Below are 57,671 nucleotides of genomic sequence, written 5' to 3'. Positions count from 1 at the left end.
TCGTAGTTGCTCTACAAGATCCCTAAATCTATCAACATTAGAATATTCTATTTTTGTGACATGATGAACTAAACTTGTTGAAGAAATTTTATAGTTGCTTAGAGCTTATTGCCAATCTACTGAAGTTGTCAAAGCTTTTCAAGAATTTAGAATTAAGAATTAAGAATTTAGAATTACCTCTCCTTTAAAACGGATAGGATTGACTCAAAGGAAATTTTTTCTTTTTATCTCCTTAAAAGGGGAGGCTTTATACCACAATTTTTCGGTAATGATTGTTCAGAATGAAAAATGTGTACTTGACGAAAAGTTAAATCGCTATTTTTTGTATCACTTCGCGCTTGAAGGGTAGCTCTAATAATAGCGTTAATCATTGCAGGAATGTTTGTCTTTCCCGCTAAAATTAGCTTGAATGATTTTTGATAAATGTTCACTTTTGCTTTGTTGAATTCCCGATAATATAATTTATCTACTATATAGTGGAGTTTAAATTTTATACTAATTCCAGTTATTAAAAGATACTTTTTCCAACTCTTTTTTAATCATTCTGCCTTTTGCCTTTTGCCTTCCCCTCTTTAGAAAGATACTAATTAGGGTTTGCGTATGGAAAGTCTTTTTTCTGGGGTAGGAGACAGGAGAAATGGGAACTATAGAGGAGATAGTAGGAAGAATCGTCCCTTGATTTTTCTGCTCAACTCTTGACCAAAATCCACTCATTTTTGAACCATTACCACCTAAAACCTCGCACTTTTTGATACTTAAAAAGGCTAAAACCTTTGTCTATAAAGACTTTTATATTTAATCGGCAAGCCCTAATTAGGGTTTGCTAAAAAAGTCTTATAGTTGAGGATATAATTCAGGATTTATAATTCAGAATTCAGAATTTAGAGGATTTAGGAGGAAGAAATATCCCTTTATTTTTTTATCCTTATCTACTCAAAACTCTAACTTTTTTAGCTTTTTAGATCAAAAACCTTGCACCTTTTTTAACTCTAAAAATTATCAAGTATTGACAGATAAAGGCTTTGACAATTAATCAGCAAGCCCTAATTAAATTAAATTTGGTATTATACAAATTAAAAAAAGAATGTTACAAATAAACTGGTTATAATAATCCAGCTAAAACCTAAAACCTAGCATCTAGTACCTAACACCTACCACCTACCACCTAACACCTAGAAAATTATTTGTAGCAAACATTTATCAATTTGGTATTATTGCTCAATTAAGCCTCCATTTTTTGATAAAAAAATTAGTTGCCAGTAGAAATTTTTCCGACTAACAACTAATAATAATTAACTATTAAATAATTAATCGACTTACCTAGGAACAGGCAAAGAAAGTTGAGGTTTAGTATCTGGTTGATGACCATTACCATTACCATTAGAATGCTCTGGAGATAATAATACTTGACGAACCAAACGAGCGATCGCCCGTTGAGTCAAACCACTTGCCACTTGTTGGCCCATCTTTTGCATTTCTGGTTTAACCAACAAATTTGGTACTAACTGTGCCAACTGCATAGCATCAAAACCAGGAGTATCTTGAATAATTTGCCAAATACGTTGAATATGCTCTGCTCTTTTTTCTTCTGGAGAATTTGTAGATGTAATTCTGGTGGGTTTTTGTTCTTTCATACCCAACAATTCACCCACTCTATTTCTCACATTAGAAAAAGTATTTCTGGATGCTAGGTCGAGACTATTAATCAACTCTTCAACTAAACGCACCCGAATAAAATCACCACGTTCAGATAATAAGAAATCTAGAGCTTGGTCTAACACTTTGCTAATATCATAATCATCACTATTACTCGCATTTCTTAAGAGATTTTCTAATCTATTCCAACGAAAATCACCATCCTTAAAAAGTAAGTCTTTCAGAGAAGTTCTTAACTCAGGAGCAGGGTCAGTTAGTAAACGTTTTGCCACATAAGGATAAGCTTTACTCAACACCTTAAAATTAGGCTCCACATTAATCGCAATACCTTCCAAAGTTACCAAAGAACGAATAATTAAAGCATAATAAGCAGGTACAGTAAATGGATATTCATACATTAAAGCTGATAATTGGTCTGTAATACTCTTAAAATTAAGTTCTGCCACACTAGCACCAAGAGCATTATTAAACACACCAGCTAAAGCAGGAATAATCGGAGTTACATCAGTATCAGGAGTCAAAAATTCCAGCTTAATATAATCCTGAGCCAAAGCTTCAAAATCACGATTTACCAAATGTACAACTGCCTCTAATAAACCATATCGTTGATAAGGTTTAACCTCACTCATCATGCCAAAATCTAGATAAACCAACTTACCTTCTGGACTAGCCAATAAATTACCAGGATGAGGGTCAGCATGAAAAAAACCATGTTCTAATAACTGTCTCAAAGAACATTGCACCCCTACTTCTATAAGATATTTAGCATCAATATTTTTAGCTTTTATAGCTTCCAAATTAGTCAGCTTAGTACCCGTTATCCACTCCATTGTTAATACACGACGACCCGTATATTGCCAATAAATTTTAGGAACATAAATATCTGGAAGATGACCGTAGAGTTGTTTAAACTTTTCCGCATTACGACCCTCTTGAGTGTAGTCCATTTCCTCAAATATTCGAGCCCCAAACTCATCCATAATAGCTACTAAGTCACTGCGGAGTCGCTTAATACTTTTATGTGCCCAAATAGCCAGTGTTCTTAATATATAAATGTCTAAAGCAATATTTTCCGCTAAACCAGGACGTTGTACTTTTACCGCTACTGGTTCGCCTGTTTTAAGTTTGCCTTTATAAACTTGTCCAAGAGAAGCTGCAGCAATAGGATTAGGTGTTAATTCTGCATAAATTTCTTCTGGACGGAAACCTAATTCTTCTTCTATAAAACGATAGGCTAATTCATTAGGAAAAGGGGGTAATTGGTCTTGTAATTTAGTCAACTCTTCTAAATATGTGGGAGATGCTAAATCTGGTCGAGTAGATAGTGCTTGTCCCACCTTAATAAAAGCAGGACCAAGATTTGTCAATATTTCTCTTAACCTAATTGCCCGTTTTGCTTCATTTTTAGTGGCATTACCTGTAATTTTGTCCAACCACAAGCTAAAAGCAAATGATAGAAAAGTCCATAAAACACTGATGCGTCTTTTCCATACTGGCAAAGGGCGTTTACTGTAGAAGGCTGTGATTGCTTCTGGGTCATAGCGTAGAGCATTATTTTCTACTGGTTTTGAATCATCTTGAGACTTAACCATATCTATATTTTTCACTGGCATTGCCTCTACTTCTAATGTGTCTAATTTCTTAGTATGTGAATTCAAATATTCTTTTTGGGTAGCAGATGATATTGTTTCCAGATTCATAAAATTTTAGATTTTTTTTATAAAGGTTGTTAAATATTGTAACAATATGGCTGTCGTTTCAATGAAGTCAAAAGTCAAAAGTCAAAAGTCAAAAGTAAGAATTTGACTATCTCTCTACCTGGAATTTCCTCTAGTCACAGAAAAATTGTTAGTAAATCAAGAATCGAAAAAATAATTGGAAAATTTCACTATTGCCACATACGCAACAGTAGAGCATCAAACCTAGAAAGCAAGGTAACTGAGAGTTGATTTTCACACCCCAGAAAATATTTGACTATCTCTCTACCTGGAATTTCCTCTAGTCACAGAAAAATTGTTAGTAAATCAAGAATCGAAAAATTAATTGGAAAATTTCACTGTTGCCACATACGCAATAGTAGAACATCAAACCTAGAGAGCAAGCTAACTCACAGTTGATTTCCACACCCCAGAAAATATTTGACTATCTCTCTAACCGGAATTTCTTCTACAGGACTTACGCAAAGGCACTATGTATAGAGTCCAGTAACTATTGTCCAATAGTTTTTATCACTATATATAGCGTATCTGCGTAAGTCCTACTTCTAGTCACAGAAAAATTATTAGTAAATCAAGAATCGAAAAATTAATTATAAAAATGACTATTGCTACATACGCAATAGTAGAACATCAAACCTAGAGAGCAAGGAAACTCAGAGTTGATTTCCACTGACTATGAAAATATCTGACTCTAATCTCTCTTCACAAAATTTCCTCTAGTCACAGAAAAATTGTTAGTCAATCAAGAATCGAAAAATTAATTGTTAAATCTGACTGTTGCGATATACGCAATAGTAGAACATCAAACCTAGAGAGCAAGGAAATTGAGAGTTGATTTCCACATCCCAGAAAATATTTGACTGTCTCTCTAACCAGAATTTCCTCTAGTCACAGAAAAATTGTTAGTCAATCAAGAATCGAAAAATTAATTGTTAAATCTGACTGTTGCGATATACGCAATAGTAGAACATCAAACCTAGAGAGCAAGGAAATTGAGAGTTGATTTCCACATCTAAGAAAATATCTGACTCTGTCTCTCTACCCAGAATTTTTCGACTCACAGAAAATTTATTAGTTATTAGTCCGGAGGTTTTAATATACTTTCTGTATAAATGGGTATTGCATATATGCATATAGTAGGCATTAGTAATTTCTGCTATAAAGAACAATTTCTGAAAAATTTGCTATGTCTGTAACAAATACGAGTCAACAAAATCACATAATAAATGGGTGTACCTTTATTAGAAGTACACCCTCAAATTCTAATTATGGACTTACTTTAGTAAAAGATTGGTCTATTATTTCAATAAGCTTTCCCTCCTTAACTCAAACTTCATTTTTACATCGCCTACTTCTATTTCACCTGATGTAGCTGATGAAGTTAGTAAACCCAAAGTTACAGACGTAATCAAAGGCAATACTAGCTTTGCTAGAATCCAACCTTTGTTGTTTTGATTCGTATTTTTCATTGATTTTTTCCTGTTAATAACCAAGCTAAGTTGCAGTAAAATAATGTTTTCGGCCAAAAAACATTTATCGCAACTAAGCTTTTCTTTATTACTAATATCTATCTAATGTATTTGTTTATTTCCGGACTAGAAAATAAAATAGACAGCAAGGCAACTGAGAGCTGATTTCTACATCCCAGAAAATATTTGACTATCTCTCTACCGGGAATTTCTTCTAGTCACAGAAAAATTGCTAGTAAATCAAGAATCGAAAAATTAATTGTTAAATCTGACTGTTGCGACATACGCAATAGTAGAACATCAAACCTAGAGAGTAAGGAAACTCAGACTTTATTTCCACTGACAGAAAATATTTGACTATCTCTCTACCGGGAATTTCTTCTAGTCACAGAAAAATTATTAGTTAATCAAGAATCAAAAAAATAATTGTCAAATTTCACTATTGCGACATACGCAACAGTAGAACATCAAACCTAGAAAGCAAGGAAACTCAGAGTTGATTTCTACATCCCAGAAAATATTTGACTATCTCTCTACCGGGAATTTCTTCTAGTCACAGAAAAATTGCTAGTAAATCAAGAATCGAAAAATTAATTGTCAAATTTCACTGTTGCGACATACGCAATAGTAGAACATCAAACCTAGAGAGTAAGGAAACTCAGACTTTATTTCCACTGACAGAAAATATTTGACTATCTCTCTACCGGGAATTTCTTCTAGTCACAGAAAAATTATTAGTTAATCAAGAATCAAAAAAATAATTGTCAAATTTCACTATTGCGACATACGCAACAGTAGAACATCAAACCTAGAAAGCAAGGAAACTCAGAGTTGATTTCTACATCCCAGAAAATATTTGACTATCTCTCTACCGGGAATTTCTTCTAGTCACAGAAAAATTGCTAGTAAATCAAGAATCGAAAAATTAATTGTAAAATTTCACTATTGCGACATACGCAACAGTAGAACATCAAACCTAGAAAGCAAGGAAACTCAGAGTTGATTTCTACATCCCAGAAAATATTTGACTATCTCTCTACCGGGAATTTCTTCTAGTCACAGAAAAATTGCTAGTAAATCAAGAATCGAAAAATTAATTGTAAAATTTCACTATTGCGACATACGCAACAGTAGAACATCAAACCTAGAAAGCAAGGAAACTGAGAAAGGTGAAATAATACCAAATAGAAATTTGATTTTATTTCAAAAATTCTTGCAGTTTTACTTTAATCAGTAATACCCAGATTGTTGTTTCTGTCAGGATAGTAAAAGAAAATAATCTGAAAAATCTTTGACAGAATTTGAGCGTATCTCTCTACCTAAAATTTCCTCCACTCACAGAAAATTAATTGTCAAATCTGACTATTGCTCTATACACAATAATTAGAAAATACACCCATCTCCCTATCACCCCATCTCCCTATCACCCCACCTCCCCATCTCCCCATCTCCCTATCACCCCACCTCCCCATCTCCCCATCTCCCTTTCAGCTATAATTACCAGGAATCCTCAACAAAAGAAAAAGCCTTACCCCATGCTAAAAAACGACCCACTTTGGTTCAAAGACGCCATAATTTACGAAGTACCAGTTCGAGCTTTCGCTGATAGTAACGGTGACGGTATTGGAGACCTCCGGGGACTTACAGAAAAATTAGACTATTTGCAAGACCTAGGCATAACAGCAATTTGGACCCTACCATTTTTCCCCTCCCCCCTCAGAGATGATGGTTATGACATTGCTGACTATAGAAGTATTAACTCCATCTACGGCAACATAGAAGATTTTCAACAACTTCTAGATGCTGCCCATGAAAGAGGAATTCGCGTAATTATCGAACTTGTAGTCAATCATACTTCCGACAAACACCCTTGGTTCCAAAGAGCACGTCGCGCTCCCAAAGGTAGTGTAGAAAGAGACTTTTATGTTTGGAGTGACAGTGCTGATAAGTTCCCAGAAGTTCGGATTATTTTCCAAGACTTTGAAAATTCTAATTGGGCATGGGACTCTGTTGCTCAAGCTTACTATTGGCATCGCTTTTTTTATCATCAACCAGACCTCAACTACGAAAACCCTGCGGTACAAGATGCTGTTTTAGAATTGGCAGATTTCTGGTTGAGCATGGGAGTTGATGGAATGCGCCTTGATGCAGTTCCCTATCTTTGTGTTGAAGAAGGTACTAACTGTGAAAACCTGCCAGGAACCCACGTCTTTCTCAAAAAGTTACGGGCCCACATTGATACTAAATATCCTAATCGAATGTTATTAGCAGAGGCTAACCAATGGCCTGAAGATGCGGCTAAATATTATGGGGCGGGGGATGAATGTCACATGAATTTCCATTTCCCTTTGATGCCTCGTTTATTTATGGCTTTGCGGATGGAGGATAATTTTCCGATTTCTGATATTCTCAAACAAACTCCTTCTATTCCCAATAACTGTCAATGGGCTTTGTTTTTGCGTAACCATGATGAGTTGACTCTGGAAATGGTCAGCGATGAGGACCGAGATTATATGTATAAGGCTTATGCTCAAGACCCACAGGCCAGAATAAATTTGGGTATTCGTCGCCGTTTATCCCCTCTATTGGGAAATGACCGTCGGCAAATAGAGTTGCTGAATAGTTTATTGTTGTCTTTACCTGGGACTCCGGTTTTGTATTACGGGGATGAAATAGGTATGGGGGATAATATTTATTTGGGCGATCGTAATGGTGTGCGGACCCCGATGCAATGGACTGCCGACCGGAATGCAGGTTTTAGTCGTACAAATCCACAAAAGTTATATGCTCCTGTTATTGTAGACCCTGAATACCATTACGAAACAATTAATGTAGAAGCTCAACAGGGTAATTCTAATTCTTTGTGGTGGTGGATGAAGCGTTTGATTTCTACGAGGGAACGTTTTCAAGCTTTTGGACGGGGTTCGTTTGAATTGTTGCACCCGGAAAATAGGAAGGTTTTGGCTTTTACTCGTACTTATGCTGGTCAGCACATTTTAGTAGTAGCTAATCTCTCTCGTTTCGTGCAAATAGTAGAGTTAGATTTATCAGCTTTTAATGGTATGGTTCCTGTGGAAATTTTTGGTCGGACTAAGTTTCCAGCTATCAAAGAGCATCCATACTTTTTTAGTCTAAGTCCTTATGCTTTTTACTGGTTGACTTTACAGCCACAACAAACTTATATTGATACTCCAAAACCTCTGAGTAAACTTCCTGTTTTGACTGTAGCAAATAATTGGAAAGATATATTTTCTCAAGCAGAAATCAAGAGTAGATTAGAGTCAATTTTACCTAATTATTTGAGTAGCTTCCCTTGGTTTGGAGGTAAAAATAAGGTGATTCAATCTACAGAAATAACAGAGGTTATTCCTATTGATTATCAACAAAAAGAAACTGCTTTAATATTTTTAGAATTTCATTATACAGAAGGGCCTACAGAAACTTATGTGATTGGTTTGAGCTATTTAATTCCCACAGAAATAACTCCTCAAATTCTTCGGGAACAGATTGTTGCGGAGTTACAAATACAACAGCAAGAAAAGCCCGGAATTTTATTTGATGTACTGGGAGACAAAGATTTTCTAAATCTGCCGTTGAATGCCATCAACAAAAAACAAAAATATCGTGGAAATAGTGGTGTGATTCAAGGAAAATCTACTGATGTATTAGCAGAGATAATGCAGACAACTACAGGAAATATTAATCCTCATATTTCCTCTGAAAAACATGATAAAACTCTGATTAATTTCGGCACAGGATTAATACTTAAATTATTGCGAAAACTAGAAGTTGGTATTAATCCAGATTTAGAAGTTGGCAACTTCTTGACAGAAAAAGCTAGGTCTGAAAATTCAGAAATTGCCGGGAATATTGCTCAAATAGCAGGATATCTAGAATATCACCAACAAGAAACTAATTTAATGACTATTGGTATATTAGAACAATTTATTCCTGAAGCAATGGATTGTTGGTCTTATACCTCTGATATTTTGAGAGATTATTTTGATAGAATAATGGTGGAACAAAGCTCTGTAAATGAGTTAGAAATTCCTCAGATTACTGTTAATAATGCTTTAAATATTGAAATTACTGAAGAAGTCTCCGACCTGATTGGTTCTTATATCAGTTTAGCTGAAAATTTAGGCAAAGTTACAGGAAATATTCATCATGCCTTAGCCTCTGATTTAGATAACCCAAATTTTGCTCCGGAACAGTTTACACCTTTTTATCAAAGGTCGGTTTATCAGTATATGAGAAACCAGACAGGAAGAATATTATTAAAGCTGAAAAAACACTTATCAGAATTTTCACAAGATAAACAACAATTAGCGAAAAATGTAATTAATCGTCAAGACCAAATTATGAGACATTTAGGTTCTGTAGTAGAACGAAAAATTACCGCAATGCGTACTCGTTGTCATGGAGATTATCATTTAGAAAACGTATTATTTACAGGTAAAGATTTTGTAGTTGTTAACTTTGAAGGGGAAGGAGTTCGACCTTTAAATGAACGTCGCATGAAACGTTCTTTACTTCGAGATATAGCAATAATGTTGGAATCATTTTATTATGCAGCTAATGTTGCTCTCCGGGAAGAAATTAAAAATGGAATGATTCGTCCTGAAAATTTACTTGCCATGGAACAATGGTCTACATTTTGGTATAGCTGGGTAAGCATATCCTTTTTAAAAGCTTACCTCAACAATACAATGTCAGGTTCATTCTTGCCTAAAACTGAAGAGGAAATACAGGTACTTTTAGATGTTTATCTCTTAGAAAAAGTTGTTTATGAACTTGATTATGAACTGAATTATCGTCCTGAATGGGTGGAAATTCCTTTGGCACGAATTCAACAGTTAATTCCATGATTGATCGAGAAAGAATTCAGGAGTCAGTCCTCAGAAGTCAGAAGTTGTTTTTATAACGGGGATCTGAGCAAGTCTCCAAAAAGATTTCGCCAATCAAAGCGGGGTTGCGCGACCCAATTATTTTGATAAATAAATGGGTTTAATATCCCCACTAAGTTTGATGATTTGCTGGTACTCAATTAGTTGCGGGTCTGAATACCACTAATTGATTCAGACTCCTTCTTCAAGTCAAAAAAACTTTTATTATACCAATTATCATGCATTAATGCTATACTAAGGTGACGCTTCAGTTATTAAATAGGGTTTGCTGAATAAAGTCTTTTTGCTGGGGTAGGAGACAACCCACCCCTAACTCCTCCCAGGAGGGGAAGACATCTATACTGGAGATAGGAGAAATGGGTCGGGAGCGAGGAAGTAGGAGTAAGAATTGTCAGAATGATTTTTCTGCCCAACTTTGAACCTAAAATACGCCCCATGCATGAGCGTTTTAGACGTGATACCAGGTACTTTTTTCGACCCCAAAAAGGCTAAAATCTTTATATTTCAATGCTTTTATATTTAATCAGCAAGCCCTAAATAATTAATACAGACAAAGTCCCTTTTTGCTAATTAACAACTCCGTTAATGTTAATTATTCTTATGTTTATTTCTCCCTGTACGGACGTTGCATGCAACATCCCTACCTACTCCCTTACTCAAGAAAATGTAGAAAAATTTTTGAGAAATGGTATTATTTAGAGCCAATTTAGGAATAATAGCTGTGAGTTGATTTTCCAACAAATTTATTAATACTCAATCACAAATTTTGCTAAATTATATCCTTAATAAATGGTTGATTTGACTTGCCATTTATTAGGGATTCATACAACTATTATTTTGCATAAGATGTTTGCATTAACACGATTAGATAAAACTTATCAATAAAATAATTTTATGGCAAGATATATACTGTATTAATTAGCAACATTGTAGTGCTAAAATAAAAGTAAAGTATATAAAAATTGGGATATTAAATATATTAGGTGGATAATAAACATCAAAATGGGACAAAAAGCCTTCAACTAAACTCTATGAAATTGAATTTCGCAGGCACTACTGATAAAGGTTGTATTCGCTCAGTTAATCAAGATTCTTATTACATAGACCCTGAAGGACGATTTTTTATTGTTGCTGATGGTATGGGAGGACATGCAGGTGGCCAAGAAGCTAGTAGAATTGCTGCGGAAGTAATTAAAAATTATCTTGTTAGCCATTGGCAGGATGTTATAGAATCATCAAAATTGTTAGAAGATGCTTTTCTCAAAGCCAATGAAGCCATTTTATACGACCAACTAGAAAACCCAGAACGTTCAGATATGGGCACCACCGCAGTAGTTGTTATCTTCCGAGAACAAGAACATTGGTGTGCAAATGTAGGTGACTCTCGCTTCTATCGACTTCGAGACCAAAACTTAGAACAAATTACAGAAGACCAAACTTGGGTAGCTCAAGCAGTGAGACAGAATGCTTTAACTCCCGAACAAGCTAGAGTACATCCTTGGCGTCATGTACTATCTCAATGTTTAGGTAGGAAAGATATGGGTAAAGTAGACACCTTATCTATTGATATTCAAACAGGCGATCGCCTATTACTCTGTAGTGATGGATTAACAGAAGATTTATCTGACACGGTAATTGCCCCCATGTTAAGTTGTAGTGATGATTGTGAACCTATTGCTCAAGAACTTGTAAATGCAGCTAAAGATCTAGGAGGTCGGGATAATATCACAGTAGTAATTGTCATTGTTGGTAATTAAAAATGACCCAAACATTCTGGTCAATAGCGTTCCCTTTTAACCCACAAAATGTAGCATAAAAATCTAAGTCAAAAGTCAAAATTCAAAATTCAAAAGTAAGAAGTAAGAAGAAAATTATAGTGGTCAAGAGAATATTCCAGATTTCAAGTCTCCTTATTGCAAGAGATACTGATAACTGATAACTGATAACTGATAACTGATAACTGAAATGACCAAAATTATTGGTTTGATTAGTGGCACTTCCGTCGATGGTATAGATGCAGCTTTGGTTGATGTTGCTGGTGGTCAAACAAATTTAAAAGTCGAACTCCTAGCAGGAGCTACTTATCCCTACTCAGAAAAATTACGCTCGCAAATTCTTAGTGTTTGTGGCGGTGCATCTCTGTCAATAGCTGAATTGGCAGAACTTGATGATGCTATTGCCCAAGAATTTGCCCAAGCAGCATTTACAATTAATCAAAAAAGCGATCAAAAAGCAGAAATTATTGGCTCTCACGGTCAAACTGTTTATCACCGTCCACCATCTCAACAATTAGGTTATAGCCTTCAGTTAGGACGTGGTGAAGTAATTGCTAACATCACAGGTATTCCCACTATTAGTAATTTTCGAGCTGCTGATATTGCTGCAGGAGGTCAAGGTGCACCCTTAGTTCCTTGTGTAGATATTCATTTACTGAGCCACCCTGAATATAATCGCTGCATTCAAAATTTAGGTGGAATAGGAAATGTCGCTTATATTAAAAGTCAAAAATCACCAGACCTCAAAAATAGTATTTTAGGTTGGGATACAGGTCCGAGTAATACACTATTAGATTTAGCAGTACAACACCTTTCTCAAGGTAGGAAAACCTACGATAAAAATGGAGAATGGGCAGCCAGTGGAGTACCATGTCAAGACTTAATAGAAAAATGGTTAAAACAAGACTTTTTCCAACAAAAACCACCAAAATCTACAGGTAGGGAATTATTTGGCAAAGACTATTTATTTAACTGTCTTGTTGATGGAGAAAATTATAATTTAAGTGCTGCTGATATACTAGCAACTCTCACAGAATTAACAGCAGCTTCTATTAATCATAGCTATCAAAATTTTTTGCCAAACTTACCAGATCAAATATTATTATGTGGTGGTGGTAGTCATAATTTATATTTAAAAGAACGGATACAGAATTTATTAGTACCAATTCCAGTAATTACCACTGCTGAAGTAGGTGTAGATGTAGATTTTAAAGAAGCGATCGCCTTTGCAGTTTTAGCTTATTGGCGTTCTTTAGAAATTCCCAGTAATTTGCCAGAAGTTACCGGAGCTAAAGCCAAAGTAATGTTAGGAGAAATTCATCAACCAATTATTTAATTAGGAGTCAGGAGTCAAGAATTTAGAATTCAGAATTCAGAATTCAGAATTCAGGAGTCAGGATTTATATAAAATCCGGTTTATATAGTTGAGGGGAGTAGTAGTAGGGGAGTGGTGGAGCAGGGGAGTAGAGGAGATTGGATATTGAAGTAATTATAGAACTATCAACATATATTGTATAATCGGATTCTAGATTAAGCAGTAATATCATGTCTGGATAATTAGTGATAAAAAAACTTTCCCCTTTAGCGAGGGCGAATACCATTCGCCCCTACAGATGGTGGTTTAAAAGTCAATTTGCGTAAGTTATGAATAAAAAATAAAATCAATTATCTCACTGTTATTCATCAATTCTTTCCTCCTACTCCCTACTCCCTACTCCCTGCTCCCTACTTTCTCATTTATAGAAATTTCTAATGAAAACAACCGATTATTTTCAAAGATTATCTCAATATAACCAATGGATGAACGAAAAAATTTACCAAGTTTGTGCATCCATACCCGATGAAATACGTCGGAAAGATAAGAGAGCATTTTTTAATTCAATTCACGGCACACTCAACCATATTTTATTAGCAGATAAATTGTGGTTAAGTCGTTTTAAAAATTATACTTTTAAAATTGAATCGTTAAGACAAGAATTAATTGCTGAATTTGATTTATTATGGGAAGAACGTCAAAAAACAGACAAATAAATTCAGAGTTATATTGATTCGTTAACAGATGAAAAATTGTCTGAAACTTTGACTTTTACAAGTAGGTCTCAGAAACGAGAATGTACATTTCCAGTTTGGTTCTTACTCTTACATTTTTTCAATCATCAAACTCATCATCGCGGTCAACTTACTACTTTAATTAGTCAATGTGGCAAAGATTTCGGAGTAACAGATTTATTGTGGTTACCAGAAGCTGAATTATAACGAAGTCAGAAGTCAAAAGTCAAAATTCAGAAGTTGTTTTTAAGCAACCCTCCAAAAACATTTCGCCTTAAAAGGCGGGGTTTTAGACTCAATTATAGGGAGGCTTTAGACCGCAATTTTTTGGTAAATAATTACAGCATATTCCAAGGATGAAGTACAGATATTAATAATTAAATGAATGCAAGTGCGGGCATCTTGCCCGCTATAGCATCTTGCCCGCGAGGGGTGTACTTCACCAAGGTGGAATCCCCTGTAAATCTACACTGAAAAATTTAAAACTATAATTTCATTAACTTTACCTCTTTTCAAACCTTTAGAATTGATATTTCGTGCTGCCTTAACTATGTGAATTTTATCATGATAATCTTGATATAAATCCATCATAAAATCAGTCTGAGAATTACTCAACATAACTCGGCAACCTTTCGCTGTTAAATCATCAACAACTTGCTTCAATCTTTCCTGTTCATTCCGGTTAAAACCATTAGCATCATATCCAGTAAAAGATGCTGTATCAGAAACCGGGTCGTAAGGTGGATCGAAATAAATAAAATCACCTTTTTTTGCCTTATTAACAGCCTCTGCAAAATCCATATTTAATAGTTTTACTTGAGGTTTGTTTAAATATTTACTCACAGCTTTTAAAACATCTTCATCCAAAATATTAGGTTTTTTGTATCTACCAAAAGGAACATTGAATTGACCTTGAGAATTAACCCTAAATAAACCGTTGTAACAAGTTTTATTCAAATAGATAATTCTGGCTGCTCTTTCTACTGCTGACAGACCTTTATATTTAGACATACGGTCTAAATTTCTGATTTCATAATAATAATCTGGACTATTTTTTTCTTGATGTTTTTTTAACTCCACAATTAAATCATCCAAAGAATCTTTCACCACCTGGTAACAGTTAATTAATTCCGGATTTTTATCATTAATAACTGCCCTAGTTGGTTGTAACTCAAATAAAAGCGCTCCACCTCCAATAAAAGGTTCATAATAGGTATGCTTTTTTAGGGATTTTTCATCAAAATATTTGATTAATTCAGGCAACAATTGTCTTTGTTAGAGTCGAATGGGATATCACTATCCCAAACTCTCCTTCAGAACCGAACATGAAAGTTCCCCTTCATTCAGCTCCTCCTAGCTAGTTTGACTTGCGATCGCGACTACCATCTTGAAAAAATTTCTGATGATGGCAGTAATTGTGCAGGAATTTTTTGTTAGCCATATTGTTTTTACCCCCTAAATATTGGAGAGTTATATGGTCTACTTCCAGATTGTCTTCACTGGTAAAGTATTAGGGAATTATAGGGAATTATATGGTCTATTTCCAGGTTGTCTTCACTGGTAATTATGTAGAATCCGGTTATATAATACCTATATTTATAATTCTATAATTACCGAATAATAAAGGTTTAAAGCCTATCCTTTAAAGGAGAAACAAGAAAAAATCAAGTTCAATATTTTAAGCCTCTGACTTTAACTAGAGGTACTGATAACTGATAACTGATAACTGATCACTGAAATGACTCTCCCACTCCCTTACTCCCCCACTCTCTTTATGGTTTCGCAATACTTTCCCATCTGGCGTGATGAATTTCCATCCTTGTCCTTTATCAACTCCCCAATATTTATTTACAGTGTGCTTTTTGCCCTGCATGGAGGCACGATAGTATCCCCATCTGAGAAGTTGATGGAATAAGATATTATCCATCCTTCTGAAGACTCTTGAACTTACCAAAGAGTCATAATAATTGCTCCACTCCCTAATTTTAGGTGTTAGCATTTCTATTAATTTCTCTTGCGGTGCATTGCGATACAGTCGGATTGTATGTTTTAGGACTCTGGTATGGCGTTTGATAGCTTCCTTTGTAGGTTTTATGAGAGTTTTAAACCCTAGTTTGTTACCATTTCCATCCGTTGCACTATTTATATCTTTGACCCGGTATTGCCTGACATTAAACCCTAGATAGTCAAATCCTGTATGAACTTTTCCATCTCCTAGAGTGTGAGCAATTCTTGTTGTTGAGTCTTTTAGTTTTAGACCAATATTTTCCAACCAGTCATTGATAATTTCCAGGCATTCCTCTATCACCTTTTTGCTTTCGTGCAAGATAACAAAATTATCCGCATATCTATGGAATAGAGGTGGATTGAAATTGACATCGGGTTGTATCCCATAGTTATATTTCTGGGAAAATACCTCTTGTAATGCTTCCTGCATTCCATGTAAAGCTATGTTCGCTAATAACGGAGAAATTACACCACCTTTTGGAGTGCCATTTTCGGCTTTGTAGAAGACATCTTTCTCAATAACACCTGCTTTGAGCCATGCCTTAATTTGACGACGCATAGCTGGATAAGTATTGAGTTTATCCAATAATCTTCCATGGTTTATTTGGTCGAAGCACTGCTCTATTTCAGCACCTAGAACATAGTAACTTGTTTTTTTGATGTCACTATAGATAGCTGCGATCGCATCTTTAGCACTTCTTCCCGGTCTGAAACCATAAGAATTAGCCTCAAACCTTGCTTCCCATTCTGGTTCTAGAGCTATTTTAGCTAATACCTGTTTAGACCAATCTTCCATGGTGGGTATTCCGAATGGTATTTTCTCCTGTTTGTTTCGCTGAGGAATTTCAATCCTGCGGACAGGTTGAGCTTTGCCATCCAGTTGAATTTTTTGGGCTATTTGAGCTATTCCATCAATTTCTGGAGTATTTTGTCGGGTAATATTGGACTGTGTTACTTTCCTGACTGCAAGTAGTTTAGCTGATTTAGACTTTACCAGTAATTTCTGTAATTTCCTGACAGTTTTGGTATCACCATTTAGCGACGCTTTGTAGATTCTTTTCTGAAGGCGAAATACAGCTCTATTAACCGATTTCCAGTTAATATCACTCCATTTCATTTCCACCGTAGTTGTTTCACTCGTATTGGTCATTTTGCCTCTTACTTAGTTTCTACTCTCTAGACTTAGGGATGTCCGTCTGCATATCCTGGAAATTACTCCAGACATTAGCTTTTGACATCATCCTTCCCCAATAAAGTTTATAGCTTGGCTGCCTACTCAATGAGAACTTTATTCGGGTTACTTCGTTCCGTAGAGGTTTTGTCTGGTCGGGTTGGGTTCTGACTATACGCCGAGGAATGCTCTTATGGGTAAGAGAAGGATGTTAATCAGAAAGAGGAAATTCTCTGATTCTCATTCCTATAGCAGGGAACAGGGAACAGGGAACAGGGAACAGTAGGAAAAACATTTCCCTGTCTAAAGATCATTATCAAAATCATAAGGGTCGCGCAACCCCGCCTTGATTGGCGCAATATTTTTGGAGAGTTGTTCAAATCCCCGTTACAAAAATAACTTTTGACTTCTGAGTTCTGAGTTCTGAGTTCTGACTTCGTTAACAGTCTATGTCCGCACCCCATCTGTCTATTGCTATATTTGGATAGAGACTTGACCTATCGTATCTCCATCTTGGACTAACGACGCTTCCAATCATCAGTTCACAAATATTAACCCTTTCGACCTCCCTCGCAGGGATTTAACCTAGATAGTTTAGTTATTACCTGCTTTTTATCCCGCTTCACTAATTCGAGCGCCATTCTCTTTAGTGGGGATAATGGATTCAATCGAACATCTCGATGCTAGGACTTAAACCTAGAAACTCTCTACAGTTGTAGTCGATCTAAAAAAATCAACCCAGGTCATCCCCTGCTCCTAGAAGCAGTTTCGACCTAACGAATCACACTACCTCCTGCCCATTTTAAAAAAGGTCTAGCTACTGAATTTTTGCTCACTCAAAAACCTCTATAAATCTAAGAAAGAAAATTATATAGCAGGGAACAGGGAACAGGGAACAGGGAACAGAGAACAGTTGGAAAAACATTTTCTAGTCTAAGATTCGTCATTAATCTATGTCCTAACCAAATCAGGACTTATATCATGTCCGTTTGAATAATTAGACTTTGGTGGAAGGAAGGCAGGAGGCAGGAGGCTTTAGTTATCTAGGATAGCAGGAGGCAGAAGGTTTTCTCAAGAGTGTCACCTTAATTTTATACACGCTCCGATGCTACCGGACATGATATTACGCAAATTAACTTTTAAAGTACCATTTGTAGGGGCGAATGGTATTGGCGTTCCGCCAAGCTCCGAATGGCGCCCTCGCTATATGTAGAGTCTCTGCGCAAGTCCTACAAATTAAATGTTTGTAGTGCGGACATCTTGCCCGCGATGGGTGTATCTCACACTTAGTGGAATCTGCTGTATCAAAAGCTTAAAACTCAGACAATGCCAGATTTTTCCTTATTCCTTCTGCTATACAATCAAAAAACAGGGAATTGGTCTGCTATTTTCCCTGCCAATTCCCTCAATATTTTGTATTTGTTATTACTGAGTTCTTAGTCTGCAAAATTGTAACTTTACGGATCTACTGACTTGTCTGTACTATCCTTTGATAAATCTGATTCTAAATTCTTATTTTCAGATTTTTCCTCAGAAGAAATGGAAGTACCTTTTACTTCCAATTTTTCACTATCTTGAGTAGTTATTTCGTCTGATGACACCGAACTATCTTGAGTTTCAATACTTTGTGTATTAGTCTCTAAAATAGATTTTTCGGCATCCGTAGATGTCGCCTTTATATCTGAAGATAAGGTTGATTCTTCCTCAAGTTCTTCCAAATTCATCTCTTTTTTTACATCAGATACAACAGGTGCTTCTTTCTCTACTAAAAATTCTGGCTCAGGTGAATTTTCTTTTCCATCACTAACTAATTTATCAACTTCAGAAGTAACTTCTTCACTAGAGGCTAATTCTTCTGTCTCAACTTGATTTTCTTTGGATACTAAGTCAGAATTTGTATCTGTATTTTTACTATCTTTACCTTGAATTGCATTTTTAATATTACTCAATAGACCACTAACAGGTGTCAATAACTGAGAAAAACCACCACCTTTTTTAGATGAACTTTTCTGTGAATTCTGGGGTGTTTCTGAAACATCTTTCGTCGTATCTGTTATGACATTTTGTTCTGCCATATTTGTAACTGCATCTACCTCAGAATCTTTTGTTATATTGCTTGAATCTAAAGTAGTTTCAGATGATACTAATTCAGATTCAGTTTCCGCAGGTTTAACTTCATTTTCTTCCTCTTGAATAGAGGTAGCTATTTCCGTAATATCTGATTTTGAGATAGTGTCTACTTCTTCTGTAGATGGTGCTTGAGGAACAGTAGTTGATTGTTCTTGAGTTTTATCTTTAGTACCTTTCTGAGTAGATATTTTTGTTTGCTCTGCTACTGGAGTAACTTGGCGACGCAATGTCAGGGTTTGCCAACCAAAATAACCCAATAAAGCTACACTTGCCATTTGACCCAATAACACTGCACCTGTAATTCTACCTGCACAGAACCATAATACTAAGGCATAGAAAAGACCCACACCACTCCAGATAAAATCATTTTTTCGATGGACTTCTGGAAAGAAAAAGGCCACCAGATATAAGGCTAAACTACCAAGACCAACAGTTAAGGCCAGTATTTTTGTCAGCATAAGTTGATGTACTCCCACTATATGTTTGGTATATGGGCTAATTTTATCGTTCAATAACTCCTGCTATAGCAGAAGGAAGAAGAAAGAAGGAAGAAGGAAGAAGGAAGAAGGAATTTGGTTATCTATAGCGCTACGCAAATATGTTAGGACATTCATCTATTTCCTATTCCTATCTTGGTCAGCATTCCCTTGGGTATGTCGCACCTCGGGGAGTCGCACCGTTGTTCCCTTACAACTAAAATTTATTGTCAAGCGCCAAAAGACGTAGTGCTATAGGACAGACAGGATTTACGCAAAATATTACATTATACGCCATTTGTAGGGGTTGACAGCGGTTAACCCCTACTATATTTGGTGGTTATACGTAACTCCTAACATAAGGAAGAAGTAGAGAAGACTTTATTCATCTAGGAAACAAGGAAAAATCTGGCGTTATCTGAGTTTTAAGCTTTTGATACCTTCTAACCTTGTGCTTAGACTGCTATAACTTCTACATTTTTAACTTCAACCGCTCGGAGTGGACTAAATAGGGATATGTCGCCAGAGTCTTCCCAGCTTACATCTGAATTATTTGAACTAATTGATCTTGATTTATTAATTAATTAAACAGTGATTAAACTCACGATTTTACCTACTTTCAAGTCACAGACAATTAGTAAGTTTGTTTTGTAATATTTACCTAAATAACATGGGAGCATGAAAGCCATCTTCTTTTAAGCGATGGATGAAAGGTGACTCGTCGGATTTTAATCCACGGTAGCCTTAAGACTAATTGTTCTATATTTTAAGTAAAATTAAATTTAGGTGTGAGATGTGGGAAAAATTTTGGTTAGCAGTTGCTGTTACTTTATCTTTACATATATTTGCTGGGATAGATTTATCTGATATTAAATTGCCCTTTACTTCTCTATCTCCTGTGGTTAAAGCAGACAGTGAGATACCCGATACATTATTTGTGGAAAAAAATTTTCCATCTTCAAATCTAACAAATATCAAGATTTTGATTAACCGATAATCTAAATTTATTGCTGCAAAAAATAAATAATTTTCATTGATATTATTTGCAGCAGTAGAGTAATTCTGAAGTCGCAATAAATTAGAATAAATGTGTTTAAAATTTTACTAATTTTTTTGATAGGTATGACTCCTTGGATAGTTTCTTTGTGGATACTGCACAAGTTTAAAGCACGAACTAGAGAAAGACTTATGTCTATTAGATTGGCAGTAAACTATACAGGAATACCAACTATATCTAGTCAACCAGAACAACAATATATTGAAGGATTAGGATATATAATAGGAGACCTAAGTTGTAAGTTCAATGCTAGGTCTCCCCTAATTCGTTGTGCTGTTAACCCTTTCGGTCCATGTAAGGATTGTTCTGATTATAAGTCCATAGATACCTAATATTAATAATTTAATACCAAATTCATTTCTAAATTCCATAGAATAATATCTCGATTGGGGTTGACTGTAGATTGAGATAGACAAGTTAATAAATTTCTTCAAGAAGGGAGAAGGAAGAAGGAAGAAGCAAAAAATAATTGTGTGTCACCTCAAATAAAATTTTTATCAGACCTAACACCTAATTGTGTGCCACCTCAAATAAAATTCGACTTGTGCAAATATTCCAATCCTAAAAATATTGCTGCTACAGTTCCAGAAACACTTATTTCTCCTATCAATACTCTCTCAATAACTTCATCGACAGGTATTAAAACTACTTCAATTTCTTCTGTAATATCAAGTTTTTGTTGCTGAGATTGGATAACATTTTCTGCTATAAATAAGTGAATATAATTTGTATCTTTAACCGGATTATCATATAAAGTTGTTAATTTAATTAATTTCTCAGCAACATATCCAGTTTCTTCAGTAAGTTCTCTACTAGCAGCTACTTCAGGAATTTCTGCTTGAGGATTAAAAGCACCTGCAGGTAGCTCTAATAAAACTTCTTTGACTCCATGTCTATATTGACGGACAAATACAATTTCTTGTCGAACAGTTACAGGAAAAACAAGAGCAATATCTGGTCTAACATTAACAAAAAAATCATCTATAATTTTGCCATTCGGTAATTCAACTTCATCCTGTCTTACCTGACACCATTTATTATTAATTACTAACCTAGATTGTAAAAGCTTCCATTTTTTTAAATTAGTCATAAATCAATAGATATGAATAACCATTTAATCAATTCAACTAGACCCAGAAAGGATGCAGTGGACATGGCAAGAACCCACATTCCGCACCACAAAATGTAACATCAAAATATAAGTCAAAAGTAAGAAATAAGAAGTAAGAAGTAAGAAATAAGAAATAAGAAGAAAATTATAGTGGTCAATAGGAGTCAAGGATTCAGTAAGTATTTATGCTGGCATATTTAACTGAGAATTTGACTCCCGATCGAGGTAAATGAAGATAATTTATATAGTATAAATACTTAAGCAAGCTACGGATTTTATACTAATTTTCATGTGACAAATTGAAGTGCCGAATGTGGGCAAGAATATCAAAATTCTGATTACATCCGATTTTTAGAGATTATCTGGCAGTAACTCTTTAAATAAATTATTTAACTCTTGAGGATGAATCGGAGAAAGTATAGCATCATCTAAAATAACAGCAGCTCCAAAATGTCGATTGTGTAAAATTTCCCAGTCAATAATAGTTAAATGATTGCGTGTCATAAAGGGCAGTTTTCTATGCCAATGTATCTTCATTTCTAATACTGACCCCCCACCTTCTCTCTCTGCTAACGAAATTGGTTCTGTTTTGTCAAACTCTCCGTGGGGATGAATAATTAATATAGCTAATTTCCCAATTTCATTCCTTTTACTGTTGAGATTTTTCTGTAAATCTAAAGCTAATTTATCGGCTGATTTTTGACTTTGCCCTACGGTAATTTGCAAATCATTTTGTGCAGACAAGCTAAATCCTGAGAGAATATTTTCTGCATTAGCTACAGGTAGATTAATGTTAGGTATTGCAACTGATAATAAAATCAAAACTATAGCCAATATGAGATAATTTACCTTGTTAATCATTGGTTTGAAGACAAAATAACGCATAAATAAATAAATAAAAGCTGAAAATTGAAATAAGTCCTAGAAATTTATAGCATTTTTAAATAAGATGTCAAACAACTGTTGGTTATTTTTTGACATTAAAAAGTCCCGGAAACCTTTTTGCCGAAAAATTGTGGTCTAAAGCCTCCCCTTTTAAGGGGATAAAAAAAAGATAATTCCGTATTTCAAGCCTCCTTATTGCAGAGGTACTGATAACTGATAACTGATAACTGAAATGACACCGATGTTTTTCTTTTATTTTATCTATCAATTTCTGCTGTATGTTTTTCTCGTTCCAACTTAAATACATTATCTTCCAGATTAAGTGGAATTAGTTCTCTAAATCAATCATTTAACTCTTATACCAATTTTATGTGAGAGTAGGTGTTAGGTCTTAGGTGTTATACCAATTTTATTTTAGGTGGCACACAATTATTTTTTCCTTCTTCCTTCTTACTTCTTCCTTCTTCCTTCTTCCTTCTTCTTAAAAATTTAACCACTGTATTACCATCTTTGGTGCAGGCAATAAAATCATTACCAATAAACCTAGCATTAATAATCCTAAAAAGTCGCGTTTGTCATCTAATTCACTAACATCATTCAAAGCAGGTTCATCAGCAAGAGGCATTAAAAATAAAAAGATTGCTAGAAATAAAAATTCCTGATTTATAAAAGCTAATAGTAATAACAAAAACCGAGAAATTTGACCAATAACCATACCAGTTCGTTGCCCAAACATTGCGTGTACTATATGACCGCCATCAAGTTGTCCAATAGGCATTAAATTATATGCAGTTACTACTAAACCTACATAACCTGCTACTGCTACTGGATGTAAATCTATGCCTTTGTTATAAGTTAATTCTGTACCTAATGCTAATTTACTTAATACAGCTAATAAAAAAGAAAAAGTGGGATTTAAAGAGTCTATCGATAATATTCCTGATTCCTCAGATAAAGGAACTATGTTAGAGTGAGATAAACCCCAAATTAATAGCGGTATTGTAACTACTAATCCAGCAATTGGACCTGCTATACTAACGTCAAATAGAGATTTACGATTAGGTACGGGACTCTGCATCCGAATAAATGCTCCAAAAGTCCCTAAGAAAAACGGTACTGGAATGAAATATGGTAGAGTAGTACGAATTTTGTATAAATGAGCTGTTATGTAGTGGCCAAACTCATGTAATCCTAGAATCAGGATTAGAGCAACTCCATAAGGTAAACCCTGGATTAATAAATTAGGGTTAGATTGTATGGCATCTTCAGAAATACCAACTATTTCTCTAGCTCCTACTAAAGTAGTGGTGAATAAAGTTATGAGCAATAATCCTAAAGCCAAGAGTACAGGTTTTTGAGACTCCTGAGAAATCTGAGTTTCGTCATTTTTGCCACGGGGGTTAGGAACTAGAGCAAAAAAAGGTTTACCTTGAAAGCTATTTTGAAATACTACTAGGAAGCGATCGCCAAATGTTCCTTCTATATTTTCTGTTACTGTTTGATACGCTTTTTCAGGGTTTGAGCGTAACTGACCTCGACAAATAACTGCTTGAGGTCTAAATTCAAGATTCCTCAGATAGTAAACTGTCCAAGGAAAACAATTTCTCAGACTAGCTTCTTCTGTTTTATCTATTGTTAGTTTAGGTGGAGTTTGATTGAGAGTTTGAGTAGGAACTATTTTTGGTTTAGTCTGGGAATTACTATTATCTTTTGTGGATGGATCTGATTCTGACTGACTAGGTTGATGCTGTCCCCATTGCACTAATAACCAGTATAAGTAAGGACAGAAGATAAAGGGAATGATAATTAATCCTGGTGGTAGTTGCTTTTCACCATAAATTAACATCCAAGTTGTCCATATTAAAGCTGGTGTCATCATTACTAGCCATAATATCCAGATTGGAGTGCGGGTAATTTTACTTACGCTGCGTTGTAACATGAAGTATGTCATCAACCCTAATAAAATCAATAAAAAGAGCATAATAGTTTAATGAGTTCAGTTTATTTTTAATTAATCTAAGAATACTGCTTTGACACAACAGCCTTTTGTCTCTAAATCTCCCCAGTTTGTCCTAGAAAATATTTTTGCTTTTTCCCCAAATCGGGATACTTTAGGAGGAACATCTTATTTTATTGTAGATAATCAGACCAACATTCTCATTGATTGTCCTGCCAATATTGAAAATAATCAAAAGTTTCTCTCTCAACATGGAGGAGTAAAGTGGTTGTATATTACTCATCGTAGTGCTATTGGCAAGGCACAAGAGATTCAAAAAGCTTTCAACTGTGAGATTCTGATTCAAGAACAGGAAGCGTATTTATTGCCCAACCTGAAAGTAACAACCTTTGAGCAAGAATTTAGTTTAAGTCAACATATTACTGTTTTCTGGACGCCTGGTCATTCTCCTGGTTCGTCTTGTTTATACTACTCGGAAAATGGTGGGGTCTTATTTACAGGCCGTCATTTATTGCCTAATAGTCAAGGGCAACCTGTGCCATTGCATATTGCTAAGACTTTTCATTGGCCTAGACAGCTTCAGAGTGTTAAATTTTTGATTGACCGATTTTCACAACAGACTCTACAGTACATTTGTCCTGGTGCTAATACTGGTGCTTTGAGGGGTAAGCGAGTAATTGAGTCAGCTTATGATAAGTTGACATCTTTGGATTTAGAAGTTTTTTCTGGGGTTAAACCATAACTTTTAATCGGTTGCTCGGATCTGTTCTATTACCGAATAATTAAGGTTTAAAGCTTCTCCTTTAAAGTAGCAGTCAGCACTCAGCTATCAGCAGTCAGCTTTTCAAGGTGTATAATGGGGGTTTGAATCCCCCATAAAAGGCGCACCACTAATTTTTTCCAATAAGCGTGGGGGACTTAAACCCTCGAATTTTTAGCGCTCCAGCTAAATGCTGGCAAGCGGAGCATTCCGTAAGGAAAATCTGATAGCTAGTGCTGCTACGCGGAAGTCAAAAGTCAAAAATAAAAAGTCAAAAGTATTGATTGGTAAGGCTTTTAAGATTTTGTAACTGGTTAGTTATTTCTGCCATCCTGCACTAGTTAAAGGGGAAAAAAGCCGTCGAGGGATGGCTAGGTCTCCTCGACATATCCAATCGACCAAGAGAAGAAAAAATTTTCACGCTCCGCGTCAATCTTCTTCTTTTCAAGCAGAGGTAATTGTTAATTATTAATTGTTGAACAGTTGCTCGTCATTAGGTAGGAAAAAAGCTTGATCTAGTAACCTTTTAGCAATTAGCAATTCCAAAAATTTGTAAATATATAGCACTACGTCTTTTGATTAGGAAAGTAAATTTGGGTTTTAAGGGAACAGGGAACAGGGAACGGAGGAATGTCAAGAGGGTATTTGTGTAGAGCTATACCAATTTGTCTCCCTGTAGTATCTAAATATATTTTTAGTAGGAAAATAGCCCATAATAACTTACATAAGCTTATTTTTACACAAAATTTTGGTTTGCTCAATTTTAGTATCAGATTTTTTTGAGGAGTTAGTTACCTGAGTTGGTAAAATTAAGACTTATGTATCTAAAGAATTAAAAATTAGAATAGCTTATGGCAACTGTTTCTGCTTATCCTAATGCCCCAGATTTATCTACTGATGACTATTTGGTTATTGGTTTGGCAACCTGCTTTATCAAGGAAGATGGTGAAATTTCTCAAGTAAAAGTTGTTGAACCAATACCCTCAGCAGCTCTCGAAGCTATTGTTAAAGGAATTCCTACTTCATATCAAATGGCTTGTGGGACAACTTTGGGTGCAGTTTTATCTGGGGACACACCTCTACTACCTCAAGATTTTCCTCCGGAAGCTCAATTCTCTGATAATTTTGCCTCAAGAGCGATCGCTACTACTCGTACATATAAAATTCACCCAGAAGTTAAATCTTTAGTTCCTCTGGGCACTCGTCGTGATGATTTGAATTATTCTTTGGAGCGTAAACGGATACTAAATGCTGAAAATATTGTTAGTTCAGAAGACAATGTGAAGCAACATGAATATACTCACAAAGTTCTTTAATGTTTCTGTTGATTTACTTAGGGAAAATTGTGGAAGTTACAGTTCTGAAAAATTAGGTATATAGCCGTGCTAAAACTTTATGGTAGCGCTCGTAGTCGAGCATCAATTGTTCTCTGGTATCTTGAAGAAATAGAGGCTGATTATGAATTTATTAATCTCGATATGCAGTCAGAAGAGCATCTCAAATCAGATTTTTTAGAGATTAATCCGATGGGAAAAGTTCCTGCTATTGTTGATGGAGAATTTAAACTTTGGGAGTCAGGAGCTATTCTGTTATATATTGCAGAAAAACATGGCAAAATGCCTGATTCTTTAGAACAGAAAGCTGAAATTTTTCAGTGGGTATTGTTTGCTAATTCTACTCTCGGAACGGGAATTTTTGTAGAGGCAAGTCGTGAAAAGGAAACTCCTCGTTTATTAACTCCATTGAATAAAATTTTTGAGATTAAACCTTATTTAATGGGTGAAAAATTCAATGTGGCAGATGTAGCAGTCGGTTCAATTTTAGCCTATATTCCCATGATGTTAAAGTTGGATTTAAGTTCTTATCCTAATGTTTTGACTTATATTAAACGTATATCTGAAAGACCTGCTTTCCAAAAGACAATTGGTAATCGATCTTAGATTTATCTAAGTTTTTTTTACCCACGATAATCAAATAATTTTCAAGTAAGAAGTATAGCAAAAGGAAGAAGGAATAAGGAAGAAGGAATAAGGAAGAAGAAGGAACCGAAGTTGGAAAATATTACCGAAAAATTGTGGTTTAAAGCCTCCCCTTTTAAGGGTATAAAAAGAAAAAAAATCCTTTTGACCAATCCTCTTATTTATAATAACAGGTAATTCTTAATTCTCAATTCTTAATTCTCAATTCTTGAAGTTGTCTGAGTTTATAGCTATCAATATGTCCTAACCTTTCCTTTGACTGCTATAAGTAGAAATAAAGACATATAACAATTAGGAATCAGATGTGATAATTTTATTGCTTTGGTATTTCCCATTCCCTGTTCCCTGTTCCCTATTCCCTAAAAATCTACAATAATCTCACAACTCAAATAAGAGCGCTATAAATCAAGAAAAATAATCAGTGTTGCATATTAAATTGATAATTAGTAATAGCTAATTTTCAATAAGCAATTAATTATTCCCTAAAAGTCATTTTATCCTCCTACAATGCAACACCAATTTAGCTTATATTCCCATGATGTTAAAGTTTGATTTAAGTTTTTATCCTCATGTTGTGACTTATATCAAACCTATATCTAAAATACCTGCTTTCCAAAAAACAATTGCTAATCGGTCTTAGATTTATCTATCTAAGTTTTTTTTACCCACGATAATCAATCAAATGATTTTCCAGCAATAAGTAAGTAGAAAAAAGACATAAATCAAGAAAAATAATCAGTGTTGCATATTAAATGGATAATTGGTAATAGCTAATTTTAAATAAGCAATTAATTAGGGCTTGCTGATTAAATATAAAAGCATTGATATATAAAGGTTTTAGCCTTTTTGGATCCTTAAAAATTGCGCCTGTTTCAGTCTAAAATGCTCAAAAAGGAGCGTATTTTAGGTGCATAGTGGGGCAGAACAATGTTGGGACAAAACTTAGCTCCTACCTCCTTGCTCATTCCCATTTCTCCCCTCCTGGGAGGGGCGAGGGGTGGGTTGTCTCCTGTATTCCCCTCCTGGGAGGGGGAGGGGCGAGGGGTGGGTTTTCTCCTGTCTCCTGTCTCCTACCCCCTACTAAAAGACTTTTTCAGCAAACCCTAATTATTCCCTAAAAGTAGTTTGTCAGCATTCAGTCGTCAGCATTCGGCCATCAGCTATTGCTTTTAGTTTTAAATAAAAGCTTTACTAATTGAGTCAGAATTAAATCTAACTACAAAAGCTGGCATTAAAGTTAAAGTCTATATTCATTTAAACCCCCTCCTTTTACTGAGAACTGACAGCTAATAGCTGTTTACGCAGCATTCCGCAGGAAATGCTTACAGTAGTTTTATCCTCCTATGATGCAACACAAAATTACCTTGGAAAACAAATTATCTATCTTATAGATGAGAAACCTAAATTTTTGTTTATAGGTTTATTGAACTTATCCTATTAATACTGGTTAAAAAAGTTAGCTATCAGCTTCCCAATTATTATGCCTAATAAATTCTGATAAATAATTAGAATGGTAACTGATAGCTATCTTTAAGATTAATCTTTATTTGAAACCAACTGCTGCTTGCCACACAAAAGCTAACAACAAGAAGAAAACAGGAATTACTGGTAAAACATCAACTAACGGGTCAAAAATAGAGTAAGCTTCTGGCAGTTTTGCCAATAACATTGTTAATTCCATAAAATCTACCTACCTTTTTCACAAAATTTTTATGATATTTAGTATATCTTAACCTGAGCAATTAACATCAAAACTTATCTCCTCATATCTAAATCTCAACTAATGGAAATATTGGTGTTGGTAAATCCAGTAATTAATATCTGAGGGACAAAAATATTTCAAAACTTCAGATAGTAAATGAACGGCAGGCTAAAATATTTGAGCATTTCTACGGACTAGGAATAGCACAAAGTTTTAGGATTTAATCTAAAGTAGAATGTCTACTATTAATAGAATATTGAATAACAAAAGAATGTCTGAGATAGAAACAAACCAGTGGTTAAAGTGGATCTGTTCGAGTCAAAATATTGATGAGTTAGTGGAAAACTACGACCAATGGGCAGATACCTATGAGACAGATATTGAGAGATTTTGGAAACCAGTGCCTTTAGCAGCGTCACTTATGCTTGCTCAATATGTGGCCAATAAACAGGACACAATTCTTGATGTTGGGGCGGGAACAGGTCTAGTTGGTGTGGCCTTAGCTGAATTGGGATTTGAACAAATCATAGGTATGGACATATCACCTAGTATGTTGACCAAAGCAGCAGAAAAAGGCATATATAAATCCTTAGTTTGTTGCTTTATAGGTGATGAGCAATTCAGAAACTTAGAGAGGGCGAGTGGTATTGTCGCTACAGGAGTATTTGCGGAAAACCATGCTGGTTCAGCAGAACTGAATCAACTTCAAGACAATATCAAGTCTGGAGGTGTGTTGGTTTTCACGGCACGTCAGAGTTTCTTGCCTAAACTTGAGAAAGTCTTAAACCAACCAGAATGGACTCTTATTGATTCCAAAGTAATGCCGATTTACGATGATCCTATTAATCTTTTAGCCTACAAAATTTGTCAAAAATGAATTCAGAATTGAAAAGACTTGAGCAAGTTAATCAAGAGTTGGCAACATCTTCTAATCTAAGTCGTCGTGAACTGCTTGAGATGAAAGTTATTCAAGAGAGCCAAGAATTTGTTCATCGAGTCGGTGCTACAAACGAACCTAAACAAAGTCTGCCATTCACGAAGTTATATCTACCGATGGCCTTCACAGGTATTTTAGAGCCAAATAAGTTAGTTGATGATACTCATCGTGCAATTCAGATCCTATTACCTGGTACTGGAACGACCTTTTCTGTTGCTGAAACACTATGTGATGTTGCAGGTACTTTTCATGGGCGAAAAAGCAAAAACCGTGGACGTGGGCGTAAAAGTAACCAAAGCTTACTAACTGAATTACTACCCGATGGTGAGACATTCCGTGTAGCATCTTTTCCTACTGACCTTCCTCTCAATGGTATGGGTTCAGATGCCCCATTTGAGTTTGCCAGCGAGCAAGGTCTAATGATCATGCTTCGTCATGTCCACCTGGTTTTGTCACGACTTTATCCCGATCGCCCAGTTTTTATTGCTGGACGTAGTCAAGGTGGTATAGCTGCCATACTTTATGCACAACATTATGATGACTTAGCTGGGGCAATTGCAGTTAATCCCCCACACCCAGACCCAGAGTTGTTCCAGTTTACGGTTCAATATTTGGAGGATAAAGCCGAAGTTTTGGCCGACCTTCTTCATGCTCCTGGTGTTACTTTGCATCCTCGTAGTTGGGAAGCTTACAAGACTTTTACTCCTGAGTTTAACTATCCATCTAGAACATCCCTATCTCCAATCCTAACTTTGGTTAGCTTGGGCGATCCATTCAACTTGTTTCCCCAGTATGCTCATGCACTGAAGGAATTTGCAGAAAATGACGAAAAATGTCAGTTACATATACTTGATGCAGGACACAATCTTTGGGATAGAAAATCAGAAGATACATATCGAGAAGTAATTCGTTTGCAAACTCAATTCATTTTGAACCAGATGAAATATGACTTTGCTCTAGCTTGAATGCTATGGGAGATAAAACAGACAGATAGTATGATAATCTAAATAACTTAGGCTTGTTAATTATAAGAAAGGTATGAACTCAAGTAATTAGAAGTTAATAAAACATGAAGTGAATTAGGATAAAAGAATAAAATTTTGGAGGAATTACTTTCACATTTTTATTACTATGCCAATATTTTTTAGGTCTAAAAAATACTCATCAAGAAGATATTGAAGTCCTTTAAACTGTTCAGCGCGGTGGCGTTGCTGAATCAAGGGATGAATATTTTTTGAACGGGTAAATCTCATCCTTAATACTTCATACTTCTTTTTTGCCCAAGCATACAATTCGTCCCACAAATATGCAACGCCGGGGGGTTAATCATCTTTAGGTTAAAAGAAAACCTTATTTATCATTAAAATTAAATCGGAAGCTATTGAATGGGAAGAAATAATTTTTGATCGAATGGAAAAATTGACTAAAAAAACATTAGATGTTGAAGTATATCTAAATTTGCATAGCTATTTTAACCATAATTTACGATCTATAGCAATGAGCGCTGGTATATTTACAAATTGCAGGAGATGCCCAATAGCTAAAAGTCTTATATTATAGGCAATTTATCCCCCCTGTTGCCTGTTGCCAGATGAGCTGTTGCCTGCGCACAGCGCTATATAAAAATCTTTATCTGTGATTAGCTATTTTTTGCTTTAGTCAAGATATTCACTTCAAATGTATAAATATTGTCTCGTTGTTTTAAAAATATTAATTTCAGGTTGCCGATCAAATAGTAAGTTACTAAAAAAGCATTAGATGTTTAACTCGTTTTGAGAAATTATTCGCCAGTAAGTGTATATTATTATGTTTTCTACTACCCTACTCCTCCACTCAAGAAAACATAGAAAAGTTTTTGATATTTGGTATTAAATATTTTAGGAAATCCTCAAACAATTAATAAGTATGTATCAAGTCACAATCTTAGGAACAGGAAAAATTGGATCGGCGATCGCCAAGCTCTTACATTACAGTGGAGATTACAGCATACTTGTTGGAGATATAGATTCTAGAGCTTTAGAAAGCTTAACTGAATTTTTGCCAGTCAATACTTTTGTCATAGATGTGACTGATGAAGTTGCTCTTGCAGAAAAACTAAAAGGCCAAGATTGTGTTATTTCTGCTTGCTCCTATGAGGTTAATCCTATCATTGCTCGTGCTGCTGCCAAAGCTAGAGTTAGTTATTTCGATCTAACCGAAGATGTGGCAACTACTAATGCAGTTCGCTCCATTGCTGAAACAACTCCTGATGGTTCGATTTTCGCACCCCAATGTGGACTTGCTCCAGGGTTTATCGGCATCCTTGCTCATCATCTATGTAGTGGTTTTGAGAAGCTTGACGAAGTAAAAATGCGTGTTGGTGCTCTACCCCAATATCCGTCTAATATGATGATGTATAATCTCACCTGGTCTACAAAAGGTCTGATTAATGAATACTGTAATCCTTGCGAAGCTATTCATAACGGTCGTAAAATTGAGGCAATGCCTTTAGAAGAGGTAGAACATTTCTCTGTAGATGGGGTAAATTACGAAGCATTTAATACTTCTGGCGGCTTGGGGACTCTTTGTGAAACTCTTGAAGGCCAAGTGCGTACTCTCAACTACAAGACCGTGCGTTATCCAGGTCATCAATATCTGATGAAATTTTTAACTTGTGAATTGGGTTTAAGCGATCGTCGCGAACTCCTGCAAGAAATATTTGAAAATTCCATTCCTATTACTAAGCAAGATGTAGTAGTTATTTTCTGTACTGTAACTGGTTGGAAAAACGGCTATCTTCAACAAATTAGTGATGTCCGCAAGATTTATCCCCTCAATTTGCATGGAGAAACCTGGAGTTCTATCCAGCTTACAACTTCTGCTTCTGTTTGTGCTGTCTTAGATATGTATCTCCATGGGGAAATTCCACATACTGGTTTCCTCAAACAAGAGCAGATTAACCTAGATGCCTTTCTTAGAAATCGTTTTGGTTGTTATTATAACCTGTAACTGTTACAGGATTTTTGCTCCTAATTAACAATGGTTTCCACTTGTCGAGTTTGATATTTTTTAGACCGTAAACTTTGTGAGTTATACCATTTTCAAAAAATACTGTTACAGTGCTTTATTCTGTTAGTAGGAGTTTTGAGATTAATACTGTAGCGACCTTTTTTGAATTTGGTATTAAACTATATTCAAGCATATTTTTCGTGACATCCTCTCTAGCTATTAGGCGCGGAGATCCCTACTAAAATTATAGCTCTTCAGTGAGTTGGCGTTTTGATGGCGCAAAGCTTCTGCTAAAATCGGATGCTGCGAACTAATACGGTAGTCCTACACTTTCCTCTGCGTCCGTTTAGAGTTTCTGAGTGGCCCTCGGCAGCTAATATTAAACCTTAAATTATCAACCTGTATTTTCTTTTCCTTTCTTCAAAGACTCTAACCCAATAGGAATTAAAATCCAAGCTACCACTAGTACCAAAGCAGCGACACCAAATTGTGCAACCCAAGATACTAATTTTTCTAGAGGTACAACTTGTCCCAAAAAGAAGGATAAACTGACCATTGTCAATGCCCAAATAGTCGCTCCACTAGCATTGCATAATAAAAATTTCCAGTAAGGCATTTGAGCAATTCCCGCCAAAGGGCCAGCAAAAATCCGTAGTAACGTAATAAATCGACCAAAAAATACTGCTTTAGCTGCATTTTTACTAAACTGATTTTTCGCGTCTATCAGTTTTTCTTCTTTAATCCGAAATATTTGACCTAACTTCAACATTAATGGCCAGCCACCATACTTGCCAAGCAAATATCCACAACTGTCGCCGAATACTGCACCTATAATTGCACAGCTAAGTACATATCTATAAAGTAATTCCCCACTACCTGCAAGGAACCCACCTACGAGTGTAACTGTTTCTCCTGGTAAGGGAACTCCTGCATTTTCGAGGGCTATTCCTAAAAAAATGGCTAGATAGCCGTATTTATTGGCAATTAATTGAATTGTTTCTAATGATACAAATTCTAGGGACATTATACGGTAATCTTTAAGCGAACTTGATCAAATTTATCATTTTTTTATATTTTATTGCCAAATAGTGGCTTGTAAAGTCTGTAAAGATGGTTTTGAGGGGTAGCCAATCTCAAAAAGCATTACCCAAAAATTCTGCCTGACAAAAATCTATCCATCATTTCAAGGTTGATAGACCAGTAGTTATATCTAAACGGAACTTATTTATTACTCAAGCAATATTTATAGATTATAGAGAACTAATTGATGTACCCAAGAAGTATTAAATATATCACAAAAGTTAACAACTTGCACTATAATTGACAATAATTACTGTCAATTTTGTATTTTATACAGGGAACTCTATTTCTAGTAAAGTGAATTTCCTGAGTATCATTACAACTTCTGGATTGTTGATAATTAGGGTGTAATGAATTATCTTTAATCTAAAACAATTTATATTTCAGAGCAAAGTAAAAAATTATTTTTTTTCTTTTTAATTAATGGTGATACCTATGAAAGCTATTGATGTCAGTCAACATATTATTCTCATTCCGAATCACCGCTTAGACTTAGCTGGAGCAAATGTGATTAAGCAGCAATTCATATCTCTACTAGAAAAAAACTACAATCTTTGGATTATTGATATGGCCAATGTGGAGTTTATAGATAGTTCTGGTTTAAGTGCATTAGTTATTGGTTTAAAAAAGGCTCGTGAACATGGCTGTAATTTAGCTATCTGTAACCTTAACCCCACAGCTAGATTGGTTTTTGAAATTACTCAGTTAGATAGGGTTTTTCAAATTTTTGATAGTATTGATGATGTTTTTTTAGATTCTCATGGAAAATTAATAACAGCTTAAGTTAAGCTGATTTTTAAATTCTCGGCTCAGATGCTAAATTTAATAGTAACTGAGCCGTTCTTACAGTAGTTCACTAATTATAAAAATACTATTCTCTTGAGATAAAACTTGATAATAATGCTAAGATAGAATATCATACCTATCTCAGCAAATATTTACTTAAATTAAGCATTTCCAAACGTCGGCATCTCTACAGAAGAACCTGGTTGTCCCTGACCAAAAGCAGGTAAATCTAGGCCATTAGCACGACGATTTCTAACTGCTAGACGATAACTAACACTTTGTAACTCTGCATGAAGTTGACGGTTTTCCTTTTGCAATATTTCCACTTTTTCAAGTACTTCTGCAAGTCGTTCGGAGAATTTTTGACGATAGACTTCTGGTAGCTCTTGTACTACTTGTTCTAACATTTGGGAGCGGTCTGTTAACTCTTGCACAGAATGACGTAAATTATATACTTCTGCATCTCGTTCAGAGATTTGTTCTTGATAAAAATTTACTTGTTGTTCAACTTCATTGAGTTGTTCCTTTAAACTTTGCATTTGAGATTGGTAACTTTCAGGAACTGTTGATGTTGGTACTATACTTGTATTTCCCTTAACTAATCGAAAAAGTTCTTGAGACAATTGTTGAATTAATTGGTCTCGCATTTGTAATTCTTCGTTAAGACGAGATACTTCAAGTTGAAGTTGTTGTGAATTTAACTTTTGCATCTGCTTCACTTTAAGTTTGCTCCTAATTATTCAGTAGTTCCTATATAACTTATATTTTATATTTAGAAATAGTATAGCTCTATAGCTAATATAATTAGACATCTCCAATAATAAAAAATAAAATCAATTATCCCACAGAAATTATCAATTCTTTCCCCCTACTCCCGACTCCCTTTTTTCTGGAGATGTCTATTGATAATGTAAAGGAAATAGGAGAGGAGTCTCCCCTATTTAAGATGCTCAAGTTCTACTTTTTTGTTAATTTGCCTTTTTTGGGTTAATCAAAACTCTCAAATTTGTTAGTCCAAATAATTAGGGTGCATCTCAATGCAAGAATAAAGCCAAAAAATTATCGCTTTTAGGCAACAGGCAACAGCTCATCTGGCAACAGGCAAAAGAGAATAGAGAATAGGGAATATATAGGAAAAAAGTATTTTTGCAAATATTGAGATGCACCCAATAATTATGTGCTGCCGTGAAACATTACTATTCCACTGCTGCTAATGGTTCTGGTCGTTCTTGAGTATCTGGTACAGTAGTATCTGGTGTAGTATTTTTGGGTACTTCCTGTTTAATCGTTAAGTAACGAATAACCTCTTCACTCAAACGCATTGCCCTCTCCAATACAGCTATTTGAGTCGGAGGACCTTGATAATTCATCTGAACATATGTACCTTCTCGATGATCGTTGATCTCATAGGCTAAACGACGCTTACCACGATGTTGAATTTCTATGTCGTAAGCGCCCTGCTCCTGCAATAAATCTTTATATTTTGCAATTTCTTGTTCTACCTGTTCTTCATTCAGGTCTGGACGCAGGATATACATTGTTTCATAAATGAATGGTTTCATGGAAATAATCTCCTTTCGGACTACATGGCTTCTAGCAAATTTATGCAGAAGCAAGGATCTTTTATCTTACAAAATTTTCACCACAAAGACAAAATAAAGGGTGTGAGTGTGAAAAATATTTAGCGCACTTGCATATAAACAGCTTCAGAAATAGTAGGTATTTCTGCGTAGCGTCCCATGACTGATTGAACTACTGCATAGATAAATGATGCTAGAATTCCGATGAATATCATATTAGAGAGAGTTTCCAGAATAAATCCTCCTAAACTTGCTCCCAAGATTTGCAGAATTAGACCACACAAGATTAAAATAATATCCAGTAAAATTGCTTGCATTGTATTGAAACGAATAAAGTGAGATATATTTTCATTTCTCACTACGAACAAGAACAGAGCAAAGAAAACTATTAAGCCAAAGAAGGGTATACCTCTATAAATCTGTAACAAAGGGCTAAGAAGAACTGGTATTATCTGTATGGGAGGGAACTGTTGGAATAAATATCTGCCATACACTAACCCATCTAGCAAGGGTAATAGATAAGGTAAGCTAGCAAAAATTCGGTCTTGAACAGTTGTAGAACCGCGCCAATTCATTGTAAAATACTCCTGAGTTTGATGATAAGTAAGTAAATATAAATTCAGGATAGCGCAGTAGTTAGATAACTTCAGCCCTGGATCGTATTTTGTGGCCTAAAAAATCACTAAACTTTCAAATTTTCAGTAATTTTAAGAAAAAAATAAAAATACTTTCTTTCTTTGGGAAAAAGTCAAAGGTCGGCCTTTCCTTACTAGGACTCAAGTTTCAAGCACAAGTGCCTAGTTTTTCACTATAATTAGGTAGATAGTCACCATCTAAAAAATGATACAATAGAAGCAATACTTGTATTAGTCTACCTGTTGGTGCCTCTAAAAATATTATTCTATATTCTTCAAATAAGTAGTCCTAAATAATTGATCAAAAAAACAAAAAAGTAGATAATTAAAGTGTTAAGTGTTTAAAACTGTGTTTTGCTCAGTAATGAAGATATTTTCTACACAACTCAAATCTGAGCGAAATATTTTGTTTACTTTTAAGATACATTTAAATTATTAGCTTCAAGGTTAAATGCACTATTTTAATCTACTTTTAATTTTCATCCTGACTATAGTGTTTTTATTTGAAATCTAAATCTAGATAGAGTTTTTTGTTGTAAAAAAAGCGCACCTAACAAGTACCCTATCTCCTGGTGTTTGCTACTAACTATATTAATGCTGTTTTTCCTCCTTTACTATTCCCTGTTTAATAGTACTTGGTTTTCACTTCCCAGATAAAAATGCTATATCAAACTAATAATTTTTTGTAATTATATGAAATCCGGTTATACAATTATTGCAAAACTACCTCCACTCAATGTAGACATTTCACGGAATACCTCTAGATAATTGCCATGCTCAATTCTTCTTTTCTCCTGACTCGCTCTTCTTAACTCCTGACTCCGAGGGCTATACGATAAGTAATTATCCGGATTCTATATTATTCTATACTGGCAACGCGGAAACCCATTTGACACTCATACTGATCTGCTTGAGTATCTGATAACTTAGGAACTGGATGACCACAACGTAATTGACCACCTTTCCATCGGGGTTGACCACTTCTATCGGCTAACAAACAACTGTGACAAACTTGTTGAGGAGCAACTAGCTGATTTTCCATTAAAATAACTAACATAAATTACACCTCCAGGAATATCCCATATGGTGTATCTATTGTAAGCGATGATTATAGCAGAAGTAGGTATATTGCTACAGAAATTAACATTTACTGAAGATGCAGTGATGAAATCAGCTTATGAAGTCAAAAGTCAAAATTTAAAAGTCAAAATTTAAAAGTAAGATTTTAACTTTTGAGTTAAAAATTATGGGATGAAGTCAAAATTTAAAAGTAAAAAGTCAAAAGTAAGATTTTATAGGCTCGAAACTTTAATCTCATAGTAATTTCAGGAAATTATTTCATATCTACATATCTAAAAAAGTATGAAAATTTTGACTCACTTCCACTGATTTTAACAGAATTTGTAGTAATCAACTATTTATTCCCCCGCACTAGACCAAATTTTATTAATCCTCGTTCATATCCACTACTCATTAACTCCAAGGAAAGGGCAGCTTGAATTGTTGTCCAACCACTAAAGAGTAAGTTCATAATTACTTTAGGGTCAAAAGCTGATTCGATCACAATATTCCAGAAGGGAGCAGCAGCAGTTGACCAGTCAGCAGTGCAGATATTTTGAAAGCCGACATTTTGGGCGATCGCTTCATATTCTGGCAAAGAAATAACATAAGGCAGAGCATAGACGCGATATATTTCGGCTAGATGTCTCCTTTCATCGTCAGTTAATTGTCCATCGGAGCTACCAACTGGACGATGACACCAAGTAGCCATAATTATAGTTCCACCTGGTTTGAGGACTCTATAGCATTCTTGCAAGAATTTCTGTTTATTAGGCATGTGTTCTCCACTTTCGAGAGACCATACCAAGTCAAATGATTCATCGGCAAAGGGCATTTCTAAAGCATTTGCCACTATAAAATTAGTAGTTTGACTTAAGTTGGCTACATCAGCTCGTTCTTTAGCTCTTTGGGCCTGGACGGGAGAAAGGGTAATGCCAGTGGCAGTGGCATGAAATTTTTCGGCTAAGTACAATGTACTACCGCCTATACCACAACCGACGTCCAGGATCGAGGTAGGAGGCCAAAAATTTGATTTTTCATTTAATGCTCCCCATTGAAGTAGTTCTTCAATCATGTCTATTTGAGCTTGTCGTCTATTTTTTTTCTGCTTACCATCTTGTCCATAATAGCCATGGTGCATGTGTTCGCCCCACGCTTGTTCCCATAGACTGGAGGAAGCATCATAGAATTGTTGAATCTGTTCGATTAAGTTTGAGGTCATAATTATTAATCAATTAAGATTGAGGATTTATTTTCCTGGACTATTATATAGCAATCATATTTCAGTTGTAAGATTTTAGTAGTAATTAGGAGTCAGGAGTCAGGAGTCAGGATTAAGAATATAAAAGGATTTTGATTGCTATTAATTGTTATTAAATATCTCATAAATTATTCCTGATTACTACATAATTTAACACAAAATTCAAAGGTTTAAAATTATTATTTTTCTAAAAAAAAATTAATTGTTTGTAATTTTAGATGTTAATTTATGCCATTATTAATGTGAATTACTGTAAGCATTTAGGTGTCAGCTAGTCTCCTACTGAGAAACTATGTTAACAGCCATCAGCTATTAACTTAATTGCCCTTTTTTGAGGAATCAGAGTTGAAAGATTTAATAGAATTAAAAGTCTGAAATAAATTAGCTACTTGCTCACGACTCAATATTACTCAAATTCTTAAACTACTAATTTCTGAAAGCTGACCGCTAATGGCTTAATGGTTACGAATTAGTATAAGTTATTTGTGATTGAAATAACTCGCCTAAATTTTAAATATACATACTAAAAATTTGAAATGAGTTTAGCTAGAACTGTATGTAAAGGTTTTATTGCTGTTATTATTATTGGTGCTATATTACTCATGTTACCTATTTCTGTGAGTAATGGAAATTGGAGTCATCCTGTAACTGCTTTATTCACAGCAACTTCTGCTGTTTGTGTGACGGGACTTTCTGTTGTGAATGTGGGGGAATATTATTCTTTTTGGGGGCAATTATTTCTATTGTTATTGGTTCAAATTGGAGCTTTGGGTTATATGACTGCTACAACTATTCTTTTGTTGTTGCTTGGTCGTAAATTTCGTCTGCGGGAAAAAGTGGCTCTTCAGCAATCTTTGGAACAAGTAGGATTGGCTGGTGTAGAACCTTTAATTAAGTCGATTTTGGCTACAACAATTGTGTTTGAATTGACTGGTATTTTGTTGCTTTTGTTTGTTTTTGTTCCAAATTATGGGTTTAAAGAAGGTCTTTGGTATTCTGTTTTTCATAGTATAAATGCTTTTAATAACGCTGGTTTTAGTTTATATGCAGATGGGTTTATTAAGTATGTCAAATCTCCGTTACTAAATTTTGTGATTACTGGCTTGATTATATTTGGAGGATTGGGTTATCAAGTGATTATGGAAATATATTTATGGCTGAAAAGTTGTTGGAAAAAAGAGCAAGTTTTTCACACTTTTTCTCTACATTTTAAAGTGGTTACTAATACAAATATTTTTTTATTAATTTTTGGTATTATTACTTTTTTTATTGCCGAATTTAACAATCCTCAGACTCTAGAAAATTTTAACTTAGGGCAAAAATTAATTGCTGTTTGGTTTCAATCTGTTACTACTAGAACGGCGGGTTTTAATACTATTGATATTGGGAATTTGACTGATGCTGGTTTATTTATCACGATTGTTTTAATGTTTATTGGTGCTAGTCCGGGTAGCACTGGAGGGGGTATTAAAACTACAACTTTTAGAATATTATTGAATAGTACAAAAGCAGCTTTACAGGGTAGGGAAGAAGTTTTATGTTATCAACGTAAGATTCCGGTTATAGTTATTATTAAGGCTATTGGTGTGGTTTTTGCCTCAGGTTCATTAGTGGCGATCGCTACTACTTTAGCTGCTTTTGCTGACCCAGAATTAGAGTCAATTCAAATTTTATTTGAAGTTATATCTGCTTTTGCTACAGTTGGTTTATCTACGGGAGTTACTTCTAATTTTACAATTCCCGGGCAATTAGTATTGATTTTAACTATGTATATAGGTAGGGTGGGTGTCTTACTATTAGTGTCTACTATTTTTGCTGAACAAAATCCTAGTGCGGTTCAGTATCCAGAGGAAAATTTATTTGTATAATTTTTGAGTTTTAGGGAGTAGAGAGTAGGGAATAGAAAAGAAGAAAAATAACTTTACCTTAGTAACTTGAGAAACCCTATATTGATGCTAAAGTTAAAAACACAGCAAAAAAACTAAGAGAACAAATTTAGTTAGTTGTGAAAAATTTTTCTCAGCATTGGTAAAATCTGAAAATAGATATTTTGGAGGCAACGTTATTTTTGCTATTTATAGCAATGTGCGCTGGTCTATTTACAAATTACAGGAACTTTCCAATAGCTACAAGTCTGATATTATCAGTTTTTTATTATCCCTATTGCCTGTGGCCTGCGTGCAGCGCTATACAATATACGAAGGTATAACGTTGAATTTTTAGTGAAATTATCGTCTTGGAATTTTTGGCAAAATTTAAAATCTGAAACTAAACAATTTGCAGTAATTGGTTTGGGTCGATTTGGTAAAGCAGTATGTTTAACTCTGCATAATTTGGGCTATGAAGTTTTGGCTATTGATAGAGAAGAAAAAAGAGTAAATCAAGCTTTAACTGACAAAATATCTTCCCATGCTTTAGAGCTTGATTCAACAGAAATTAATGCTATTAAACAAGCTGGTATTTCAGATTTTGATACAGTAATTGTCGCAATTGGCAATTATTTGTCGGAAAGTATTATTACTACTCTCAATCTTAAAGAAGTAGGAGTAAAATTTGTAGTAGCTAAAGCTTCTTCAGAAACTCATGTCAAACTTTTAAACAAGGTTGGAGCAGACTATGTGGTATTTCCAGAGAGAGAAATGGGTTGCGAATTAGCACGATTATTGAGTAAACCTAGAATACTTGATAAATTTGATATAGACCCAGATAATAGTATTGTAGAATTTATTGTACCAGAAAAATTTGATGGTAAAACTATTGCTGATTTAGAACTACGGAATAAATATGGTTTAAATTTACTGGCAGTGAGCGACGGAAGTGAAAAATTTCAAATTAATCCCAAGCCTAGTACAATTTTAACTAAAGGAATAATAATGATTGTACTTGGTTCTAATCAAGATATTAATCGCTTGCCAAATTAATGGGTGCATCTCAATTTTGAATAAAGCCAAAAATTTATTGCTTTTAGGCAACAGGCAACAGGGAAGATATAGGAAAAAAGTATTTTTGCAAATAAGTTAGATGCACCAAAATTAATATTACCGAATAATTAATAATTAAATAATTATGGTTTAAAGCCTCTCCTTTTAAAGAGAAAAAAGAAATAATATTTTCTTATATTCAATTCCGTAACGGTTAAAACCTGAGGTAATTATCAATTATCAATTAATGAAAGCGCTTTTCATTTAAGTAAACTACAAAATTATTTTTACTTAGGGAGGAGGGAATAGGGAGTAGGGAGTAGGGAGTAGAAAAATGCTGTAGTCTATCTATGTGAAAACCGCTATAAAATAATCGTAAATTAAGAGAAAAATAATTTTAGGTAGTTATGGGAGAAATTTCACACGATCAGGAACTAAAAATCACAACTAATTTGGTGCAAAAATATTTTCCATGGCTATATAGTTTTTGGAAGTTTGCACGTCCCCATACAATTATTGGCACAACATTAAGTGTATTAGCAATATATCTAATTGCTCTGGGCGATCGCTCTGATTTTTTCAATCAATCTTTGTTCATCTATAGTTTAATTCTGTTATTGGTAACTTGGATAAGTTGTCTATGTGGAAATATTTATATAGTAGGATTGAATCAATTAGAAGATGTGGAAATAGACCGAATTAATAAACCTGATCTTCCTATAGCTGCTGGTGAATTTTCTCGGTTTTCTGGTCAAGTAATTGTGGCAATAACGGGAGTTTTAGCTTTAAGTTTTGCTCTAGTTGGCGGACCTTTTTTATTAGGTACAGTGGCCATAAGTTTAGTAATTGGTACATTTTATTCCTTGCCTCCTATTAGATTAAAAAGATTTCCTTTTTGGGCAGCGTTATGTATTTTTACTGTGCGGGGAGTAATTGTTAATTTAGGTTTATTTTTAAGCTTTGTTTGGGGATTAGAAAAAGTTGAGGAAGTCTCAGGAAGTTTAAATAAATGGATAGAAGGAGTAGGTGAAATAATTCTCCTCAAAAAAAGCTTGATAATTCCAGAAATTCCTCCCACAATATGGGCGCTAACTTTGTTTGTAATAGTCTTCACTTTTGCTATTGCAATTTTTAAGGATATTCCAGATATTGAAGGAGACCGTAAATTTAATATCACTACATTTACAATTAAATTAGGGACATTTACTGTATTTAATTTGGCAAGGTGGGTATTAACAATTTGCTATGTCGGTATGATTATATTGGGTGTAGTTTGGTTGGCAAATGTTAATTTAATTTTTTTGGCAATAACTCATTTTTTAGCTTTATGTTTAATGTGGTGGCGTAGTCAAAAAGTAGACCTGCAAGAAAAAAAGGCGATCGCTGATTTTTATCAATTTATTTGGAAACTATTTTTCCTAGAATATTTAATTTTTCCTATGGCTTGTCTTTTATAGCAATCAGATTTTGGTTGTGTCAAAAATTTCTGAGAATCAGGAAAAGTCTGCTCTGGGAAAAAAAAGGTAATAATTTCAGATTTTCTATTGTTACTTGGGTTATTTTTTCGGAAACTAGTTTGCCGAGAATATCTAATTTTTCCTATGGGTTTTCTTTGATAGTATTCAGATATTGGTTATGTCAAAAATTTCTGGGAATCAGGATAAAGTCTACTCTGGGGAAAAAAGGTAATCATTTCATATTTTATATTGTTGCTCAGGGCATTTTTTGTGATAAATATGGGTGTAGAGGATAGCAAGTAAAATTATTACAAACTAGATGATAATTTTGATTTTTATCTCTTTATTGGAAAAGTACTTTTTCTTATGAATCTTCAATTTTACTATGGGTTATCTTTTATAGTAGTCAGATTTTGGTTCTTTCAAAATTTCTAGGAATTAGGAAAAGTTATCTCTGGGGAAAAAAGGTAATCATTTAAGACTGTACTAGATAACTAAATTATTCCTCCTTCTTCTATATTTTTCCTTTGAATATTTAATTCTCCTATGGGTTGTCTTTGATAGTAGCCAGATTTTGTTTGTGTCAAAAATTTCTAGGAATTAGGAAAAATTAGCTCTGTGAAAAAAGGTAATAATTTCATATTTTATATTGTTGATCGGGGTATTTTTTCTGATAAATATACCTGTAAGGGATGGCAAATAAAATTATTACAAACTAGACGATGATGTGGAATTTTATCAATTTATTTAGAAATTATTTTTCCTTTGAATATCTAATTTTTTCTATGGGTTGTCTTTGATAGTAGTCAGATTTTGTTTGTGTCAAAAATATCTAGGAATTAGGAAAAGTTAGCTCTGGGTAAAAAAAAGTAATAATTTCAGATTTTCTATTGTTGTTCGGGGTATTTTTTCTCCGAAATATGAACAAAACGCAGCATAATTACTCATTGTATTCTTCACACAAAAATAATATTAATTATTATGTAAAGCACCAAAAATCAGCTAAGTGATGAAAAACATAAAATCAATAGTGCTAATATTAACTTTAGCCTTTCTGTTTTGTTTCATTATCAAATCAATAGTACTGACATTAGCTTTAGTCTTTCTGTTTTGTTTCATTAACCTAATGCCTCCTGCTTACGCTTGTACAGGTATTACCCTAAAAGCAGAAGACGGTGCTATGGTCTATGGTAGAACAATGCAATGGGGTAAGTTTGATCTAGAATCTCGAATATTGATCCTCCCCAGAGAGCACCAGTTTGTGACTGAACTCTCTAGGGATGAAAATGTCCATTTGCCTGGTATACGGTGGACTGGCAAATATGGAATAGTAGGAATTGATGCTGTAAATAGGCCAATTCCTCTTGACGGCATGAATGAAAAGGGATTAGTTGCTGGAGTCTTTGATCATCCAGACTTTGCTGAATATGTGGATTATGATTCAACTATGGCAGAGAAATCTATGGCACCGACCGATGTTGTCCAGTATCTTCTTTCCACCTGTGCCACAGTAGATGATGTTCGTGAGGCAATAGACCAAATCTTAGTGGTAAACGTTGTTGAACCAGTTATTGGGAAAACTGCACTATATCATTTGATGGTCAGCGATCCTTCGGGGGAACAGATCGTTATTGAATGGTTACAAGGCAAACCAAAAATTTTTGATGCTGAACTAGGGATTATTACTAACGCTCCAACATACGACTGGCATATTAATAATTTACGAAATTATGTCAATATTTCTCCTGTAGCTTGTCCAGATCGAAATATTGGCTCAATTAATTTTAGCCCACTAGGTTTTGGTAGTGGAATGATTGGGTTGCCAGGAGATTTTACTCCTCCATCACGTTTTATCCGTGCTTTTGCTTTTTCTCAAACTGCAAGAGCAACTACTGACGGACCTGAGACGATATATGAATTGTTTCGTATACTTGATAATTTTAATGTTCCGCTCGGACCACCCGAAGAATCTGAAGATGAATATATAAACACATCAGGTATGCGAAGTGCGACCCTCTGGACAACAGCTTACGACCTTACAAATAAGGTAATCTATTACCATACTCAACATAACCGTCAAGTCCGCAAAATTGATGTTGGCAGCTTAGACTTTGAAACTATTAGGGATATGCAGGCGTCCCCCCTTGATATAGTGAAGGAACAGAATATTGAGGATCGGACTCCTGGAAAGCTTAAGGTTTCATCATAAACTTTCGGCTATGCTTTTAGATTTTAAATTGAAGATTGATATAGATAAGGAATGAGGATTTTATTATCTACACAATTTAAATTGCTTAAAGTCGTCACCTGAGTTCTTTCAAAAAAATTCTGGACTTTATTGAATCCTCATTCCTAAGTAGTGGCATATAAACAATTCCCACTATCTAACTTTTGATGTGATCTAGAAATTAAGACCTCTCATCCAACCTTCCTGTTTTCTTCAAGGGAGGGGGGTTGAGGGGTTATACAATTTTTCAATGGGATTTTGTTTTCGATGCTATATCCCTCTCAGGAATTTAGAAATTTGGTATAATAAAAGTTATACATAAATATAGTCATATATAGTCAAGTGATGCCAAATATCTTCGTTGATTTATACAAGCATAGCTACTAAATATTTGACAAAATTTAATAACTCCAAGGCTAAAGGTTAAATAGTATAATGAAATTGGCACGCTTAGTTTCAGGCTAAATAATCAGAACAATTCCGAAATCCTCGAATCCTAATATAATTTTAACCCCTTGATTTATGAGATTAGTTGAGAGACATATTATTCAAAAAAATCATCGGTTTTATTCTGAAATTGACCGACTATGTTTCTTGTCGAAAAATCTCTATAACTATGCTAATTATTTAGTTCGTCAGTCTTTTATATTTGAAAAGACAAATCTATCTTATTATGACCTGCAAAAAATACTCTCTACTCAATCAGATTATCAAGCAATTCCAGCTAAAGTATCTCAACAAATATTGATGATACTAGATAGAAACTGGAAAAGTTTTTTAGCAGCAAACGAAGTTTATAAACAAAAACCATCAAAGTTTAATGCTCGCCCTCGCCTTCCTAGATATAAAAATAAAATAACAGGAAGAAATTTTGTAGTTTATACCACACAAGCTATCAGCAAGAGGCAATTAAAACAAGGAATTATTAATCCTAGTAAGACAGGAATTTATCTAAAAACATTAGTACCTACTTCACAAATCAAACAAGTTCGTCTCGTCCCTAGACTTAACCATTATGTAATAGAGGTCATTTATGAGAAATGCGAAAAACAATACGAGCTAGAAAAAAATCGTTGCGCAAGTATTGATATAGGATTAAACAATTTAGCTACATTAAGTTTTAATCAAGCCGGAATAAAACCACTCTTGATAAATGGCAGACCGTTAAAATCTATAAATCAATACTATAACAAAATTAAAAGCTGTCTACAATCTCAACTCCAGGAAAATAGATCGAGTAAGAGACTGCAAAAGCTGTGCAATAAAAGAGAATTTAAAATCAATGATTATCTTCATAAAGCGTCTCGTTTAATTATTAATACCCTGATTAATCAGAAAATAGGAACATTGATAATAGGGCACAATGAAGAGTGGAAGCAGAAGATAAATTTAGGGAAAAGAAATAATCAAAACTTTGTATCTGTTCCCTATAACAAGTTAATAGAAATGTTATCTTATAAAGCCAAGATGGTAGGAATAGATGTAATTATTACAGAAGAATCTTATACCTCCGCATCAAGTTTTATAGATAATGATTTGATTCCTGTTTACAAGAAAGGTGAGAAAAATCAAGTCACTTTCTCAGGGAAAAGAATAAAAAGAGGTTTGTATCGTACCGCCAACAAAAGATTAATCAATGCTGATGTGAACGGTTCTCTAAACATAATGAAAAAAGCAGTCCCAAATGTATTTGACTATGGGATAGAGGGTGTTGTAGTTCACCCAGTCAGGGTAACGCCTGCAAAATAAGGATATGTCATATTTGACCATATTTTTATGAACTATTAGGTTCTTTTTATATATATTGATATTGATGAGGTAGGGAGTAGGGGGAAATAATTAATGACTAATGTCTAGTCAGTCAGAAATTATAGTTGTTTTAAATAAGAATGAGACACTTTTTCGGCTGAAACCGTTTCACAGCAAGAAATTATCGTCTCAATCTAAACTTAAATAACTATAACTAATAACTAATAACTGATAACTGAAATGAATCTATCCCTAGGAAAAGTATATATTGTTGGAGCTGGACCCGGAAGTAAAGAATATTTGACTGTCAAAGCACATTCCCTAATTACTCAAGCTGAAGTATTAATTTATGATGCCTTAGTTGATGACTCAATTCTACAATTAGCACCAGAAAGTTGTTTAAAAATAGAGATGGGTAAACGTGGCGGTAAACCCAGTATGTCTCAGTCAGAAATTAATAGCTTATTAGTAGAAAAATGTCGTTTAGGCAAACAAGTAGTTAGACTAAAAGGAGGAGATCCTTTTATTTTTGGTCGTGCTTCTTCAGAAATTCAAGCATTAATTGAAGCTGGTTGTGAATTTGAAGTTGTACCAGGAATTTCTTCTGCATTAGCTGCACCTTTACTCGCAAATATTCCTCTGACAGATGCAGTAATGAGTAGAGCTTTTATCGTCTTGACTGCTCACGACATAGAAGCATTAGATTGGGAAAGAATATCTCAGATTGAAACTTTAGTAATTTTAATGGGGGCACGAAATTTAGATGAAATTGTGCGTCAGTTATTAAGACATAAAAGAACATCTCAAACTCCTGTGGCAATTATTCAAAATTGTGCCACTCCAAAACAACAAATTTGGATTGGTAGTTTAGGGGATATTGTTCAACAAACATACACTGAATATTTGTCCCCTTGTGTGATAATAGTAGGGGAAGTAGTCAGGTTACGAGATTATTTAAAGTCTCCAAATAATATGGTTAAAGAAAATTCAGTAGCCAAAATTGAAATAGCGCCTTTAGCAAATAAAACTGTTTTAGTGACTCGTGCAGCAGGTCAGTCTAGTAAGTTTAGCGATCGCCTACAAAAAGCAGGGGCAAAAGTAATTGAAATGCCTGCTTTAGTGATTACTCCTCCTTCAAGTTGGCATGATTTAGATGTGGCTATTAATAATATAGATACTTTTGATTGGTTAATTTTGACTTCTACAAATGGGGTAGATTACTTTTTTGAAAGGTTGGCAGAGAAAGATAAGGATAGTCGTGCTTTATCTGGTGTAAAAATAGCAGTTGTTGGTAAAAAAACTTCGGGAAGTTTGAATGCTCGTGGTTTGAAAGCAGATTTTATTCCACCTAATTTTGTTGCTGATTCTTTGGTGGTAAATTTCCCAGAAAATTTGAGTGGAAAAAAGGTTTTATTTCCCAGAGTAGAGACTGGTGGTAGGGAAGTATTAGTGAATGAATTAAGTAGTAAAGGTGCGGAGGTAATAGAAGTAGCTGCTTATGAGTCTAGTTGTCCAGAAAATATTCTACCGGAAGCTTTATTAGCACTACAAAATCGTCAGATAGATATTATGACTTTTGCTAGTTCTAAAACGGTGCGAAATTTTTGTTATTTGACGGCTGAAAATAAAGATAATTTACCGCAAGATTGGTTAGAAAATATTTGTATTGCTTCTATCGGACCTCAAACTTCTCAAAGTTGTCACAGTTTGTTAGGTAGAGTAGATGTGGAAGCTCAAGAATATACTTTGGATGGGTTGACTGAAGCTATTATTAAATGGGTAGGAATTATAACTCAAAAGTCAAAATTCAAAAGTTAAAAGTAATAAAATAAGCACTTAGCTCTTATACCAAATTGAAATGAAGCTGCATAGAATAATATTTTAAGCATAATTGACCGCAGGTAAGCGTAGATAAAGATAGATCGATTTAATGAATTTCATCATTCTATGCAACCTCATATAAAATTGGTATTAGCAGTCAGCTATCAGCAAATAATACCAAATTCAAAAAAGGTCTCTACAGTATTAATCTCAACACTCCTAGTAACAGACTAAAGCACTGTAACAGTATTTTTTGAAAATGGTATAATGAATGATTCCTTCTAAGGTTAAAAGACCTTACTTTGGCAGTAACTTTTAATTCCCTCTCAATTTCAAGGGTTGCTTTTGCCTCTTTCTCTTATTTTTCTCTCATTAGATATCTTCAGAAAAGAGGTATTATACCAAATTGATAAATGTTTGCTACAAATAGCTAGGATATTTCTTAGGAGTCAGGAGTCAGGAGTCAGGAGTCAGAATTAATGGCTTAAATACCATTTTTTAGGCCGTAAATCATCCTTTTTGTCAAAGAGAATATCCTGTAAAATCTTTTTATTCCTCAGGACTTACACAGAGAATCTATATATAGAGAGAGCGAATGCCATTCGCCCCTACAGATGGTGGTTTTACAGTCAATTTGCGTAAGTCCTGATTCCTCTTACTATTCGTAACATTCTTTTTTTAAATTGGTATTAGGGAGTAGTGAGTAGGGGGAAATAATTGATGATTTCTGTACGATAGTTGATTTTATTTTTTATTATTGGAGATGTCTATTAGTAGCTGATAGCTAATAGCTGATGGCTGAATGCTTACCTAAAATCCGGTTATACAGTTATCGCACCTTCTACTTCCATCCAATGCAGACATAAAATGCCGGAATATTCCCAGATAATTCCCACTCTCATCCTTTCTTCCTACTGACTCCTGACTCCTGACTCCTCTCATCATAAAATTTGAAGTAACGTAAAAATATCCAAGTCAATGTACAACCTAATATATAGTACAAAAAATCCCACCATACAAAAGTATTTCCTAACAACAGTCTGCCAATTAAAGTTGCTCGAATAGTTTGTAAAAAAGGTGGTTTCCATAACTGCATAAATTCTAGAAAACAGGTGACAATAAATACCCAAAAAGCTACTAAACCAGGTTTAAGTCGAGGTCGAATAAAAATTACTAAAAAAATCCAGAATGCTTCATAAAAAATTGAACTAAAAGAATTATTTAGCCATTCTGAAAATAGTCCTTCATAAAATTTAGTTGCAAAACCTAAAATTACAGTAAATATCAAACAAATTATAATTTTAATTCTATATCTTTTCATCTTTTCATAAAAATTATATGAAATATAAAAAAGAATGCTACGAAGAATTTTCCTCCTGAAAAGACTTTATTTAAAAATGCCTATTTGGCGTTGCTGAATGATAATGATTTTTAGATTAAGTATCAACGCAAAACATAAGTTTTTCAATTTGACCTTCAGCTACTTACCATTACATTTCAGCAACGCCGTCTATTTGACTAAAAACAGAGTTTTACTTTAGCTAAATGAGATAGCAATTTCCATGCTTATGGGGTCATTTCAGTTATCAGTTATCAGTACCTCTGAAATAAGGAGGCTTAAAATCAGGAATATTCTCTTTTTTTATCCCCTTAAAAGGGGAGACTTTAGACCACAATTTCTCGGTAAAAAATTCCTTTGCTTTAGGGAGTAGGGAGTAGGAAATAGAAAAAAGGATAAAGGAGAGGCTTTAAACCTTAATTATTCGGTAAACGACCAACCACTTCATGTCTTATAACCCCAAATAATTTTAAGCGCCCCCGTTGACCGTAGGGTATTAAACCCACCACAGAAAAGATAAAAGAAGGTTACAAAATTGTTTTTATAGACAAGGGAAAACAGGAAACAAATATTTGTTGCTAAATAAATACAGCGTATTTCAGGTTAATGAAGTACAGTAATATCATGTCTGAAAATAGCGTGAGAAAAACAACTTTCTTCCCCTCTTACTTCCTCTTTTCTATTGTAACTCCCTAATCTGATAGCTTCCCTACCTATAAGTCCCCAATCCAATGCCCTATTTAGGGTTTGCGCTCAAAAGTATTTTAGTAGGGGTAGGAGACAACCCACCCCTCGCCCCTCCCCCTCCCAGGAGGGGAAGACAGCTATACTGGAGACAGGAGAAATGGATCGGGAGCGAGGAAGTAGGAGCGGGCGTTTTGTCCCAAGATTGTTCTGCCCAACTATGCGCCTAAAATACGCTCCATGCATGAGCGTGAAGAGCTGAAACAGGCGCACTTTTTTCGTTCCCAAAAAGGCACTTGTCTTTATATGTCAATGCTTTTATATTTAATCAGCAAGCCCTATTTAGCTTTATAGTTATTTATAACTATTTAACCAGACATAATATATACCATAAGGAAGAAGGAAGAAGGAAGAAGGAGGAAGTCTATTAAGCAAAAAAAACCTAAATTTACTGTAGATATTCACCCTTGAATTTACACAAACTATACTAACGGACATGATATTAATGATGAAGAACTATTTGCTCAAATTCTCTTCTACAAATAATTATCTTTTCTGTGCCGGGTTTAATATCAAATCCATTTAATTCGGTATAAAAACATTCTCCATCTTCACGGCATTGCTGAGGGGCGGGATTAATATCAGTGGGATGTGTATCCTGCCTGCGGTAAAAATATCAGGAACGGGTAAGATGCCCATTCCACAAAACACAAAACTATAATTGCCTTTAATTGTCTCAAAAATATCTTTATTTTCCGCTCAAAACTGAATCTAAAATTGCTTGAGCTGCACGACTACAAACTCCTTCTTTTCCCAAAGCATGACGCATTTCCTGATAATTTACTATCATTTTTTCTCGGCACTGAGAATTTAATAGAAGTTCCAAAGCTTCAGAAACAATTTTTTCAGGAGTAGCATTTTCTTGAAACAATTCTGGCACAATAGCTTTCATTTGTACCAAATTTGGTGGCGACATAAATGGAATTGAAAATCTCAAAATATTCCTAGCAATCCAAACAGTTATTGGATTAACTTTATAAACTACTACTTGCGGTACATTTAGCAAAGCTATTTCCAAATTTACAGTACCAGATTTAGCGATCGCTAAGTCGGCTGCAGCCAGAATTTCTAAATTTTTACTTTCTTGTATTTCTTGATTATTTTGTGGCAGAGATGGATAAATTTTTGCCTGTAGTTGATACTTCTTAATTGCCTCTTCAATAGGATGACGATAACTTTCTAAAGAAAGAGGAATTAGAAAATGAACTTGAGGTAATTTTTCCTGAATTATTTGTGCTGCTCGAAATATTACTGGCATTAAATATTTAATTTCTTGTCGTCGAGATGCTGGTAATAAAGCGATCGCTATTGTATCTGATTTTATGCCCAAATTATGACGTGCTTTTTTCCGACTAGGAGCTATTTTTATTCTGTCAATTATGGGATGACCTACCCAAGTAACTTTAGCTCCTTTTTGTCGAAAATAATTTGCTTCTTCCGGAAAAATTGCCAAAATTTTGTTTGCTAAATTTACTATTTTATTTGTTTTACCCTTTCCCAGAGACCAAACCCATTCTTGAGGAGCAATGTACCAAATAATCGGTAAATTCGGCCAGGTTTTACGGATATAATTACCAATACTAATATTAGGTCCCATGTAGTCAATCAAAACAACTATATCAGGGGATTCGTTATGTAAATATTCCTTTGCTTTTTGTTGTAATTTCAGAGTAGGAAAAACAAAAGGCAAAGATTCAATAATTCCTACAGCACCAATTTTTGTCGTATTTCCTAATAAAGTAGCACCAGCAGCAGCCATTCTATCGCCCCCCAAGGCGACAATATCTAAATTTAAACCTTGAAGTTGAGCTTGACGGTAGAGTGCTTCAACTAATAGAGACCCTTGTAAATCTCCAGAAACTTCACCTGTACTAATAAAAATTTTCATAAGACATGGGGGACTGGTTATTTCAGTTGTCAGTTATCAGTTATCAGCAAAAGAGGTGCAAATATAAAAATTCAAACCTCAGTTACTTCATTCCAACTGAAATAAACTATATACCAATCGAAGCAAAAATTAAGACATTTCTAGATAATTGAACTCAATCATAGATTATTTTTGACTTTTGCTTTGTCCATAGCGCAACAAGACTTTTAAACAATAGTATATTAATTAAATTTATAATTAATTAATTAACACATTTATAATTTAAATTGATTTTGACAAAAAAAGTTCAAATGAGCTATCGAAAGCCAAATTTGAGGGAAAAATCGCGATTTTGCGCCTGTATGAGCAATCTTTTCATAAACGCTACAAGTCTTGATATGCAATAAATACAGGATTTTTGCCGCTAGGTCAATTTTGATGTATATTGAGTACAAGTCTGTCGCTCTGCGTAAGTGCTTATTAAAATGATCTGAAATCTTATTCATAGTAGAGCAGTTAAAGCAAATGTCGCAAAAGAACCTGAACAAGTTACACAAAAAAATTAGGGGTTGCACATTATGGAATGATATTGCCAAAAACTTGTTTAGACTTTGACTAAAAATAACCATTAATTAATCATTCTGGCAATTGATTAATCCACAATCCAATTCAATCAAAAATCTCAAATCATTCGTCGCTGTGCAACGCCAAAAATTAAGCATTGTATAAATGCGGGATGATTTTAATAGTTTTGTGGAAGTGGAAGTGGAATGGGCATCTTGCCCGTTCCTAATATTTTCACTGCAGGCAAGGACAGGCAGGATGCCTGCCCCCACTTATCACTTATATTCATCCCGCCCCTCAGCAATGCCAAAAATTAAGGTTAGCCCAAAAACTACTTTCTCGTAAAACCAAAGGATCTAATAACTATCACAAAGCAAGGGTCAAAGTAGCTAGGATACACGCAAAAATCAAAGATTCAAGGCTTGACTATACTCAACTGTAAGGCCGGAAGGGAATAAATCTTGGAAAGTAGGTGCATTGTTAGCGCAACTCCTCTCTCTGTAAAGAGGCAGCAGAAAACCCCTACCAGCAATGGAGCGAGAATCCCGCCCTGTCTCGTAGAAAAGCGTCGGGAGGATGTCAATCCAACTTAAAGAGACTATAATTCTTGATATAAAATGACAAATCTTCCCTCTTTTCCATAGCATTACGAAGAGCTTCAGATAAATTTACGTCTTTGTCTCTATCTATAATACCGATTATAATAATTCTAGGTTGAGGAGCTGTCTGTTGTTTAGTCTTGGGTGAACATTCTCCTTTGTACTTTCCTAAGTTCAAAGTGTATCCTGGTTCGTCTTTGAGGTCGTGCTTTTCTAGAGTTTCCTGCAACCATTCATCCAACTTGCCAGCTCTAATTTTGGATCTCTCGAAGCTAAGTGCTACAACACAGATTGTCTAAGAAAAATAAGAGTTCTGCTAACTACGAGAATGCAAGGATTAAAGTAGAGAAACAGCACAATCATATTGCATTCAAACGCAAAGACTATCAGTTCAAATTAGCCCATAAATTATGTGACATGGCTGAAACTATCTTTGTGGAAGACATATCCAAGTTGATATTCTTTTAACCCCAACCACCCTTTGGCTTCTCCGTAAAAAACCTCTATCCAATTTCTATTTGAGTAAGTATTTACTATCCACTCAGATGTCACTTTTGAATTCTCAACATCTTTTCTTCATTTACTTGTGTAAATCCCAATAGACAATTTAATAGAAATGATAGACATAATTGAAAAAGTTTGGGAAGTATTGCTTTGTATCAGTTGGAGCAATTTTTTCCCTCTATTTAACAAAAACTCTATTAACGATCGATCTCTTCTAACCTTGCTCCCTTAGACATTTTTCCCGGCATCGGTCCACGACGTTTAGACTCAAGAGACATACTTAAAAAAGAATACAATTTTTGAATATACTTGTTATGAGAATCTAACTCTAATTCTGCTAAAGCTTCAGTCAGAGACCTACCAGAACGATAGAGAGTTCGGAAAGCCTTCTTCAATATTGCTAAATCTGCACTTGTCAAACCTGCACGCTTTAATCCTAACAAATTAAGCGATCGCACCAAACAAGGATGACCTTCCACCAACATAAACGGTGGTACATCTTTAACTATACGACTCATACCACCCACCATTGCCATTTTACCAATATGTACAAACTGATGAATACCCAATACCCCACCAATAACAGCTTTTGACTCAATTTTGACATGACCTGCTAAAGATACAGCATTAGCTATGACCACAGAATCTTCAATAATACAATTATGCGCCACATGGACATAAGCCATCAGTAAATTGTCATTACCAATAACAGTACTCTCACCAGCATAAGTAGCGCGATTAACTGTAACGTATTCCCTGATTTTGTTATTGTTGCCAATTTTTACCCAACTGGGAGCACCTGCATATTTTAAATCTTGTGGTTCTAGACCAATAGCTGCCCCAGGAAAAATTCGATTACCAGAACCAATCTCTGTTGGCCCTTCAATCACAACATGAGCGCCAATGGTAGTTCCCGCACCTACCTTGACCTGTTCCTCTATTACAGCATAGGGACCCACTTGTACAGTGGGATGCAGTTCGGCACTTTCAGCAATAACAGCTGTTGGATGAATCAGAGTAGGCATACTTCAATCCATTATTGAAAACATCAAATTTCCTTCTGCGGCTTTTTGACCATCCACTTCTGCAAGACCTTGCACTTTACCAAACTTGCCACCTTTAACAGATAATAATTCTGTCTTTAATATTAGTTGGTCTCCTGGAACTACTGGGCGACGAAACCTGACCTTATCCATACCTGCAAATACAAATAATCCTTTCTGAAGCTCTGGCATTTGAGCAAAGACTATGCCTGCAACTTGAGCCATTGCTTCTATGATTAATACCCCTGGCATAATTGGTCGTTCAGGAAAATGTCCTTGAAAATGGGGTTCATTAAAAGTCACATTTTTAATACCTACCGCTCTTTCTCCTGGTACATATTCTATAATACGGTCTACCAAAGCAAAGGGATATCGGTGGGGTAATAGTTTGTGAATTTCTTCAATGGTCATAATATTTACCCCAGTAGTCCCAGTATCTTGATTTGGCTGAGTTGAAGAATTTTCTGTGGTTTGTGCTGAATCTGTTGTAGTTTTTTCAGAGGTTGACATTATGTACAGTTCTTAATTGGCAGTCTCGATTTTACCATTATTCACTTCTCGCTGCTCTAAACAGACAGAGATTCTAAGCAGATGCTAGGCAACGGGATAAATAAACATTGCTCGCTTCTTCTTAGCTGTCACCCAGAAATTTATCTGGGTGGGACGAGTCAAAACGCCCCTAGACACTCACTTGTATTGACATTAAGTTATACAGATTGTGCTTACTTTTTCTGAGCTTTCGGGAGATTATATCACTATGTCAAAATGGTACACTCCCTGTCCTGCCATTGCTGTTAGTGATATAGTCATACTGCCGTTGAATGTATCAACCGTTGTTTCTTATTTACCGGGATTTCTCCGTACTAGGATAGTTCCAGGTGCAGATCAACACCTTACTCAAACTTTAATTCTATCACTTCGGCCCAATTTTTCCATAACTGTCATTTTTATCCTCTGCCTGAAGGTGAGGAGCTTTCAATCTTCTTCTGTGTAATCAAAAGTAATCCTAACATGAATTTTTAGTCTTACTATCTACAGATAACTCAGAAATTTTTTGAGCTAATTGTATATGTAATTTATGGCTAGCTTTGTAAGCCAGATAATGAGCTTGAGGAAAACTACCTAATAAACTCAAATCTCCTACTAAGTCCAAGAGTTTATGACGTACAGGTTCATTTTCAAATCTTAAGGGTGGATTTAACCATCCGGACTCATTACAAACTAGAGCATTATCTAGACTACCACCTTTAATTAAACCAGCTTCTCGTAAGTGGTCAATTTGATGTGCTAAGGCAAATGTACGAGCTGGGGCAATACAGTCAGCAAAACTTTCTGTTTCTGGAGACCAACTATGCCATTGATTACCAATAGCTGGTGGATTAAAATCTATTCCGTAAGTAAACCGAGTTTCTCGACTAGGTAAGGCAGCGACAAAAGCATCACCTTGATTTATCCAAATTGGTCGGTCGATCGAATTTTCAGTCCTTAGTTTTGGGTTAAGAATGTGCTTTATTGGCTGTGGGCGATCGGTATTGTTAATATTTTTTTGCCCCATCTCCCCATCTCCCCATCTCCCCATCTCCCCATCTCCCCATCTCCCCATCTCCCCATCTCCCCATCTCCCCATCCCCCCATCTCCCCATCTCCCCATCCCCCCATCCCCCCCCTCTGGTTGAGCACTTAATCCTACACAAGCTATCA

At 34.9% G+C, this 57,671-nt stretch carries 42 protein-coding genes and 1 pseudogene; 20 read left to right on the top strand and 23 right to left on the bottom strand.

Annotated features, from left to right (window positions below):
• Positions 1-1,316: 1,316 nt before the first annotated feature.
• Together F6K27_RS09540 and F6K27_RS09535 are read right to left on the bottom strand one after the other, a co-directional pair.
• A complete protein-coding gene (locus F6K27_RS09540; RefSeq protein ID WP_287280013.1) occupies positions 1,317-3,356 on the bottom strand; it encodes an AarF/ABC1/UbiB kinase family protein in 2,040 nt (679 codons plus the stop codon).
• 1,316 nt (positions 3,357-4,672) lie between these two features.
• The gene (locus F6K27_RS09535; RefSeq protein WP_287284164.1) at positions 4,673-4,843 is read right to left on the bottom strand and encodes a hypothetical protein; all 171 of its coding nucleotides are present in this window, start codon (positions 4,841-4,843) and stop codon (positions 4,673-4,675) included.
• 1,535 nt (positions 4,844-6,378) lie between these two features.
• Between F6K27_RS09535 and treS the strand changes: the two genes are divergently transcribed.
• From treS to F6K27_RS09515, 4 genes and pseudogenes are all read left to right on the top strand, one after another.
• Entirely contained in the window at positions 6,379-9,711 is a 3,333-nt protein-coding gene (gene treS, locus F6K27_RS09530) for a maltose alpha-D-glucosyltransferase (RefSeq protein WP_287277148.1), read from the top strand.
• 1,070 nt (positions 9,712-10,781) lie between these two features.
• Entirely contained in the window at positions 10,782-11,507 is a 726-nt protein-coding gene (locus F6K27_RS09525; RefSeq protein ID WP_287277147.1) for a Stp1/IreP family PP2C-type Ser/Thr phosphatase, read from the top strand.
• A gap of 208 nt (positions 11,508-11,715) precedes the next feature.
• Positions 11,716-12,861: an anhydro-N-acetylmuramic acid kinase gene (locus F6K27_RS09520; RefSeq protein ID WP_287277146.1), complete on the top strand. Its 1,146-nt coding sequence runs from the start codon at positions 11,716-11,718 to the stop codon at positions 12,859-12,861.
• A gap of 416 nt (positions 12,862-13,277) precedes the next feature.
• A pseudogene (locus F6K27_RS09515) lies at positions 13,278-13,781 on the top strand (DinB family protein).
• A gap of 258 nt (positions 13,782-14,039) precedes the next feature.
• Here the strand turns inward: F6K27_RS09515 and F6K27_RS09510 are convergent.
• From F6K27_RS09510 to F6K27_RS09500, 4 genes are all read right to left on the bottom strand, one after another.
• Positions 14,040-14,837 (bottom strand): DNA adenine methylase, encoded by a 798-nt coding sequence (locus F6K27_RS09510; RefSeq protein ID WP_287277145.1) that lies wholly within the window; start codon positions 14,835-14,837, stop codon positions 14,040-14,042.
• A gap of 94 nt (positions 14,838-14,931) precedes the next feature.
• Positions 14,932-15,063, bottom strand: coding sequence for an HNH endonuclease (locus F6K27_RS33595; protein WP_353735960.1), 132 nt, complete (start codon positions 15,061-15,063; stop codon positions 14,932-14,934).
• Positions 15,064-15,270: 207 nt separating this feature from the next.
• Positions 15,271-16,731 (bottom strand): reverse transcriptase domain-containing protein, encoded by a 1,461-nt coding sequence (locus tag F6K27_RS09505; RefSeq protein ID WP_287277144.1) that lies wholly within the window; start codon positions 16,729-16,731, stop codon positions 15,271-15,273.
• Positions 16,732-18,209: 1,478 nt separating this feature from the next.
• Positions 18,210-19,340: a Ycf66 family protein gene (locus tag F6K27_RS09500; protein ID WP_287277143.1), complete on the bottom strand. Its 1,131-nt coding sequence runs from the start codon at positions 19,338-19,340 to the stop codon at positions 18,210-18,212.
• Between the two features lie 811 nt (positions 19,341-20,151).
• On the opposite strand from F6K27_RS09500, the gene F6K27_RS09495 reads away from it, so the two are divergent.
• Together F6K27_RS09495 and F6K27_RS09490 are read left to right on the top strand one after the other, a co-directional pair.
• A complete protein-coding gene (locus F6K27_RS09495) occupies positions 20,152-20,355 on the top strand; it encodes a hypothetical protein (protein WP_124146171.1) in 204 nt (67 codons plus the stop codon).
• 92 nt (positions 20,356-20,447) lie between these two features.
• Entirely contained in the window at positions 20,448-20,747 is a 300-nt protein-coding gene (locus F6K27_RS09490) for a DUF6464 family protein (RefSeq protein WP_124146172.1), read from the top strand.
• A 194-nt stretch (positions 20,748-20,941) separates the two neighbouring features.
• Here the strand turns inward: F6K27_RS09490 and F6K27_RS09485 are convergent, their stop codons facing one another.
• The 3 genes from F6K27_RS09485 to F6K27_RS09475 form a co-directional block, all read right to left on the bottom strand.
• On the bottom strand, positions 20,942-21,505 hold the full coding sequence (locus F6K27_RS09485; RefSeq protein WP_287277142.1) for an NUDIX hydrolase: 564 nt from the start codon (positions 21,503-21,505) through the stop codon (positions 20,942-20,944).
• A gap of 372 nt (positions 21,506-21,877) precedes the next feature.
• The gene (locus F6K27_RS09480; protein ID WP_287277141.1) at positions 21,878-22,411 is read right to left on the bottom strand and encodes a hypothetical protein; all 534 of its coding nucleotides are present in this window, start codon (positions 22,409-22,411) and stop codon (positions 21,878-21,880) included.
• A gap of 481 nt (positions 22,412-22,892) precedes the next feature.
• On the bottom strand, positions 22,893-24,392 hold the full coding sequence (locus F6K27_RS09475) for a site-2 protease family protein (protein WP_287277140.1): 1,500 nt from the start codon (positions 24,390-24,392) through the stop codon (positions 22,893-22,895).
• Between the two features lie 49 nt (positions 24,393-24,441).
• Here F6K27_RS09475 and F6K27_RS09470 point away from each other — a divergent pair, with 49 nt between their 5' ends.
• The 3 genes from F6K27_RS09470 (at position 24,442) to F6K27_RS09460 (ending at position 27,068) form a co-directional block, all read left to right on the top strand.
• Positions 24,442-25,110: an MBL fold metallo-hydrolase gene (locus F6K27_RS09470; protein WP_287277139.1), complete on the top strand. Its 669-nt coding sequence runs from the start codon at positions 24,442-24,444 to the stop codon at positions 25,108-25,110.
• An 869-nt stretch (positions 25,111-25,979) separates the two neighbouring features.
• Positions 25,980-26,444, top strand: coding sequence for a hypothetical protein (locus tag F6K27_RS09465; RefSeq protein WP_287241430.1), 465 nt, complete (start codon positions 25,980-25,982; stop codon positions 26,442-26,444).
• Positions 26,445-26,510: 66 nt separating this feature from the next.
• The gene (locus tag F6K27_RS09460) at positions 26,511-27,068 is read left to right on the top strand and encodes a glutathione S-transferase family protein (RefSeq protein WP_287277138.1); all 558 of its coding nucleotides are present in this window, start codon (positions 26,511-26,513) and stop codon (positions 27,066-27,068) included.
• A gap of 1,582 nt (positions 27,069-28,650) precedes the next feature.
• On the opposite strand, the gene F6K27_RS09455 is transcribed toward F6K27_RS09460, so the two are convergent.
• Complete coding sequence (locus tag F6K27_RS09455; RefSeq protein ID WP_124146178.1) at positions 28,651-28,788, bottom strand: photosystem II reaction center protein K; 138 nt, start codon at positions 28,786-28,788, stop codon at positions 28,651-28,653.
• Positions 28,789-29,044: 256 nt separating this feature from the next.
• Between F6K27_RS09455 and F6K27_RS09450 the strand changes: the two genes are divergently transcribed.
• The gene (locus F6K27_RS09450; RefSeq protein WP_287284167.1) at positions 29,045-29,686 is read left to right on the top strand and encodes a class I SAM-dependent methyltransferase; all 642 of its coding nucleotides are present in this window, start codon (positions 29,045-29,047) and stop codon (positions 29,684-29,686) included.
• The gene (locus F6K27_RS09445; protein WP_287277137.1) at positions 29,683-30,711 is read left to right on the top strand and encodes an alpha/beta fold hydrolase; all 1,029 of its coding nucleotides are present in this window, start codon (positions 29,683-29,685) and stop codon (positions 30,709-30,711) included. The genes F6K27_RS09450 and F6K27_RS09445 overlap by 4 nt, the downstream gene beginning before the upstream one ends.
• Positions 30,712-30,861: 150 nt before the next feature.
• Here F6K27_RS09445 and F6K27_RS09440 read toward each other — a convergent pair whose 3' ends face one another.
• Positions 30,862-31,050: a hypothetical protein gene (locus F6K27_RS09440; RefSeq protein ID WP_287277136.1), complete on the bottom strand. Its 189-nt coding sequence runs from the start codon at positions 31,048-31,050 to the stop codon at positions 30,862-30,864.
• Between the two features lie 601 nt (positions 31,051-31,651).
• Here F6K27_RS09440 and F6K27_RS09435 point away from each other — a divergent pair.
• On the top strand, positions 31,652-32,734 hold the full coding sequence (locus F6K27_RS09435) for a saccharopine dehydrogenase family protein (RefSeq protein WP_287277135.1): 1,083 nt from the start codon (positions 31,652-31,654) through the stop codon (positions 32,732-32,734).
• 394 nt (positions 32,735-33,128) lie between these two features.
• Here F6K27_RS09435 and F6K27_RS09430 read toward each other — a convergent pair whose 3' ends face one another.
• On the bottom strand, positions 33,129-33,758 hold the full coding sequence (locus tag F6K27_RS09430) for a DedA family protein (RefSeq protein ID WP_287277134.1): 630 nt from the start codon (positions 33,756-33,758) through the stop codon (positions 33,129-33,131).
• A gap of 491 nt (positions 33,759-34,249) precedes the next feature.
• Between F6K27_RS09430 and F6K27_RS09425 the strand changes: the two genes are divergently transcribed.
• Positions 34,250-34,597, top strand: coding sequence for an STAS domain-containing protein (locus F6K27_RS09425; protein WP_124146183.1), 348 nt, complete (start codon positions 34,250-34,252; stop codon positions 34,595-34,597).
• Between the two features lie 164 nt (positions 34,598-34,761).
• On the opposite strand, the gene F6K27_RS09420 is transcribed toward F6K27_RS09425, so the two are convergent.
• The 5 genes from F6K27_RS09420 to F6K27_RS09400 form a co-directional block, all read right to left on the bottom strand.
• A complete protein-coding gene (locus F6K27_RS09420) occupies positions 34,762-35,319 on the bottom strand; it encodes an Npun_F5560 family protein (protein WP_375339357.1) in 558 nt (185 codons plus the stop codon).
• 477 nt (positions 35,320-35,796) lie between these two features.
• Entirely contained in the window at positions 35,797-36,162 is a 366-nt protein-coding gene (rpsF, locus tag F6K27_RS09415) for a 30S ribosomal protein S6 (protein ID WP_287277133.1), read from the bottom strand.
• Positions 36,163-36,281: 119 nt separating this feature from the next.
• A complete protein-coding gene (locus tag F6K27_RS09410; RefSeq protein WP_287277132.1) occupies positions 36,282-36,755 on the bottom strand; it encodes a Tic20 family protein in 474 nt (157 codons plus the stop codon).
• A gap of 919 nt (positions 36,756-37,674) precedes the next feature.
• Positions 37,675-37,872: a hypothetical protein gene (locus F6K27_RS09405; protein ID WP_287277131.1), complete on the bottom strand. Its 198-nt coding sequence runs from the start codon at positions 37,870-37,872 to the stop codon at positions 37,675-37,677.
• Between the two features lie 357 nt (positions 37,873-38,229).
• Complete coding sequence (locus F6K27_RS09400; RefSeq protein ID WP_287277130.1) at positions 38,230-39,096, bottom strand: methyltransferase domain-containing protein; 867 nt, start codon at positions 39,094-39,096, stop codon at positions 38,230-38,232.
• A gap of 575 nt (positions 39,097-39,671) precedes the next feature.
• Here F6K27_RS09400 and F6K27_RS09395 point away from each other — a divergent pair.
• The 6 genes from F6K27_RS09395 (at position 39,672) to cobA (ending at position 49,307) form a co-directional block, all read left to right on the top strand.
• Positions 39,672-41,003, top strand: coding sequence for a TrkH family potassium uptake protein (locus F6K27_RS09395; protein ID WP_124146189.1), 1,332 nt, complete (start codon positions 39,672-39,674; stop codon positions 41,001-41,003).
• 354 nt (positions 41,004-41,357) lie between these two features.
• On the top strand, positions 41,358-42,056 hold the full coding sequence (locus F6K27_RS09390; protein ID WP_124146190.1) for a TrkA family potassium uptake protein: 699 nt from the start codon (positions 41,358-41,360) through the stop codon (positions 42,054-42,056).
• A 407-nt stretch (positions 42,057-42,463) separates the two neighbouring features.
• On the top strand, positions 42,464-43,513 hold the full coding sequence (locus F6K27_RS09385; protein ID WP_287277128.1) for a homogentisate phytyltransferase: 1,050 nt from the start codon (positions 42,464-42,466) through the stop codon (positions 43,511-43,513).
• Positions 43,514-44,639: 1,126 nt separating this feature from the next.
• The gene (locus F6K27_RS09380; RefSeq protein WP_287277127.1) at positions 44,640-45,722 is read left to right on the top strand and encodes a linear amide C-N hydrolase; all 1,083 of its coding nucleotides are present in this window, start codon (positions 44,640-44,642) and stop codon (positions 45,720-45,722) included.
• A 540-nt stretch (positions 45,723-46,262) separates the two neighbouring features.
• A complete protein-coding gene (locus F6K27_RS09375; RefSeq protein ID WP_287277126.1) occupies positions 46,263-47,489 on the top strand; it encodes a transposase in 1,227 nt (408 codons plus the stop codon).
• Positions 47,490-47,729: 240 nt separating this feature from the next.
• A complete protein-coding gene (cobA, locus tag F6K27_RS09370) occupies positions 47,730-49,307 on the top strand; it encodes a uroporphyrinogen-III C-methyltransferase (RefSeq protein WP_287277125.1) in 1,578 nt (525 codons plus the stop codon).
• A 901-nt stretch (positions 49,308-50,208) separates the two neighbouring features.
• Here cobA and F6K27_RS09365 read toward each other — a convergent pair.
• A complete protein-coding gene (locus tag F6K27_RS09365) occupies positions 50,209-50,631 on the bottom strand; it encodes a DUF2809 domain-containing protein (protein ID WP_124146197.1) in 423 nt (140 codons plus the stop codon).
• 1,450 nt (positions 50,632-52,081) lie between these two features.
• Positions 52,082-53,281 (bottom strand): lipid-A-disaccharide synthase, encoded by a 1,200-nt coding sequence (gene lpxB / locus F6K27_RS09360; protein WP_124146198.1) that lies wholly within the window; start codon positions 53,279-53,281, stop codon positions 52,082-52,084.
• A gap of 805 nt (positions 53,282-54,086) precedes the next feature.
• Between lpxB and F6K27_RS09355 the strand changes: the two genes are divergently transcribed.
• Positions 54,087-54,266, top strand: coding sequence for a transposase (locus tag F6K27_RS09355; RefSeq protein WP_353735959.1), 180 nt, complete (start codon positions 54,087-54,089; stop codon positions 54,264-54,266).
• Positions 54,267-54,403: 137 nt separating this feature from the next.
• Here F6K27_RS09355 and F6K27_RS09350 read toward each other — a convergent pair whose 3' ends face one another.
• The 4 genes from F6K27_RS09350 to F6K27_RS09335 form a co-directional block, all read right to left on the bottom strand.
• A complete protein-coding gene (locus F6K27_RS09350; protein ID WP_287277124.1) occupies positions 54,404-54,664 on the bottom strand; it encodes a hypothetical protein in 261 nt (86 codons plus the stop codon).
• A gap of 460 nt (positions 54,665-55,124) precedes the next feature.
• Positions 55,125-55,952: an acyl-ACP--UDP-N-acetylglucosamine O-acyltransferase gene (gene lpxA, locus F6K27_RS09345; RefSeq protein ID WP_124146200.1), complete on the bottom strand. Its 828-nt coding sequence runs from the start codon at positions 55,950-55,952 to the stop codon at positions 55,125-55,127.
• Positions 55,953-55,955: 3 nt separating this feature from the next.
• A complete protein-coding gene (fabZ, locus tag F6K27_RS09340) occupies positions 55,956-56,480 on the bottom strand; it encodes a 3-hydroxyacyl-ACP dehydratase FabZ (RefSeq protein WP_124146201.1) in 525 nt (174 codons plus the stop codon).
• 496 nt (positions 56,481-56,976) lie between these two features.
• On the bottom strand, positions 56,977-57,671 hold a 695-nt coding region (locus F6K27_RS09335), incomplete at its 5' end, for a UDP-3-O-acyl-N-acetylglucosamine deacetylase (protein WP_287300858.1).

It is taken from the genome of Okeania sp. SIO2F5 (genome assembly GCF_010692685.1).
Lineage (GTDB): Bacteria > Cyanobacteriota > Cyanobacteriia > Cyanobacteriales > Microcoleaceae > Okeania > Okeania hirsuta.
Note: the sequence above shows the minus strand (reverse complement) of the source record. Positions and strands in the feature narration are given on the sequence as shown.

Excerpts from the sequence above, each read along its gene's own strand:
- F6K27_RS09540 (WP_287280013.1), bottom strand. The coding sequence starts at position 3,356 with ATGAATCTGGAAACAATATCATCTGCTACCCAAAAAGAATATTTGAAT.
- F6K27_RS09535 (WP_287284164.1), bottom strand. The coding sequence starts at position 4,843 with ATGAAAAATACGAATCAAAACAACAAAGGTTGGATTCTAGCAAAGCTA.
- treS (WP_287277148.1), top strand. The coding sequence starts at position 6,379 with ATGCTAAAAAACGACCCACTTTGGTTCAAAGACGCCATAATTTACGAA.
- F6K27_RS09525 (WP_287277147.1), top strand. The coding sequence starts at position 10,782 with ATGAAATTGAATTTCGCAGGCACTACTGATAAAGGTTGTATTCGCTCA.
- F6K27_RS09520 (WP_287277146.1), top strand. The coding sequence starts at position 11,716 with ATGACCAAAATTATTGGTTTGATTAGTGGCACTTCCGTCGATGGTATA.
- F6K27_RS09505 (WP_287277144.1), bottom strand. The coding sequence starts at position 16,731 with ATGACCAATACGAGTGAAACAACTACGGTGGAAATGAAATGGAGTGAT.
- F6K27_RS09500 (WP_287277143.1), bottom strand. The coding sequence starts at position 19,340 with ATGCTGACAAAAATACTGGCCTTAACTGTTGGTCTTGGTAGTTTAGCC.
- F6K27_RS09495 (WP_124146171.1), top strand. The coding sequence starts at position 20,152 with ATGTGGGAAAAATTTTGGTTAGCAGTTGCTGTTACTTTATCTTTACAT.
- F6K27_RS09485 (WP_287277142.1), bottom strand. The coding sequence starts at position 21,505 with ATGACTAATTTAAAAAAATGGAAGCTTTTACAATCTAGGTTAGTAATT.
- F6K27_RS09480 (WP_287277141.1), bottom strand. The coding sequence starts at position 22,411 with ATGCGTTATTTTGTCTTCAAACCAATGATTAACAAGGTAAATTATCTC.
- F6K27_RS09475 (WP_287277140.1), bottom strand. The coding sequence starts at position 24,392 with ATGCTCTTTTTATTGATTTTATTAGGGTTGATGACATACTTCATGTTA.
- F6K27_RS09465 (WP_287241430.1), top strand. The coding sequence starts at position 25,980 with ATGGCAACTGTTTCTGCTTATCCTAATGCCCCAGATTTATCTACTGAT.
- F6K27_RS09455 (WP_124146178.1), bottom strand. The coding sequence starts at position 28,788 with ATGGAATTAACAATGTTATTGGCAAAACTGCCAGAAGCTTACTCTATT.
- F6K27_RS09450 (WP_287284167.1), top strand. The coding sequence starts at position 29,045 with ATGTCTACTATTAATAGAATATTGAATAACAAAAGAATGTCTGAGATA.
- F6K27_RS09445 (WP_287277137.1), top strand. The coding sequence starts at position 29,683 with ATGAATTCAGAATTGAAAAGACTTGAGCAAGTTAATCAAGAGTTGGCA.
- F6K27_RS09435 (WP_287277135.1), top strand. The coding sequence starts at position 31,652 with ATGTATCAAGTCACAATCTTAGGAACAGGAAAAATTGGATCGGCGATC.
- F6K27_RS09430 (WP_287277134.1), bottom strand. The coding sequence starts at position 33,758 with ATGTCCCTAGAATTTGTATCATTAGAAACAATTCAATTAATTGCCAAT.
- F6K27_RS09425 (WP_124146183.1), top strand. The coding sequence starts at position 34,250 with ATGAAAGCTATTGATGTCAGTCAACATATTATTCTCATTCCGAATCAC.
- rpsF (WP_287277133.1), bottom strand. The coding sequence starts at position 36,162 with ATGAAACCATTCATTTATGAAACAATGTATATCCTGCGTCCAGACCTG.
- F6K27_RS09410 (WP_287277132.1), bottom strand. The coding sequence starts at position 36,755 with ATGAATTGGCGCGGTTCTACAACTGTTCAAGACCGAATTTTTGCTAGC.
- F6K27_RS09405 (WP_287277131.1), bottom strand. The coding sequence starts at position 37,872 with ATGTTAGTTATTTTAATGGAAAATCAGCTAGTTGCTCCTCAACAAGTT.
- F6K27_RS09400 (WP_287277130.1), bottom strand. The coding sequence starts at position 39,096 with ATGACCTCAAACTTAATCGAACAGATTCAACAATTCTATGATGCTTCC.
- F6K27_RS09395 (WP_124146189.1), top strand. The coding sequence starts at position 39,672 with ATGAGTTTAGCTAGAACTGTATGTAAAGGTTTTATTGCTGTTATTATT.
- F6K27_RS09385 (WP_287277128.1), top strand. The coding sequence starts at position 42,464 with ATGGGAGAAATTTCACACGATCAGGAACTAAAAATCACAACTAATTTG.
- F6K27_RS09380 (WP_287277127.1), top strand. The coding sequence starts at position 44,640 with ATGCCTCCTGCTTACGCTTGTACAGGTATTACCCTAAAAGCAGAAGAC.
- F6K27_RS09375 (WP_287277126.1), top strand. The coding sequence starts at position 46,263 with ATGAGATTAGTTGAGAGACATATTATTCAAAAAAATCATCGGTTTTAT.
- cobA (WP_287277125.1), top strand. The coding sequence starts at position 47,730 with ATGAATCTATCCCTAGGAAAAGTATATATTGTTGGAGCTGGACCCGGA.
- F6K27_RS09365 (WP_124146197.1), bottom strand. The coding sequence starts at position 50,631 with ATGAAAAGATATAGAATTAAAATTATAATTTGTTTGATATTTACTGTA.
- lpxB (WP_124146198.1), bottom strand. The coding sequence starts at position 53,281 with ATGAAAATTTTTATTAGTACAGGTGAAGTTTCTGGAGATTTACAAGGG.
- lpxA (WP_124146200.1), bottom strand. The coding sequence starts at position 55,952 with ATGCCTACTCTGATTCATCCAACAGCTGTTATTGCTGAAAGTGCCGAA.
- fabZ (WP_124146201.1), bottom strand. The coding sequence starts at position 56,480 with ATGTCAACCTCTGAAAAAACTACAACAGATTCAGCACAAACCACAGAA.